Below are 42887 nucleotides of genomic sequence, written 5' to 3' on the forward strand. Positions count from 1 at the left end.
TCAACGGATGTCAAAACCGTGGATCGCCCCGTGGAGATACTGATTAACCAATCTTTCATCAGATATGTGCCCCAATTTCTTGAGCTGCTTTATGCACCGCAGTTCCAAAAACGTGTCTTTGATTTACATCTTGGAATACAGCTACAGGTCCCCCCCAGTATTATCGCGCCATAAACCCTTCCGTCCATTCCCACGACCGCAGCACTAACAGAGGCTGCGCCAATCAAGACTTCTTCGCTTTGAAAGGCATATCCCGTCTCTCGCGCCTCATTGATCGCGATAGTTACATCCTCGATTGTGTCCAGAGAGTGATCGGTCGTTTTTGCAAAAGACGTAGTGGCCAGAACCTTTGATCGATCTTCGTCCGTCATAGCGGCCAAAATTGCTCGCCCAGAAGCCGTGTGGATTGCTGGCCAACGCCGGCCTAGTGGGGCGAGATTCAAGAGTTCATCTCGACTTGGGATTCGAGACAAGTAGACGATATCGTTACCGTCCAGTACCGATAGATCCGCTCTGGAAGCCAGCCGTTCGGACAGATCGATCAGATAGGGCGTTGCGTTCTCCAACAGCCGATTGTTGCGTAGGTACCCATAAACGGGTCGGAGACAGCTACGCCCAGGAACAAATCTCTTACCGTTTTCTTCGCGCTCCAAATATCCAAGCGCCTCAAGAGTGTACACGCTTCTTTGGACAGAACTCAGAGTTTCTCCTTTTAGTTCTGCGATATTCATGACTGATAAAGAACCAGAAGTATTTTGAAATGTTTCAAGAGCCTCAAGGGCCTTTAGAAGCGCATTCGAACTCATAGATTCTTCCCTCATTTCTCCGCCAAATACTGCATTTCCATATCGGTCACCGCAACCCTATATTCGAAATAAGCGGTTGACGTAGCGTTTTTTGGTGTTAAATATTTTATATCGGAATAATAAATCGTTATATGATAACTGTGGAGCAAAATATGAAGAAGCTGCTGAAATCTGCCGTGCTTGGCTTTTTCCTCTTGTCGAGTCCAGCAACTGCGGACGAATGGCCATCAAAAGGGATCAACCTGACGGTTGGTTATGGTGCGGGAGGAACAACTGACTCTACCGCGCGCGTCCTTGCAACTTTGCTTGAAACGGAGCTCGACACGACAGTAACAGTTATCAATAAGCCCGGTGGAGGAGGTTCAGTCGCGGCAGGCCTTGGCGCCGCTCAACGCCCGGACGGCTATAATATTTTCACCTTTACCACTGGAGCTGCGGTTCTATCGCCTCATCGTCAGGACCTACCTTACGACACGCTTTCCGACTTCACTTTCATCTCACAGTACGGAGCCTGGAATCTTGGGATCGTCGTTCCGGCCGATGCGCCCTATCAGACCTTTGAGGCACTGGTGACCTTCGCCAAAGAGAACCCCGGCGAAATCAGTTATGCAATTGCCGGCACCGGTACACCTCAATACCTGACGATGGAACGTCTGGCAAGGGAAGAAGGGCTGGATTGGAAAGCGGTCCCCTTCAAGGGCGGTGCCGCGTCGGTGACCGCTCTGCTCGGTAACCATGTCGATGTCATGGCGGGAGCAACCGAATGGCTTCCGCAGGTGAAATCAGGTGAGTTCAAATTGCTCGCCATCATAACAGACGCGCGCATGGATCAGTTCCCCGATGTGCCGACTTTGAAAGACCTCGGCTATGACATCGCAGCACCGTCCATACTGGGCATCGCAGCCGCCGACGGTGTACCGGAAGACGTGGTCGCAAAACTTGACACCGCAATCAAGAACGCCACGGAAAGCGAGGAGCTCCAGGCCATCATTGATAAACTTGCAATGAAGATGACCTATCGCAACAGCGCCGATTTCGAGCAGAATGTCCGCAAAAACTACGAGATCCAAGGTGAGATCATTCGCGCCGCCGGTCTGGGCAAATAGTTCCGTGACAATTTGAAGACCCGGTGCGTTCAACAACGGGCCTTCGTTTCCCGAGGGAGGTGGGAATGGCACAAAAAATTTCAAATACGATTTCAGGGCTGGTGCTGCTGTTTTTTTCCGCAGTGCTCTATTTCTACCTGATCCCGAATTTCGTCGGTTCCAGTGAGGCCGGCGCCATGTCGCCTCAGTTTTTCCCGCGCCTCGGGACTGTCTTGATCGGAGTTGGTGGATTGGCATTGATTACAATTTCTGTGTTGGCAAAGTCCCCACAACCTCCTGAAGACACTCTCAAAAAAGGAGCTGTCGACACTTCAAAGACGCTGATAGCACTGCTTGTTGCCTTATCAATGGCGGGGTTCATTCTGTTGTTCCAATGGCTCGGGTACTTCTATGCCGCCCCACCGGTCATCGCAGTCCTGATGGTTCTTTTTGGCGCTCGGAACCCGCTGATCGTTCTCCTGACAGCCGCGATTACAACCGCCGCACTGTTTGCCGTATTCAACCTCGGCTTAAACCTTCCGCTTGCTTGAGGTGTAACTATGATTGCCGACCTCTTCTCTGCTTTGGACATGCTGCTTTCAGTTCAGAACCTGATAGCCATCTTTGCAGGCGTCGCCTTCGGTGTCTTCATGGGGGCCGTACCTGGGTTGACGGGAACAATGGGCATCGCTCTCATTATCCCGCTGACTTATGCATTTGAGCCGATCACCGCTTTCGCTTTGCTGCTTGGAACTTATAAGGGCGCTCTCTTCAGCGGCTGTATTCCAGCAATTCTTATCAACACGCCAGGCACTCCCGCGGCTGCCGCCACGGTTCTTGACGGTTATCCATTGACCCAAAAAGGCCGTGGCGGCGAAGCTATGGGAATGGCGCTTTGGTCGTCTGTAATAGGTGATGTGATATCAACCATTGCCCTGATATTTGGCGCAATACTATTAGCTCAGCTTGCAACCAAGTTTGGCCCACCAGAGTTCGCCATGCTGGTTCTGTTCTCGCTGACAATCGTTGCCGGAGTTTCAGGCGACACTATGATCAAAGGCCTTATCGCTGCAGCCGTTGGTTTCATCTTTGGGACAGTCGGCCTTGATCCGATGATGGCGACGCCGCGGTTCACATTCGGTGAACTCACAATGTTGAACGGCATATCACTGATGGCAATGTTGATCGGTCTCTTCGCGGTCTCGGAACTTTTCATTCAAGCCGAGGTGTCGACTGCCTTAGTCTCCAAGGTCGTCGTACCCAAAGCGCAAATCGGTTGGGCCAAGATTCGAGAGAAACTACCCACGATTCTGCGTGGTTCGATGATTGGGATTGTATTGGGTTCCATTCCAGGTCTCGGCGCGACACCTTCGGCATTCCTGTCCTATTCCGAAGCCAAGCGTGCCTCGAAAACACCAGAGAAATTTGGAAAAGGCTCGTTGGATGGCGTTGCAGCGGCCGAATCCGCCAATAATGCGACCGCTGGCGGCGCACTGATCCCGCTAATGGCGCTCGGCGTGCCGGGCGACGTTGTAACCGCCGTTCTACTGGGTGCTTTCCTGATTCACGGGCTGGCACCAGGGCCACAGCTCTTCGCCGAGAACCTCGATCTCGTCTATGCGATCTTCATCGCCCTGCTGATCGCTGCGTTGATGCTGCCGATGATCGGTCTGGCCGCAATCCGGCTCTTCTCCCGCATCGTGATGATCCCGCGCTATGTGCTTTATCCAATCATCGCGATCCTATGCTTGCTGGGCGTGTTTGGCTTCAATTCCAGCCCTACTGACCTCTGGATCATGTTGGGTTTTGGTTTTCTCGGATATGCAATGCGAAAGCTTGCCTTTCCGTTGGCGCCAATGATGATCGGTTTCGTCCTGGAACCCATTGGGGAGCAATCTGTCAGGCAGGCTCTCACGATTTCCTCCGGAAACTGGTCGGTATTCGTTTCAACCCCGATTTCCATTCTGTTCCTGGCTCTGACCGTGCTCTCGGTCGTATTCATCACGCGTAGAACATTAAAAGACCGAAAGGTGGTGCAGGCATGAGCCGCGCAGCAAGTCAATCAATCCAAATCCGGAAACCCGCCATCAAAACCGAAAAAGGACTGGTTGCATCGCAGAACCGCATTGCATCCGAAATTGGTGCGGATGCTCTCCGGAAAGGCGGGAACGCAATTGACGCCGCCATTGCCACATCTTTTGCGCTCGGCGTTGTGGAGCCGTGGATGAGCGGGATCGGCGGCGGCGGCTACATGATCATTAGGCGCGCTGGAGATGACGGCGCGCAAGTCGTCGATTTCGGTATGCGCACACCGGCCGAGCTGAAGATAGATGACTATCCAGTCATCGGGGGCAAGGCCAGCGATCTCTTCCCCTGGCCAGTCGTCGAAGGCGACACCAATGTCTTTGGGGCAAAAGCTGTCGCGATCCCCGGTCAGGTGGCGGGGATGGCCAAAGCACATGAGGCTTTCGGTTCTCTGCCCTGGGCCGATCTTGTGGCCCCTGCCGTTATCGAAGCTGAAGAGGGACTTATGGTTGACTGGTATGCCCAGTTGATCCTTGCGGGTGCGGCCAAGGGGCTGGCCAAGTTTCCAGCATCGCGCGCAGCTTATCTCGACGAAGACGGGTTTCCGAAGGCGTCTGCTTGGACTGCGCTCGACCAGACGCGGTGCGATCAGAGCACACTCGCAACAACGTTAGCAGCCATTGCGTCGCAAGGGCCAAGCGCCTTTTACCGAGGAGCCATTGCGCAAAGTATTGTGGATGATCTGCAATCCGCTGGGGGGCGCCACACTCTTGAGGATTTAAGCGGCTACCAAGCTAAAATTGTTACCGCATCTGAGTTTGAATACAAAGGGCATCGCGTCTTCGGCACTCCCGAGATGACCGCCGGACCGACGTTGGAACGTGTACTCCAAATGCTCAAGGACTGGTCCCCGAGCGGCTCAAAAACGACAGACCAAGACTTCGCAATCTTCGACCGCGTAATCAGGGAAGCGAACCAAGAACGCTTTGAGACCATGGGCGACCTTGAACATGAGCTTGCACCGAGTTGTACCACGCATTTCAACGTTGTGGATGACCAGGGCACGATAGTATCTGTGACTCAAACACTCCTTTCTATTTTTGGATCACGAATGACATTGCCGAAGAGCGGTGTTTTGATGAACAACGGCATTATGTGGTTCGATCCCGAGCTGGGAAAACCCAATTCAATAGGGCCCAACAAACGCTGCCTCGCGAACATGTGCCCGACTTTGTTAGAGCGTTCGGACGGAACCCGCTTTGGTCTCGGAGCTGCAGGCGGGCGCAAAATCATGCCAGCCGTCGCGCAGTTGACATCTTACCTATTAGATTTTGGGATGGATGCAGACAGCGCAATACACGAGCCAAGGATTGACGTAAGCCTAACCGACACAACGATTGCCGATAATGCCTTGCAAGCGGGGGTTCGCAACGGACTTAGACGAAAGCTCCCTAGTTTGAGCGAAGCCCCGCGTACGGTATACCCTTACAATTTCGCTTGTCCCTCAATTGTCGAACGCAGCGGACCTTGCAACGCTGGGGCGACTGAAATCATGGCTTATTGGGCTGATACTGTGTCCGCGGACGACTAATGCTATGAACAATTTTTTATTGCAGATCCGCTGGCCAGATTTGATTGCCCTTATATCGTTAGTAGCCTGTTTCACTCTATACGCCCCACTCAGCAATTTGATTTTGGGGGGAAACATCTCGTCACGAATGCTGGAGTGGCGAAAAAGCTGGGCGCGTCAGATGATGTGGAGAGAAGAGCGTATTACTGATGTTAGTCTTGTTAGAGGACTAATCGGAAATGTCTCGTTCTTTGCCACAACGACGGTTTTTGTAATCAGTGGATTGCTTGCTCTGATTGGATCCAGCGGACCCATAGTTGCGAAACTTAATGCTTTACCGCATTTCGATAGGGTTAGCGAGGAAACAATAATAATGAAGCTCTCTACCCTGTTGGGAATGGCTGTTGTCGCATTCTTTAAGTTTGGTTGGGCGATGCGGTTGCATGCAAATGCACTGCTTATGGTCGGTGCGGCTCCTGAACCTGCGCAAAGAGACAGCGCGCTAGCTGAATATGTAGGGTCTAGTCTCGCAAAGATGAGTGCCTTAGCTTCTTTACATTTCCAAGGTGGCGTTAGGGCTTATTACTTCGGATTTGCAACACTCCCTTGGCTTTTTTCTGCTTGGCTTCTATTTCCTTCCTTAGCTCTCATGATATTAGTTGCAATAAGGCGAGAGTATTTCTCAAACGCCTTTCGCGCAGCGATGCCCCCAGTTTAAATGGACTGGGCTTTTTAAAATGGAACTCATTGTGAGTTGATGTGGTAATCATCCCCGAAAACGATTGGGTTGAAAATTTGATTTCTCCGTTATTTGATGCGCATGGAGAATGAGATGAATAGCCCTCCCCTTTTGAAGTTGTCCGCTGTTATGTTTAGGAAAACGGAAGATCAAAATGTCTCTGAAACACCAGAGGCCAGAAGAGGTTGTCTCGAATTTGCTGTAGGTTGAAGTGCTTCTCGGCCGGGTGTCCTCCGTCAAGGAAATTTGGACATATATTAGTTCTGTTTAACGGGGTAACTGGCTCATCTATTTGTCGATGTTAGGCGGCTTGCTTGCGGTGTTGCAAGAGCCGTTGTGCGATGGGTTTTCGTTTGATCCTTTCTCGATTGCGCAGGACTTGTTCACCGCGCACATGGTCCATGCCCTTGTCGTCGAGCCAGTCGGCCAGCTCACCGGCGAAGTAACTTGACCCATTGTCCGACAACAGTCTTGGCCGGTGGCGGACACTGGCCTGATTACAGCCTGAAGCCTGTAAGGCCAGTTCCAACGTATCCGTGACATCACTGGCCAACATCGTCGTACACAGCTTCCACGCGATGACATAGCGGCTGTAATCATCAAGGATTGTTGACAGGTAAAACCAACCCCAGCCAATAACCTTCAGATAGGTGAAGTCTGTCTGCCACAGCTCATTGGGCGCTGTGGTCTTGTTCTTGAACTCGTCAGCTGCCTTGACCACGATAAAGGCCGGACTGGTGATGAGGTCATGGGCTTTCAGCAACCGGTAAACACTGGCCTCAGACACGAAGTACTGCTTTGTGTCCGTAAACTGGACAGCCAGCTCCCGAGGTGAGAGTTCCGGTTCTTCCAGGGCCAGATCAATGACCTGTTGGCGGATATCATCGGGGATCCGGTTCCAGACCCGTGCAGGCATGGGGGCCGTGTCCTGCAAGGCATCTATGCCACCGGTTTGATATTTGTCATACCAGACGTAGAAGGTTGACCTTGGAATACCCAGCCGATCCAGCGTCTGTCTGACTGGAAGATGGGACTGCTCCACCAGTCGAATGATTTCAAGTTTCTCGGAGGCGGGATATCTCATTCGTCGTCGACCCCATCCCCGATCATGCTTTTTTTGAGAAGGCGAAGTTCCAGAGCCTGTTCTGCAACCACTTCCTTCAAGTCCCTCGTCTCTTTGCGAAGAGACTTTACTTCATCAGAACTGGCTTCACGAGCTGCGTCCCCAGCAAGCCGTTTCTTGCCCGCTTCCATGAAGTCCTTGGACCAGGAATAATACTGGCTCTGGGCGATACCTTCCTGGCGGCAAAGTTCTGCAATGCTGTCTTCGCCTCGAAGACCAGAAACCACTATGCGGATCTTCTCTTCAGCGGAAAACCGACGGCGGGTCTGGCGTTTGATGTCTTTTACGATCCAATCCGCATCGTCGGTCACTCGGTCCTTCTTTCGTCTCATCATTTGCTCCTGAGTTAGCAATGATGAGCCAAAATCACTCCCTTACGAAATCAAACCAATTTGCCCATTAGGCGCTGACGGTGGACATGAAATTCCATCAACCATCACGCTTGCCGTAGTAGAGCGCAACAACATGCTCTGCTTCGGCAAAAAATAGCCATCTTGACGTGAAGGTTCCTAGCCCGAATATGGTGATTGCAAAACATGTTGTCAGCGTGCCGCCAGGTAGAGCTACCACAATCAAAAACGGAAGGAGGACGATGGTGACGAACGCTATGCATCTCAGTTTCAAAGCGTGTCTTCGCCCTACCACATAGACCATTTCCTTCAGGAGGTAGTTGGATCCTGTGTGCGGAGGCTCGAACATGCGGACCGAACCGCGATCTCCAAGCCCAGTTGCTGTTTCCATGGAATGCCCACGCGCGGCGAACTGACGATCACCGATCCGCCAATGGGCCAGCTGAGCCAGTCCGGCGCAGGTTAGAAGCACAAGAGCTGCAGATGTGTGCTGCATCAAAATCGCGCCGCCCGCAAGCGACAGGGTCAACATGTGGATTGGAGTGATCCAGTGGTTCCAGCGCGGCACGGTTTTCAGTTGGGTGTAGATCATCGCGGTAGAGACGACCGTTGCCATCGCAAGACCAGCGCCAAGCCATCCGAGAACCGATATCGTGATGCCGCGAAAAATGTTGTTGATTGCAAAGATTCCCATCACCGAAAGCGTAGCAGCTGAAAGCCATGCCTCTCTGGAAAGCCAACTCGTTTTCCATTGACTAAAAGCGCGCCAGGCCCGCTGCGGATTGTCAAGATGGAAGGTCGAGGCAATCAACCCGGTAATAGTGAATGTGAAGGCAATGGCGAAGGGCATGAAAGCTGCCACGCCCTGAACGTCTAGAACACCGATCCCGAGGAAAGCAAGCATTCCTAAGCCGAGTCCTGAGAGAACGGTGAAGATGATAACCGAGGGAGCCGGATGCATCAGAGTGCCTCCAATGCCATATCCAACCATCCGAGGAAGCCCTTGGGCTCCTCGGCGATCGGGGTGAGAGAAGATGAGTCAGCGGCTTGCGCAGTCAGCCTGTCCTTGGGCCTTGGCGGTAGATATTTGTTGGTGGGCGCTGTGCCCTGTTCAGGCATCAGGTCAAACCCGCCACGTTCGGCCACCAGCTTCGACACGTCGCTGTCCGGGTCTCCAAGATCACCGAAATGGCGCGCCCCGGCAGGACAGGTGCGCACACAGGCCGGCACACGGTCCACCTCTTCCAAGTTCTCGTTATAAATCCGGTCAACACACAAAGTGCATTTCTTCATCACACCTGCGACCTGATCAAGCTCGCGGGCACCATAAGGACACGCCCAAGCGCATAACCCGCACCCGATACAGGCGCTTTCATCGACCAGTACAATTCCGTCCTCGGATCGTTTATAACTCGCCCCCGTCGGGCAAACAGTCACACACGGTGCCGTGTCGCAATGCAGGCAGGACTTTGGAAAATGAACCGTCTGGCTGCACCCGCCGCCAGTTGGCGCGATCTCGTAGGAATGTACCCTGTTCAGAAAGCTGCCAACGGGATCGGCTCCGTAGGCATCTACATCGCTGAGCGGCACGCCGTAGTTTTCCGTGTTCCAGCCCTTGCAGGCGACGACACAGGCATGGCACCCGACACAGGTATCCAGATCGATGACCAGCCCGAGCTTGCGCTGCGTTGTTTCGGGAAGTTCAGTCATGCTTCCACCTTTTGCTGAACAGTCGACGGGCCTTCGCCGACGGGCGACACCTGCGATGATGTGGTCGGCTTGCTGTGTTTTCGCGGCCGGGACTTTTCGATCCGGACCCGCAAATCAAACCACGCAGCCTGTCCGGTGATCGGGTCGGAATTGGACCATCTCAGACCGTCTCCCTTGGGCGGAAGAAGCTCGTTGATCAGGTGGTTGAGGAGAAAGCCCTTGGTGGCCTCCGGTGCGCCAATCTCAAGCGCCCATGCCCCTCGTCTCTTGCCGATGGCGTTCCAGGTCCAGACCGTGTTCTCGTTCAGTCCGGCCATGTGCGCAACCGGCACCCGGATTTCTCCATGCACCGAAGTTACCTTGGCCCAATCCCCGTCCTTGAACCCCTTCTCTTCCCAGATCTTGGTCGGAACATAGAGAGGGTTTATGCCATGGATCTGGCGCAGCCACGCATTCTGGCTGCCCCATGAATGGTACATGGCCATGGGGCGCTGGGTCAGTGCATGGACGGGATAGGCCTCCTCGTCTATTTCGCGGTCTTCCAGCGCCGGATACCAGATCGGCAGCGGGTCCATGCAATCAATGATCCGCTGCCTGAGGTGATCCGGCGGCTGCCTGTCGCAATGCCCTTCCGCAGCAAGCTGCATGCGGCGCAAGGGTTCCACGTAAAGCTGGAAGAGATAAGGCTGCGGCTTGTCGTAAAAACCAAGACCAACAGCCCAGTCCTGATAGGCCGTGTTCCATGGCTTGTAGAACGCAGCTTCCTCCGGCACATGCTCGACAAAGAACCCGCCATTTTCGATATAACGGTTCAGCTGGTCCGGATTGACCTCGCCTCTCCCGCTTTTCGAACCATCTCCACGGAACCCTGCCAGCGGGCCAATGCCCGGTCGGCGCTGGTGGTTGACGATATAATCCGCGTAGTCGGCGTAAATCGCCTCGCCCTTGTTATTGACGAAACCGGGAAGACCCAACCTCACGCCAAGATCAACCAACACCGACTGGAAGCCGCGTACATCCCGGTCCGGTTCAATGACCGGCCAGCGGATTGCATCAGCCGCGGCATCCGCCTCACAGATCGGTCGATCCAGCAAAGAGATGCAGTCATGGCGCTCCAGATAGGTGGTATCGGGGAGGATCAGGTCCGCAAAGGCGACCATTTCGGACGAATAGGCATCCGAATAGATGATCTTCGGGATGACATAGTCGCCGTTCTCGTCCTTGTCTGTCAGCATTTCCATGACACTGCTGGTGTTCATGGACGAGTTCCAGGACATGTTGGCCATGTAGAGGAACAGCGTGTCGATCTTGTAAGGATCACCGGCATGGGCGTTGGAGATCACCATGTGCATCAGCCCATGGGCCGAGAGCGGGTTCTCCCAAGTAAACGCCTTGTCAATCCGCGCGGGCGTGCCGTCTTCCTTTAGGGCAAGGTCCTGCGGGCCACGCACGAAGCCAAGATGCGGCCCGTCCAGTGGGTGTTTGGGCTGGGACTTGCAGTGCGGTGTTGGATGCGCTTCCACCGGCTTCGGGTAAGGCGGCTTGAAGCGGTACCCGCCGGGGACTTCCACCGTTCCAAGCAGGATCTGCAGCACATGCAGCGCTCGACAGGTTTGAAACCCGTTGGAATGGGCGGAGATCCCGCGCATGGCATGAAAACTGACTGGGCGACCCAACATTTTCTCGTGATGCTCGCCGCGAAAGTCCGTCCACGACTGGTCCAGTTCAAAGGCCTCATCAAACGCGACACGAGCGACTTCCGCTGCCAGTGCCCAAATGCGCTCGGCCTTGATCCCGCATTTTTCCGCGACCTTTTCAGGGGCATAGTCTTCGGACAGGAAATGCTCCGCCATATGCTGGAACACGGTGCGATGTGTCGCCCCGTCCATATCAACAGAGCCAGCAAGATCTGGATTGACGCCCGCCTTGTCGAAAGGCTCAAGCACACCGGTCTTGCGGTCAACAACCAGCGGCTTGCCGGTCCCATCGCGCAGCAGAAGCCCCTTCTCTGGCGAGCCGGGCGTCTCGTTTACCAGACAGGGCGCATTGGTGTAGCGGGAGAGATAGTTCAGATCGATCTTTCCGGCCTTCATGAGAAGGTGGATCATCGACAGGATCAGCAGACCGTCGGTTCCCGGTGTTATCCCGACCCATTCATCCGCAACAGCGTTATAGCCGGAGCGGATCGGGTTGACGCCGATGACCTTGCCGCCATTTCCCTTGAGCTTCCCGATCCCCATCTTGATGGGGTTGGAATCGTGGTCTTCCGCAACACCGAAAATCACAAACACCTTTGTGCGATCCCAGTCCGGTTGCCCGAATTCCCAGAACGCCCCGCCCATCGTGTAAATGCCGGCGGTCGCCATGTTGACGGAGCAAAAGCCGCCATGGGCAGCATAGTTTGGCGTTCCAAAGTTCTGCGCCCAGAAGCTGGTGAAACTTTGCGACTGGTCGCGCCCGGTAAAGAAGGCCAGTTTCTCCGGGGCATTATCACGCAAGGGCCCAAGCCATGAAGTGGCAATTTCAAGAGCCTCGTCCCACGAGATTTCCTTGAACTGACCCGATCCCCGCGGACCTGTCCGCAAGAGAGGCGCCTTGAGTTTTGACGGGGCGTTGACCTGCATGATACCGGCGGAGCCCTTGGCACACAGGACGCCCTTGTTGACCGGGTGATCGCGATTGCCCTCGATATAGGCAACCCGCTTTTTCCCATCCGTGCCGTCTTTCATGTGGACGTTGATCCCGCATCGGCAGGCACACATGTAGCAGGTCGTTTTCCGAACCTCGTCGGAAACCTTTGGCGAGGTGTCGAGGGTCGGGTTCGGACTGGCCATCAATGGACCTCCATGAGTGACAGGGCGTTGCGGACGATCATCGCCTCTTCCTCTGCAGGCACGATCCAGACCTGAACCTTCGACTGCTCTGTGTGGAGACGGGTGGAATTTGCGGAATTGGCATCAGGGTCAAAATCGACGCCGAGCCAGGAAAGATCGGAGACGATGCGTTCTCGGGTTCCGGCATCGTTTTCGCCAATGCCGCCGGTGAAGGCGATCGCATCCGCGCCGCCCAGGGCCGCTATCATCGATCCAGCGTGGCGGACGGCCCAGTAACAGAAGTGATCGACAGCGAACCGGGCTTCCGGCGTATCTGCCGCTTTCAACTCCCGCATGTCGGACATGCCGCCGAGCGCCAGAAAACCGCTCTTTCGATTCAGCAGATCGGAGGTTTCGCTCGCGCCCAAATCTTTGACAAGCTTCAGGACGGCATTGCCGTCAATGGAGCCGCACCTTGTGCCCATGGTCAGGCCTTCAAGCGGCGAATAGCCCATGGTGGTTGCAACAGACTGCCCATCGCGTATAGCGCAGATGCTGGCACCATTTCCAAGATGAAAGGCCAGAAGGCGTTTAGGCAGCGGCTCGCCGGACAGCTCCGGCAGCAGATGCACAAGACTTTGATAGGAAATGCCATGAAAGCCGTAGCGCCGCAGCCCTTTTTGGGTCAGCTGCGGCCGGATCGCATAAGTCGTGGCAACGTCGGGGTTTGTCGCATGAAAGGCGGTATCGAAGCTGACATATTGGGGCAGGTTAGGCGCCAGTTTGGCGACTGCACGGATCCCGGACAGATTGTGGGGGTTATGAAGCGGCGCGAAGGGGGAGCACCGCTCGATCTCCATGAGGAGTTCTGCAGTCACAAGGTGGGGGGCGCTCAAGCTTTGCCCGCCGTGAACGACGCGGTGGGCGGCAGCGGCCAGATCGGACAGCTTGACCCCACCCGCATCAAGAGCACTCAGGATCGCAGCCAGCGCGTTCTCATGGTTTGCAAGTGCAATGTCCTGCTTCCGGGAACCAATCGTCAGCCGGGAAGAGCCGCCGATCTCGACGGCACTCCCAGACACTTTCTTCGTCAAATTCTCTCCAAACAGAGCGAATTTGACTGAGGACGAACCAGAATTCAGAACCAGAACATTACGCATCACAAGGTCCAACCTGTCACATCAGGCTGGGGTCTGGGGTCGCATATCCGACTTGGAAATGCCCGCAACCACAACCGGCTTCTTCATAGCATCGCGCCGGAAGGGCTCGCCGAGCTCCTGATTGATCAGCGCTTCGATCAAGGTGGTTTTGCCTTCCTTCATCTGGCGCTCGATGGCCTTGTCCAGTTCGGAAGTCAGCTCGTCCATCGTCCGTGCCTGCACGCCTTCCAGGCCACAAGCCTTGGCAATCCCAGCGTAGCTGACATCGTCGTCGAGTTCAGTACCGACGAAATTGTCGTCATACCACAGGGTCGAATTGCGTTTTTCCGCGCCCCACTGGTAGTTCCGGAAGACCACCATGGTGATTGCAGGCCATTCGCTGCGGCCAATGGCGGTGAGTTCGGTCACCGCAATGCCAAAGGCGCCATCGCCTGCAAAGCCGACAACCGGCGTATCGGGGCACCCAATCTTCGCGCCCACGATGGATGGCAGGCCATATCCGCAAGGGCCGAAGAGGCCCGGTGCCAGATATCTCCGACCTTCCTCAAAGCTCGGATAGGCGTTGCCGATGGCGCAGTTGTTGCCGATATCGGAGCTAATGATGGCCTCACGCGGCAGAGCAGACTGAATGGCGCGCCATGCCTTGCGCGGGCTCAGCCAATCGGGCTTGGCCGCACGGGCGCGTTCATTCCATGAGGTGCCCGGATCATCGTCCTCGTGATCCATCGACGACAGTTGCTGCGCCCATGCAGATTTCGTCTGCGCGATCATTGCCTTGCGATCGGCACGGCCTTGATCACCTGCTGACGGGCTCAGCTTGGCAAGGATGCTGTCTGCCACCTTCTTCGCATCACCGACAATACCAATGGAAATTGTCTTGGTCAGGCCAATACGGTTCGGATTGATGTCCACCTGAATGATGCTGGCATCCTTCGGCCAGTAATCAATCCCGTAACCCGGCAGGGTCGAGAACGGATTGAGGCGTGTGCCGAGCGCGAGAACCACATCGGCCTTGGAGATCAGCTCCATACCGGCCTTCGATCCGTTGTAGCCAAGGGGACCGGCGAAAAGCGGATGTGAACCGGGAAATGCATCATTGTGCTGGTAACCGCAGCAGACAGGTGCATCGAGACGCTCGGCCAAAGCCATGGAAGACGGGATGGCACCTGCCAGCACGACTCCTGCCCCGTTCAGGATGACCGGGAACTTGGCGTTGCTGAGAAGGTCGGCGGCTTCGGCAATTGCCGTTTCACCACCAGCTGGGCGCTCGAACTCGACAACTGTCGGTAGGTTGATGTCGATAACCTGTGTCCAGAAATCACGCGGCACGTTGATCTGTGCCGGAGCGCTGCAGCGGTGAGCCTGCTGGATCACGCGGCTCAGAACTTCCGCGATACGGGTTGGATCGCGCACTTCTTCCTGGTAGGCCACCATATCCTTGAAGAGAGCCATCTGCTCAACTTCCTGAAAACCGCCCTGACCGATGGTCTTGTTGGCCGCCTGCGGTGTTACCAGCAGAAGCGGTGTGTGGTTCCAATAGGCCGTTTTGACGGCTGTCACGAAGTTAGTGATCCCCGGACCATTTTGGGCAATCATCATGCTCATCTTGCCGGTGGCACGGGTGTACCCATCCGCCATCATTCCGCCGGAGCATTCGTGAGCGCAGTCCCAAAAGGTGATACCGGCCCTGGGAAACAGGTCGGAGATAGGCATGAACGCCGAACCGATGATCCCGAACGCATGTTCGATCCCGTGCGACTGCAGCACCTTTACGAAGGCTTCTTCGGTCGTCATCTTCATGTCACTTACTCCCGTGAGTTCAAACAGGCAAAACCTGCATCAGCAATATTGGCAGTAGTTTTAACCTCCTTCCCCTGCGTTTAATTAGGTCCAGTTTTTAATATTATATAGATCCAAAATATGATTTCTGCCCAAATTTGGCTCTAGACCGCCCCCAACCACCTCAACTTGGAATCACGGCCTTTTTCGACACGTGAATTTTATTTTGATAACCATAGTCTCATTTTTTGTGAATTTATCCAAAACATTAACCCAGAAGGACAGCCCCTGAGATTTTCTACCGGCCTCCACTGAAAACCTGATTTCGGTTTTCCGGCATCTGGTTTTGTGATCCAGACCGGAACTCCCGCCCCCTCATCGCATTGCTTCGCCAATCCGCTTTGCAATCAGGGCCATTCCTTCGGGAATATTGGCTGACGGGATGGAGGAGTAGGCAAGGCGATAGTATCCCGGCACCTCGCTGTTCCTGGCAAAGAAGGCGCGTCCCGGTTCGATCAGCACGCCGTCATTACGCAGGTTGAGTGCCAGCTCGGAACTGTCGATATCCTCCGGCGTGCGCATCCAGAAGGACGAACCGCCAAAGGTCCCCTGCCTCGGCATCAAGAGTCCGTTTTCCGCCATGCACTGTTCCATGAGAGACCGGCGCTTCTGGTAGATCCGGCCCATGCGGGCGATCTGCGCATCGTAGTGTCCGAGAGAGAGAAAGTAGGCCGCCGTGCGCTGGATCAGGCCGGGAGGATGGCGCAGCACCGATGACCGCAAGGCCCTTGCCTCGCGAACGAAAGGTTCCGGGGCCACAAGATATCCTAGCCGAAGGCCGGGAAAAAGTGATTTGGAAAAGGACCCCGTGTAGATCACTGACCCACTTTGATCGAGGGACTTGAGCGCAGGAGATGGCGACTTGAGGAAGGAAATCTCGAACTCGTAATCATCTTCAACAATCACGAAGCCGTTTCGGGCGGCAAGTTTCAACAGCGCATGACGACGGGATACCGGCATCGTCGCATTGCTCGGGCAATGGTGGCTTGGAGTGGTGAAGACAACGTCGATCTGCGCTGGAAGTTTTTCCGGCGGGAGCCCTGCCGCATCCACATCAACCAAAACTGTATTGCATCTAGTCTGATTGAGGATCTGCCGCAACCCCGGAAAGCACGGGTTTTCGATCACGGCGACCCGGCGCTGGGTCAACAGCAGTTGCGCGGTGATCCAGAGCGCGTTTTGCGCGCCCAACGTGATGAGGATTTCTTCCGGCTTTGCGGCAATACCGCGCCTTGGCAGGATTTGCCGCGCAATGAACTCAACGAGCATGGGGTCGTCCCGCTCGTAATAGTCCGTTGCCAGAATATCGAAGTCCTTGCGCCCGACCGCCTGTAATGCGCATGTCCGCCAATTGCTGTGGTCAAACAGGCTCGGATCAGATTGTCCGTAAATGAAGGGGTACTTGTAATCGCGCCAGTTGGACGGACGCACGAGTGGAACCTCGTCGGAAAAGCGCTGACTGATCACGCGGGACCAATCGATCTGATTGGCTTCGCCTTGCGCGGGAAGCTCAAACTTCGGACGGCTCGGTGCAGTGTTTGCAACGAAATAGCCGGAGCGTCCGCGGGAAATCAGATACTCGTTTGATACCAGTTCCGTATAGGCAATTGTTACGGTGATGCGCGCAACGCCGAGATGATCGGCAAGCTTTCGGCTGGATGGCATCTTCTCACCTGGCAGGCACCTGCCGGAGAGGATCGCCTCCACAATCAGCCGCTGAATCTGGTGCTGAAGCGTTGTTTCACTGTCGGGCCGAAGGAAAAAGGTTTCTGCCGGGATCGCCATAACTGGCCTTATTTCAAGAACCTACTGGCACCATTAAACAGAAACACACAAGACCTGACAACTCTTACAATATGATTCTGCCAACAACGTCAAATCACTCTACGGAAACCATAAAAATGTGGCGGCACGAGGCCGCCACAGTTCTTCGGCTAAAGGGAGTAATCGATGCGAGTGTCAGCCGAAAACCCGTGTCAGCGCGACATCGATAGCGCTGGTGATCTGATCAATGTCATCCGTCGTCGCAATCAGGGCCGGTGACAGGCAGAGTGTGTTGTTGAGGCCCGGAAGAGCGCGGTTCGTGGCTCCGATGATGACGTTTTGTGCCATGCATTCGCCAACCACCGCCTGAACCAGCTTCTCGGCTGCCGGTTCCTTTGTGGCCCGGTCCGCCACCAGTTCCAGCCCACAGAAGAGACCAAGACCGCGGACGTCACCGACGGCGCGATGCTTTTCCTGCAGGGCATGGAGATTGTCCATCAGGCGCGCGCCCATGGCCGTGGTGTTGTCGAGAAGGTTTTCGTCTTCGATGATCCGCATGTTCTCCAGCGCAGCTGCCGGCCCGGCGGTGCATCCGCCATAGGTGGAGATATCGCGGAAATGGCTCATGTGATCGGACGGATCGTCCTTGAACATGTCGAAGACCTTTTCGGTCGTCACAAGGCAGGCAACGGCGGCATAGCCCGAGGCCACGCCCTTCGCCATGGTCACGAAGTCCGGCTTGATGCCGTAATGCTGATACCCGAACCACTTACCGGTTCGCCCGATGCCGCACACCACTTCGTCGAGATGGATCAGGATTTCGTATTTTTCGCAGATTTCCTGAACCCGCTCCCAGTAGCCCTTTGGCGGGGTGATCACTCCGCCACCGGCGGTTACCGGTTCAAGACAGATCGCACCGACCGTATCCGGCCCTTCCCGCAGTACCACTTCCTCAATCGCGTGTGCGGCGCGTTCGCCGTAGGCTTCCGTGTCCCACTGGGCGCGGTATTCGCAGCAATGCGGCACCTCCACGAAACCCGGAGTATAAGGCCCGTACTGGGCGTTGCGCTCCGGCTGCCCGCCGGCAGAAATCGCGCTGATAGAGGACCCGTGATAATCCCGCTCGCGGAACAGGATCTTGTGCTTCTTGCCGCCATGACGCTTGTGAGCGATCTGGCGGATCATCTTGAAGGCCTTTTCGTTGGCTTCTGTGCCGGAGTTGATCAGGTATACTCGGCTCATGCCCGGCATCTTCGAGATCAGGCGCTCGGAAAATCGGGCACCGGGGATGGACCCTGCGGAATTGGCAAAATAATTCAGTTTGATCAGCTGGTCGCGCACCGCATTGGCAATGCTCTCGCGGCCATAACCAACATTGACCGTCCAGACCCCGCCAGATACGCCATCCAGATGCTCCCGACCCGTCGCATCCCAAAGGCGCATACCCTTTCCCTCGACCATGATTTTCGGATCGTTGGTCTCAAGCGACTTGTGCTGTAGGAGATGGTGCCAGACATGGGCACGATCAGCCTCAATAACGTCAGTCAGATCATTCGGCGATGATGCAATATTCATGACATTTTCCTTTCGTGCCAAGTCGCCACCAACAAATACTCGGTGTTTTGAAAAGCTCGCCGGAGCAAGTGACGGGAAAGATCACTCCGCCCTATTCATCTCCACGTCCTGCTTACCTCCAAATCAAACTGCACGCGTTTTGAGCAACATATAGGGCCAGTTCTGAACTTACCTTAGGTCCAGTCCACTGTTTCTATTGTCAGACGGCCCGTCAGCCGCGACCATTTTTCCCTACGCAGGAAAGCCGTGGTGAAAAATCACGGTCATAAGACGGAATAATCCGCGTGCCTGCGCCAGTTCTGGGAACAATGGGGAAATCTATGACCATCAAATCAAAGCTACTTGGTACGTTGGCTGCGCTTTCCGTGATCAGCGGCGTACAGGTTTCACATGCAGCAGAGGAGCTGACCGTCGCATACTTCCTGGAGTGGCCGATGCCGTTCCAGTACGCGAAGGTTAAGGGCACATACGAAAAGGAGCTGGGCGTTCCGATCAAATGGGTATCGTTCGACACCGGCACGGCGATGTCTGCCGCCATGGCATCCGGTGATGTCCAGATCGCTGTGAGCCAGGGAGTTCCGCCCTTCGTGGTCGCAGCCTCCGCAGGACAGGACCTCCTGGTGGTCGACGTTGCCGTCAGCTACTCGGAAAACGACAACTGCGTTGTCGCCGAAGCCCTCGAAATCGACAAGACCAATGCCAACGAACTGGAAGGCAAGAAGGTCGGCGTGCCGATTGGCACCGCTGCCCATTTCGGTTTCCTTGAGCAGATGAAGCATTTCAATGTCGACATCACTAGCATGGAACTCGTCGACATGGCCCCGGCGGACGGAGCTGCCGCCTTTGCACAAGGCAACCTCGACATGGTGTGCGGCTGGGGCGGTGCGCTTCGCCGGATGAAGGAACATGGCAACGTGTTGCTGACAGGTGCGGAAAAGGAAGAACTCGGCATTCTCGTTTTTGACGGCATCAGTGTTCCTTCCGACTTTGCCTCCAAGGAAGGCGAACTCCTGACCAAGTTCCTGAAAGTCACGGCTGACGCAAATTCCATGTGGCGCGCGGGCGACAACCGGGCCGATATGCTGGAAGTAATCGCCAAGGATGCCGGTATGGAGCTGGCAGACACGGAGTCGACCATCGACACCTTCCCGACGCTTGAGGAAACCCTCAGCGCGAAGTGGATGGATGGCAACGTCCAGAACTTCATGCTCGGCGTCGCAGACGTGTTCCAGGGAGCCGGGTCCATCCCCGAGGCTCTCGACACCTACACTGCCGCCGTCGATGCCAGCTATCTGGCAGCAGCCGGTTCGCAATAAACCGCAGTCCTGCAAGACGCGGGGTGGCCAGCGGCCACCCCCATGTTTCATGTCTCAAACTGCAGGAGAATGCAGCCTATGGGTGGCCTTCATATTGAAAATGTTTCCATGCGTTTTGACCTGCCGAACGGGAGCCACGTTCAGGCACTTCAGGACGTATCCATTGATCTTCGCAAGGGGGAGATCATGTCTATCCTCGGACCGTCCGGCTGCGGAAAGACAACACTTTTGAACATCGTTGCAGGATTTCTGGCCCCGACCAGCGGTCAGGTCCGCATGAACGGCCATGTGGTGACGGGCCCTGCTGCAGAGCGCGGCATGGTGTTTCAGAAAGGCGCCCTGTTCGAGTGGATGAATGTTCGCGAGAACGTGGACTTCGGTCCGCGCATGAAAGGCATGCCGAAGGCCGAGCGCAACGGGATTTCCAATCGCCTGCTGGAAACCGTCGGCCTGAGGGATTTCAAGGAAAAGGCAGTCTATGAACTGTCCGGCGGGATGCAGCAGCGCGTGGCCCTCGCCCGCTGCCTTGCCAATGATCCCGACGTGATCCTGATGGACGAGCCGCTTGGTGCCCTCGATGCCCTGACCCGCGAGAAGATGCAGGGCCTTGTGCTGAAGCTCTGGAAGGAAACCGGCAAGACCGTGATTCTGATTACCCACTCCGTGGAAGAGGCCCTGCTTCTGGGCGAACGGCTGCTAGTGATGGCCCCGCGCCCCGGACGCATTCACAAGGAGTATCGCCTTCCCTTTGCCGAGCGCGGTGTCGACAATGACCTCAGGGAGGTCAAGAAGAGCGAAGGCTTTGCGGAGACCCGCGAGGAAATCCTCTCCATGATCTGGGAGATGGAAGAAGAAATCATGGGCAGATCGGAGACAGCAGCATGACCGGTCTTGTTGTCCTTTTCGTCTATGTCGCCCTGTTTCTGCTGGCCTATTTCGGTGTCAGATACATTGTCTCCCGCCGCCAGCAGGCGCAGGATTTCACCAGCCTGAAAACGGTCACCTTCGGTGATGAAAGCGCAATCCGCCCAGACCGCACCGCCTCCATCATCTCGATCATCGTGGTGTTTCTCATCTGGGGTGCATTCACCGGATCCAGGCTGGTTCCGATCCACGTTCCTGGCCCATTCATTGGCGAAACGCAGTTCACCTACACAGCGACTGATGGCTCCGGGAATACCGGGGACGCCACTGTTACCGTGATCGTTCATGATCCCGGTGAGGATGTCGAAAAACCAGTACCTGCAGCGCGTGACGGCTTTGCCCAAGATGATGCGGCAACCGTTGGCGCCTGGCGTTCAGTGCTTATAAAGGCAACCCGCAACGATGGGGACGACGCCAATGTCACCGCCATTAACGGCAAGCCGATCGCGCCGGGCGAAACAGTGGATGTCGCAGATGGTCAGGTGACCATGACGGCCAAGGGATCCCTCAGCTTCCAGCCTGAAAAGGGTCTCCAGATGGAACCGATCTGGATGCCATCCCCGGAAGCTGTGGTGAAGCGCTTTGGTGAAATCGCCTCTGAGGGCTATCAGAACTTCACCTTGTGGGAGCATCTGGGCTCTTCCCTTCTGCGTGTAATCGGCGGTTTCCTTCTCGGGTCCCTGATTGGTATTCCGCTCGGCTATGCCATGGGGCTCTCCAGCTGGGTGCGCGGGTGGTTCGACCCGATCGTGGAGTTCATGCGGCCTGTTCCGCCACTAGCCCTGATCCCGCTTGTCATAATCTGGTTCGGCATATGGGAGACAGGCAAGATCGCGCTATTGTTCCTTGCCGCTCTCTGGATCATGACAATCGCCGCAAGAGCCGGTGTTTCGGGCGTCAACATCACCAAGGTTCACGCGGCGTATTCGCTCGGAGCCAGCAAGACACAGATCCTGTGGCATATAATTGTTCCAAACTCCCTGCCAGAGATCTTCACTGGGGCCCGTGTCGCCATGGGCGTATGCTGGGGAACGGTGGTAGCTGCCGAACTGGTTGCCGCGCAAAAGGGAGCCGGCATGATGATCATCGCAGCTTCAAAATTCCAGCTGACCGATATCGTGTTGATGGGGATCATTCTGATCGGGATCGTCGGCTACAGCATCGACATCCTGATGCGGATGGCCGAGCGCTTGCTGGTTCCGTGGAAAGGGCGCTCCTGAAGACGCCCTATTTTCTCGGACAAAAAAGAGAGGCGCACCAGACATCGGCGCGCTTTTCAAGTTTCTGGCTAGGGTCAGGACCGAGCCTCGGAAATTTCAGTTTGCCTGAGCAGCGTCCTCAAGGATCATGTCGCTGGCCTTCTCGCCGATCATGATCGCCGGAGCGTTTGTATTGCCACTGACAATTTCCGGCATGATGGAACAATCGGCTACCCGCAATCCCCGTATGCCATGGACCCTCAAACGGGCATCGACCACAGAATTGCTTCCCTCCCCCATCCGGCAGGTGCCTGTTGGGTGGTAGATTGACGTGGAATTGCTGCGGGCCCAGTCCAGTGATCCTTCGTAATCGTCCATCTCCAGCGCTTTGGTGGGACGTAATTCTTCGGAGACCTTGGATGTCAGAGGTGCGTGCCGTGCAATCTTACGGGCGATCTTCACGCCCTCGACGATGGTTCGGCAATCAAGCTCCGTTGAAAGATAATTCGGAATGATCTTCGGATAGGTCCGAGGATCGGGCCCTTGCAACTTAATCTCCCCGCGGCTTTCAGGCCGGAGCTGACAGACCGACATGGTGAAGGCGGAAAACGGATGCACGCCCTCACCGGGACTATCCGCAGACCACGGCTGCACATGAAACTGGATATCGGGCGTCTCGACATGCGGTCCGGTTTTGATGAAGCCGACGGCCAGACTGGCCGCCATAGTCATCGGACCTGAGCGAAACAGCGCGTACTTCAAAGCGATCCGCGCCTGATTGTATAGGCTGCGCACCTCATCATTCAGGGTCGGTTCGTTGCATTTAAACACAAGCCGTGCCTGCAGGTGGTCCTGCATGTTCCTGCCGACCGCAGGTATGTGGGCGACCACATCAATGCCGTTTTGCTTCAGCTGCTCCGCATCACCAAGCCCGGACAACATCAGGATTTGCGGGGAGTTGATCGCACCGCCCGAAACAATGACCTCCCGGTCACTGGCAATCGTCTGTTCGACACCCGATTTTCCGGAATACACCACCCCTGTTGCCCGACCGTCCTCGACCACGATCCGGTGAACGAGCGCATTGGTGATGATCGTCAGGTTGGGCCGACTTCTGGCGGGATTGAGAAAGGCGACAGCAGAACTGCAGCGTCTGCCGTTTCTCGTCGTCAGCTGGAAATAACCGACCCCCTCCTGTGTTTCACCATTGTAGTCCGGATTGAACGGATAGCCCGCCGCCTGAGCCGCCGCCACCCATGCGTCACAGATCGGCCGTTGCAGGCGCATGTTCGAGACGGACAGTTCGCCCTTGTCGCCATGAAAGGGGTCGGCGCCGCGTTCCTGATTTTCGGACCGCTTGAAAAGGGGCAGGACATCGTCCCAGCCCCAGCCTTCATTGCCCATCTGCCGCCAGCGGTCATAGTCTTCCTTCTGGCCGCGTACATACAGCAGACCGTTCAGCGACGAGGAGCCTCCCAGCACCTTTCCGCGTGGCCAATCGATCGCCCGACCATTCAGCCCCTTGTCCTTGTCTGTGCGGTAACACCAGTCCACGGACGGGTTATGCATGGTCTTGAAATATCCGACCGGCACATGGATCCAGGGATTCCAGTCGCGAGGCCCGGCTTCCAGCAAGACAACGCTGTTTTTGGGGTCCCTGCTCAGGCGATTTGCCAGCACGCAGCCTGCCGATCCACCTCCAACCACAATGTAATCAGCTCGTTTTGCTTGCATTTTCGGAACACCGGCCCTGCTGAAAATATCGTTGTTAAGTTTCCCTTGCGGCATTATTCATAATCGACTAAAAATGATACCACAAGTATCAAAAATACTAATTTATGAACATGGGAGGAGAGTTCATGAAAGTATCTGATAAACTGCGTGAAATTTCGCGCCGCGACCTTTTCAAGGTTGCCGGGCAATACGGTTTGTCGTCCACGCTGCTGGCCGCAGGTGCGCTTGGAGGCAGCGTATCTCTGAGCTCACTGGCCAAGGCAGCGGAGTCCAGCTACCAGAAGCGCTATGCCAAAGAAGCCAAACACACGCTGAAATTCGGCGCTGCCGGTTTCAACGCCCGTAACCTTTTGATCGAGCGCGCAGGCTGCCTTGAATTTGCACGTGACCTTGAAGAGCGCACGGACGGGGAGATCCGGGTCGAATTCATCGGTGACACCCAGATCTGCGGTCAGCTGTCCTGCGTCGAGAAGACCCAGAACGGCATCGTCGACATTTACGCGGCATCAACCCAGAACTCGGCAGGCGGCGCCCCTTACCTTAACGTGCTGGACTATGCCTATGTATTCCCGGGCCGCGCGTCCCAGTACCACTTCCTGTACAGCCCGGAATCCAACAAGATCCTGCGCGAGCCCCTGGAAAAGCGTCACGGCCTGAAGTTCCTGTTCAGCCACTGCGAGCTGCGCGGCATTCAGCTTGGCCAATCCTTCGCCGACAAGCCGACCGTCACAAAGCTGGAAGAGCTGTTTGGAACCAAGAACCGCGTCACCGGCACACAGCTCGGGCGTATCGCCATGCAGCTTTTGAACCTCAACCCGGTACCGGTTGCCTGGGAAGAAACGCTTGATGGCCTGAAGACCGGCCTAATTGACGGTGCAGAAACATGGGCATCGGCTGTTGCCTATGCCAACATGTCGCCGTTTGTCTCGCAGTCCGTTGACCTGCGCTTCTTCTGTGGCACGGAGCACACCTCCATGTCGGCCAAGGTGTTCGACAGCCTCGACGGTCATTTGCAGGATGCCGTCATGGAATCTGCCTATCTTGCACAGGTTCACGTTCAGGCGGCCAACGAAGCAGCGCTCGTCAAGACCGTTGGCTTCTCGAATCCGGTCATGCCGGGCACCCTGTTTGACGAGTTCGACGTCCGTCCGGCCTTCCTTGCTGATGAGCAGATCAAGCTGGCAGAGGAGATGTGCTCGCCAGAGTTCAATCCGGAACCGTGGTCGCAGTGGCGTGAGCGCATCAACAACTGGGCGGGAGGACTCGACACCTATACCGAACTGCACCGTGTTGCTCGTGAAGTTCCGGCAGACATGAAGCCGGAAAACGTCGAGCCACGCCGCTGGTGGAAGGCTTAAACTCCCGGACAGTGGCGGCAGGACACTCGCCTGCCGCCACATTTTTCACAAATATAAAGAACCATTCATAACCGGCTTTTGGGAGGGGCGGTCGTGACCACATTTGCAAGTGAAGTTGCGGAAATTTTCAACGCAATCCTGTCGAACGACTCTTGGATGATTAGCGAAGCGTTGAGAGCAGATGCAGCCTGGGTCATTGGAGGCATCGCCACATTGCTCGGCGGTGCCATTGTCCTGCTGCTTTACAAGCATGTTCCGTGGATCGAGCGAAAGCTGGAGTCCTCGGTAATGGTGTCGACCTATCTCCTGATAGGCGCCATTATCTTCGTGGAGGTGTTTCGCCGGTTCATCCTGAATCAGCAGGCACCATGGTCCACTACCCTACCGCCCTTCCTCTTCCTGATCATGACCTGGGCCGGATGCGCCTACAATGTGAAGCTCAGGACGCATCTGGGTTTTGCCGAGTTTCGTTCGCTCATGCCGCGGCCGCTGCAGTTTGCCTGTCTGACGCTGGACGCGTTGTTGTGGATCGGCTTTTCATGTGTGGTTGTTGTCACATCGACACAGGTCACGGCCAATTCTGCTGCCAATTTCCAGATCCTGCTCGGGACGGACAATGTGCTGCAATGGTGGTTCCTCATCTCCGTGCCGATCAGCTTCATCTTGATTACGGCCCGCGCCATGGAAAACTGGCTGGAAGATTTCAAGAACTACAGAACCGGCGCCCCTTTGATCGCCGCCGTTGCCATCGGTTCGGACTAGGGAGTGCGCATAAATGACAGACGGTACCTGGATCACCTTGATTTCAATTGGTGTCACAATCTTCTTCATGCTGGGCGTGCCGGTTTTTCTGGTCATCGGCTATTGGGTCATTGGCATGAGCTTTGTGCTGGACCTGCCCCTGATTAACACCGGCGCAGCTCTGGCCGATGTCTTTACTGACGGCTTTGCGCTTCTGGCCATGCCGCTGTTCATCCTGACCGGCGACCTGATCAACCGGTCTGGCATTGCCCGGCGACTGTCCGATTTTGCCTATGCGTGCCTTGGTTGGCTGCGCGGCGGACTTGCCATGGCCGCTCTCGGCGCCTGTGGTCTCTTTGCTGCCATCTCGGGATCGAACTCGGCAACAACCGCCACCATCGGGTCCATGCTGCATCCGGAAATGGTGAAAGGCGGATATGACGAGCGCTTTTCGGCAGCAACGTCTGCGGCTGGCGGCACAGTTGGCATCATCATCCCACCGTCGATCATCTTCATCGTTTATGGCTTCCTGATGAACCTGCCGATTTCCGAGCTGTTTCTAGCAGGCATCATTCCCGGCACCATGATGGTCAGCGCGATGATGCTGGTCGCTTTCATCTACTGCACCCGCATGGGATGGGGCTATCTTATAAAACTTGAGTTCGCGCGGGTCTTCAAAACGGGTGTCGGAGCCTGGCTCGGGTTCTTTGCTATCGGCCTTGTGCTTTGGGGCATCTACACTGGCAAGTTCTCGCCAACAGAAGCTGCCGGAGTGACTGTGGGTTTTTGCATCATCGCCGGGTTTGTCAGCCTGCCGATCCACAAGATGATGGGTGCGGGGTCGGAAGACCGGGATTTCCGCGAACGCGGGATCGGCGAATATCTCGTGGTTCAGGGCTTTGGTCCTCGCGAAGTTCCCTCCATCACCATGCGCTCTGCCCAGATTGCGGGTATTCTGGCCCCGCTGATTGCCGTGTCCGTTGTCATGCAGCAGATCCTGTCGGTTCTCGGTGCTCAGCAGTTCATCGGTGACTTTGTGAGGGGCATGGGCGGCTATCACGCTGTCCTGTTCACCTCGATGGCCATTGTCTTCGTCGCCGGAATGGTTTTGGAAAGCCTACCCGTCACGATCATTCTTGCGCCGATCCTCGCACCGATCGCCCATTCGGTTGGTGTCGAGCCGGTCCAGTTTGCCGTGATTTTCCTCGTTGGCGCGTCGATCGGGTTTATTACACCGCCCTATGGCCTGAACCTTTACGTCGCCTCTGGCGTCACGGGTGTTCCCTATTTCCGCCTGCTTCGCTATACGGTTCCTTACCTTTTTGCCCTTCTGGCAGTGTGGATAACTATCGCTCTAGTCCCGGTGCTCTCGACGATTCTCATACCAAGCGGCTAAGAAGCATAAGGTGTTTCAGGTTGGGGGAAGTATGGCAGACGAAAATTCAGAAGGGTCCGTCCCGCCCAGCCTTCGTCTTCTCCTTGTTCTGGAGGAGCTGGCAGAAGCCGGTGTTCCGGTAACGCCGACCGAGGTCAATCAGAAGCTCGGCCTTCCCAAGCCCACGATCCACCGCCTGTTCAGCACGCTGGAAAGCGAAGGCTTCATCCAGCGAGAGATTGATGGAAGGGGATACTCGCCGGGCCAACGCCTACGGAAAATGTCTACCGGCATTCTTTCCTCACTGAGGATCAGGACAGCACGGGTTGCCATCCTGAACGAACTTGCCGAACGCATTGGAGAGACCTGCAACATCGCTATCCCCGACCGTGATGCGATGGTTTATCTGGACCGTGTGGAGACGAAATGGCCCCTTCGCATTCAGCTGCCGATCGGGTCTCGCGTTCCATTCTATTGCACGGCCAGCGGTAAGATGTATTTGAGCACGCTGGATCGCAGGCACCTGAAAAACTATGCCGGGTCCGCCATTCTGGAAGGCCGCACCCAAAAGACGATTACCGATCCGGAAGCGCTGGTCGCCGAGACGAAAGCCGTCAAGGATCGTGGTTATGCGACCGACAACGGTGAATTCATGGAAGAGATGATCGCGATTGCAGTTCCGATCTCCGATTCAAACAAGCGGCTCGTCTCCACCCTCTCGTTCCACGCTCCTGAACAGCGCCTCTCGCTTGATGCCGCAGTAAAGCATGTCGATAAGTTGACGGAAGCTGCCGCCCGACTTTCAAACCTTCTGACCGGCGAATAGGAAGCTGTCATAATTTATTTATCCCACTCAGCGCCTATGAGCCAGAATTGGTTAATTGCATAAGGAAGTGATTTTGGCTGTATTGCCAAATTGTTTCGTTAAGTTTGCAAGGTTTCCCGTCTTGGACGGATTTCACGCGTCCCTTTTAGGGGTGTTGTCACGCAGGAGTGCCATTAGCGATCTATCGCGTTCGACTTGGGCTTGCGCGATGTTTTTAATCGGTGTCTTTTGCTCAAGGTCACGGGCCAGCCCACCTTCAACAACCTTTGTCCAGTCGGCAGCATCCTGCGGACCGACGCCGAAACCACGATACATTGCGGCGTAGCGCTCGACATATTGTGTAACGCCCCCGGGCGCATTGAGATGGATGGTCTGCATCGGCCCCATGAAGGACCAGCGCAGGCCAAGACCGTCGCAGATGGCCTTGTCGAGATCTTCAACTGAAACAATACCGCTGCCCACCAGCTTGAAGGCTTCTTCAAGCAGGGCTCCTTGCAGGCGGTTCACGACAAAGCCGTCGATTTCTTTCGTCAACGTGATGGTTTGGCGCTTGCAGCGGATCAACAAGCCCCTGACACGTGCAACGACCTCGTCCACCGTCCACGGCGTTGGTACGATTTCAACGGCGGGAATGAGATGGGGTGGATTGATCGGATGGGCCACCAGACAGCGGTTCCGGCCCGCAATGTTCTCGCAATAGCGCGAGGCGGAAATGCCGGAGGTGGAACTGCAGATGGGAACTCCCGGCGCTGCAATGGCATCGATCCGCGTCGTCAACTCACGCTTGATGTCAACATTTTCCGGTCCATTTTCCTGAACATAGACCGCGCCGTCCAGTGCGCCTTCAAGGCTTGGCGACGCGGTTATCCGGCTCAGCACCACGTCTGTTTCACCACGGTCGATCAGATCATATTCCGCCATGTCGCCGATGCGGGTTTGCATGGCGCTCAAGGCTTTATCGAGAGCATTTTCAGACACATCGTGCAGCGTAACCTGATACCCGGCCTGAGCAAACACCGCGGCCCATCCCTGCCCAATCAACCCGGCCCCGACAACTGCAACCTTTTCCATGATCCTGTCCCGTGTTCTGGCGTTTTTGCCGCTCTCACAATCTCAAAAGGCCACCTGATCACCGCCCTTGAGGGAGAGGATCTGGCGGGCTTCATCCGGCGTTGCGACCTGAAGGCCGAGCCCCTCAATCAGGTTTTTCACCTTGGTCACCTGAACCGCATTTGATTTCGCCAATTCGCCCTTGCCGGCCCACAGGCTGTCTTCCAGCCCGACCCGGACATTGCCCTCGAGCGTGATGGCTTGCGCGGCAATGCGGAACTGGTTGGCCCCTGCCCCCAGAACCGACCAGCGATAGTCGGAACCAAACAGCCGGTCCGCCGTTCGTTTCATGTGCATGACGTCTTCATGATGCGGGCCAATCCCGCCAAGAAGCCCGAACACCGACTGGACAAAGAACGGCGCCTTCACCAGCCCGCGATCCGCGAAATGAGCCAGATTGTAGAGATGGGAAATGTCGTAGCACTCGAACTCGAAACGGGTTCCATTCCCGTAACAGGTGTCCAGCACATACTCGATGTCTTTGAACGAATTGCGGAAGACAAGATCCCGAGACCCTTCCAGATGCTCCCGCTCCCAATCGTGTTGAAACTCATTGAAACGCTTGAGCATCGGATACAGACCGAAATTCATGGACCCCAAGTTGAGCGAGGCGAGTTCCGGCTGAAATTTGGCTGCCGGGGCGGCGCGCTCTTTCACGCTCATATAGGGGCTGCCGCCGGTGGTGATGTTCACCACCGCGTTTGTCCCCTGTTTCACCCGTGACAGAAACGGCGCAAAGCCCTCCGGTGTCTGGTCTGGCCGCCCATCCTCGGGATTTCGCGCATGGAGGTGAAGGACCGCAGCACCCGCTTCGGCCGCAGCCAGTGCTTCGCTTGCGATCTCGTCCGGCGTCACCGGCAGATAGGGCGACATGGAGGGCGTATGGATAGCGCCTGTTATGGCGCAGGTGATGATGACCTTGCCTGCAAGTTCGTTTGATTTTGTCATGTTTTTCTATCCGAGATCAAAGCACTTCTACGTTGCCATCGACACAAAGGGATTAGCCGGAAATGTTCGCACCAGCATCCGAAATCAGGAAGGCAACAGTCGCCGCCACCTCATCTGCCGTCACCATCTTTCGCAGCGATATCCGGCTCAAATACTGGTCTTTCATATCCTCATAACTGACACCCGTCACCGCCGCTCGGTCACGTATAACGCCTTCAATCCGGGGCCCCTCGACGATGCCCGGCAAAATGGCATTCACGCGGATGTTGTCCGGCCCAAGCTCCTTGGCAAGGCTTTGCGTGAAGCCGATGACGCCGAACTTCGCTGCCGAATATGGCGTCCTATATGCATAGCCGTGTTTTCCTGCAGCAGAAGACATGTTGACCATGGCCCCGCCGCCGCTTTTCTTCATCAGGGGAACTGCACGGCGGGCACATAGAAACTGCCCGGTCAGGCAAACATCGACGCACTGCCGCCAATCCGACGGTAAAATGTCCTCAACACCACCTGTCGGCCCCGCGATCCCAGCATTGTTTACGAGTGCGTCAAGTCCATTGAATTGCTCCTGAACAGCATCAAAAAACCTATCAACGGACGCCTCATCAGACACATCAGCTCGAATTGCGAGACAATTCCCCAGCTGCCCGCTGGCCAGAGCGAGCGCGTTTTCATCCACATCGCAGATGGCAACCCGCGCCCCTTGCGCATGTAGTGCCTTGGCAATGGCAAGGCCTATGCCCCCTGCCCCGGCAGTGACCACGATCCGTTTGGCCATCAGACCTGGCAAGCGCAAGGAGGCCCGATAGGGATCATTGCTTGCTGGACTTTCATTCGATTGGACATCCATAATTTCTGATCCCTAATTTCCAAAGACTGCATTCGGCACCCACAGGACCAGACCGGGCCAGATAACCAGCATGAGAAGTCCTGCAAGCTGCAGACCGACAAATGGAATAATGCCTCGATAGATTGTGCGAATGGTGATTTCTGGCGGTGCAACTCCCTTTAGATAAAACAGGGAGTAGCCAAAAGGCGGCGTCAGGAAACTGGTCTGAAGATTAACGGCCACCAACATGGCAAACCACAGAAGTTGTTCCTGCTGGGAAAGCCCAAGCCCGAAATCAAGCGCTGCTACAATCGGAGCGAAGAGCGGTAGCACAATGAAGCTGATCTCGACCCACTCCAGAAAGAAGCCCATCACAAAGATCAGAACCAGCAGGATACCGAGCGTGCCATAGGCGCCAAGGTCGAAATGCAAGATGGCATTTTCGATCATTCGGTCACCTTTGAGGCCCTTGAAGACCATGCCAAAGATAGTTGCACCAATCAGAACCCCGAGGATCATCGCCGAAGTGCTCCCCGTTTCCCGGACACAGTCGGACAACGTCTCCCGCGACAGCTTGCCATTAAGCGCCGCAAGGATCATTGCGCAGATTGCACCAAGCCCTGCCGCCTCGGTTGGGGTTGCGGTTCCTGTTGCGATTGACCCAAGGACTGTCAGGATCAATACCAACGGAGCGAATAGATCCTTCAAAAGGGCTAGAAAGAGGGAGCCATTATCTGCCCGGCTGGTTGACACCGGGGCGTGGTGCGGCTTGGTCAGCGCGACGTAGATGATGTAGGCGATATAGAGACCGCCAAGCAGAAGCCCGGGAACAATCGCTCCTAGAAAAAGTTCTCCGACCGAGATCTGCAGGATGTCTCCCACCAGCACCAGCATGATCGACGGCGGAATTAGAATACCGAGCGTTCCCGAGGCTGCAATTGTGCCAACAGCCAATTCGGGCCTGTATTTCTCGCGCAGCATGATCGGCAGGGCCAGAGTGCTCAACATAACAACCGAGGCACCAACAATTCCGGTGCTGGCAGCCATAATGATCCCGAGAACTGCTACGGAGATCGCAAGACCGCCGCGTTTACGGCCAAGCGCACGCTCCAGCGAATAAAGCAGGTTCTGGGCCAGTCCGGACTTGTCCAGCATCGCACCCATGAAAACAAAGAGCGGGACAGCCAGAAGCAGCCAGTTTTCGATCACGCCCGCATAAATACGCGAAACGCCGATTTTCAAGAATGCAAAGGGCAATCCGCCGATAACGGCGAAGATGATACCGATACCGGCAAGAACGAAGGTAACCGGATAGCCGCTGAAGATCCCCAGCAGCAAGCAAATGACCATCGACAGGGGTATGATATGCTCAATCATCTGCTGCGTCCTTCCTTGCAAAAAGCGCTCGCAATTTGATGATGCTCAGGCCAATTCCTGCGATAAATAGCAACCCGAAGCCAATCGGCATGAAGGACTTGAGCAAAAAACGATCATACAGACCGTCATAGTCCGACCCTTCCCCCATCGAGAAAGAACGAGTAGCAAAATCAAAGCTGTGAATGATCACGATGGCACAAAAGGGAAGAAGCAGCGCAAGGTGACCGATCAGGTCCACAATATCCTTTGTCCGTTCACTCATGTGCTGACGCAGAAAATCGACCCTCACATGTGCATCGCTGACAAGGGCACCGGCCATGGTCAACATCAACATAATGCCGAACAGGTGCCACTGCAGGTCACCAAGGCTGGAAAGCGTCAGCTTTGAGCCAAAAAGGAAAATGTCTGTTTCCCAGCGGGCGATCGTTCCAATCTTGGCCGCTGACAGCACAACGCTTGCAAGGACCAACAAAAGGATCGGCATGATAAGCCATGCCGCTGCCTGACCTATCCGCACGATCCAGGTGAGGATCGTACGGATGTAGCCATTGGCGCGATCAGGAGCACTCTGGCGCGTGTCCATGTTTCGTGCCCGACCGGTTACTCAGCCGGAATTGTCTGAAGGGCCGTCCAACGCCCCGAGGACGCGACAAACGCCTTCATCGAGTTGTAGGCTTCACCGTAGAGCGCGTCTTTTTCAGCCTCCGAACTCAGAACCTGTTCGGTTGCGATACGCAGCTCAGCAAGAACGTCATCCGGGAAGCGTTTGACGATCGTCCCGCCAGCCTCGAACTCTTCAATCTGTGGCGTCTGAGCAGCTGGAGCATATTGCAAGGTCCAGCCAAGGCTGACCTGACAAGCCGCCTCATACATTGCCTGATCTTCACCACTCATGCCTTTCCAGACATCCATGTTGATCATCAACACATCGACGCTGCCCGGTTGGTGCCAGCCCGGATAGTAGTAGTATTTGGCGATCTGGTTGAACCCCAAATCCTTGTCAATGATCGGCAGCGAAAACTCGGTCGCATCAATACGACCACGCTCAAGCGCAAGATAGATTTCGCTTGCCGGCAGATATTGGGCAGATGCACCAAACTCGTTCAGCACCCGTGCACCGACACCTGCCATACGCATCTTGAGGCCGTTGAAGTCCTCGATGGACTTGATTTCCTTATTGAACCAGCCACCGGGCTCCGGGTTGGTAACGTGACACGCAAGGACCTTTACGTTCAGCGGGTCGAAGCCCTTTTGAACGATCTCCAGCCCGCCTCCAATATGCAGCCAGGCGGCCAGCGCTTCCGGCCCGGCACCGAACGGGGTCGCGCCAATCTGAGCAACTGGAACTTTTCCTCCCCACTGCCCGAGGAAACTCCAGCCTGCGGGAATGGCACCGGAACTCACGTTCTCAAGAATTTCACCGGCCGGAACGAGTTCGCCGGAACCGAACAGGTTCAAGCCAACGTCCCCTCCGCTCATCTTTCTGAGCGTCTCGTCCATCAGCTGCGCACTTTCAGCAAGGAATGTCAGGTCCTTTGGAATGCTCATGTGCACATCAAGCGTATCAGCGCTGACAGCTGGTGCTCCGAATGCCAGCGAACTGGCTACCATCGCCGTAGCAATTTTTGAAAATCTCACTTTGTCCTCCCGTTTCCGCAACCATTTGGACAATCCGACGGGGACCATCCAACCAATCGCTTCACAATATTGATGTTTGATTTTTGATCAAAAATCAAACATCAATAGATGCAGAAGTGAGCGATATTTCTTTCTCTTTTTCAAGTGATTAGGAGTGGAAGGTGAGTCGACTCATGGGCATCCCGCATCGTAATTTGTGCGTATGCCCAACGGCTACACATTGCGCTGCGCGTGCAGCCGCCGCCCTTCGAGCAGCCCTTCGAAGCAATTTGGCCTTCGTCGGAGAACCAATACGATCAGGCCTCGGTGGAGAACAACACCCGCACCAGCACATCATAGGCGTCGGAGATATCCTGTCGCAGCGAGGCGGATGCTTGCTCAGCATCTCCCTTGCGGATCGCCTCGACGATCTTGCGGTGCTGCTCGTTGGAGACCTTGTACTGGTCTTCCCGCTCCAGCTGGTAGAGATGCGGGCTGACCCGAAGCCACAGAGTGTTGATAATGTCGATCAGCACCGGCGAGCGGGACTGCTGGTATAATCTCAGGTGAAACTCGTAGTTTGCCTTGATGTAGCCGCGCACTTCGCCCGAGCGTTCTGTCGTTTCGAGCTGCTCCAGCAAAGCCTCAAGATCGCCGATAAACGCGGCATCGCGATTGGCGACTGCCCAACGCGCCGCAAGCGTCTCAACCTCAAGCCGCACGTTCCTAAGATCCGTGAGCTCCGGATAGCCCAGAGCTGGAACCCCGACAGACCTTCCTGAAACATTGGCAACAACGCCGATGGCCAAAAGACGTGTCAACGCCTCACGCACCGGCATGGCGCTCACGCCAAAAGCTTCGGCCACATGCGCAACTGGGACGGCTTGGCCCGGCGTGAACTCACCTTCTCTCAGCAACATGCAAAGCCGGTCGTAGACCTGATCGTGCAGCTTGTCTTTTTGGATCGGTTTGGCGTTCTTGAACATGCCTTGTCTATTCGCACATTATTGGCGACAGAATCTACAATTCGGTTCCCCAACCAATCCATTTTCTTTCAAATATTTGAAAATCCTCATCTAATTCAGCCGACAGATGGATACACTTCGGCCAGATAGCATCACAAATTAGATCAGGTACTCAAAGAAAAATGCACTTTCAGCGAACAGCCCCCAAACACGGTCAGATGCGTTTTTTTCTTTGAGGGTTGCTATATCGAAGACGTTTGGGCCGAATTATATCCGCTGACATTTTTCCTATTTGTTCTGCTATCGGGTAAGAATACGAAGCCCAAAAAGACTAGAAACATCCCTAATTTGCCGCCTCACCGACTTCTAATCGATTAAAGTCAAAGTGCTTATGGACAAGGCATTTGCACTGGAGCTAAACCCCCTCGCAGGCAGGAGGTCTGCCGGGATTATTGTTAAATTTTATCGCGAGGAGTTGGTCGATATGGCGGCTATGGATAATCACTTCGATAACTGGAAGGAACAGCAATCCGCCGCTGAGCAGATGATCCCGCTCGTTGGTCACCTCTATCGTGATTACGGCATCAACATCCGGATATTTGGTCGTCGGCTGCTGAACAACTCCGCGATCGAAATCATCAAGGCCCACCGCTACGCCCTACAGATCACCGGGCAGGAGCTGGACGTTTCAAAGAGCCTTGAAATCGTCAAGGCGATGCTTGAGCTGGACCTTGCAGCCTCGCGCGTGGACCTTGGAAAGTTGTGCCACCGCTTCATGGAGACCGGCGGCGACGCTGCCAGCTTCGTTCAAGAGCAGCTTGCCAGCATCAACACCGGCAAGAATTCCATTCTGCAGGAACCGCAAGACGTTGTGCTTTACGGTTTCGGTCGTATTGGCCGCCTTCTGGCGCGCATGCTGATTGAACGTGTTGGCGCTGGTAACAAAATGCGCCTGCGTGCCATTGTGGTTCGCGGCGGCAAGGACGGCGACCTCAAGAAGCGTTCCAGCCTTCTGCGGCGCGACTCCGTTCATGGCGCGTTCAACGGCTCGATCACGGTTGACGAAGAACAAAACGCCATCATCGCCAACGGCAATTACATTCAGGTGATCTACGCCAGCTCTCCGGCTGAGGTGGATTACACCAAATACGGCATTCGCAATGCGCTTATTGTCGACAATACCGGGATTTGGCGCGATGAAGCGGGCCTCGGCCAGCATCTGAAATGTCCAGGAGCCTCAAAAGTCATCCTGACCGCTCCCGGCAAAGGCGACATCAAGAACGTCGTTTATGGCGTCAACCACACGGACGTGACAGAGGACGACGACATCTTGAGTGCTGCGTCCTGCACCACCAATGCAATCACGCCTGTACTTAAGGTGATCAATGACGAGTTCGGGATCGAGAACGGGCATGTGGAGACCATCCATGCGTTCACCAACGATCAGAACCTGATCGACAACTACCACAAGGGCGATCGCCGGGGGCGGTCTGCTCCGCTCAACATGGTGTTGACCAGCACGGGTGCGGCAAGTGCCGTTGCAAAGTGCCTGCCAGAAATGAAGGGCAAACTGACCGGCAACGCTGTTCGTGTTCCTATTCCCAATGTCTCCATGGCTATCCTCAACCTGAACCTCAAGCGGGAGACGACGGACGAGGAGATGAACGACTACCTGCGCCGTATTTCGATCCAGTCTCCATATCAGGATCAAATCGACTACACCGCCTCAACCGAGCTCGTATCTTCTGATCTTGTCGGTTCCACCCATGCCGGTGTCGTCGACAGTCAAGCCACGATTGTCGATGGGGACCGCCTCGTTCTTTATGTCTGGTACGACAATGAAGCAGGCTACAGCACTCAGGTGATCCGCCTGATGCAGGAAGTTGCCGGGATGAAATATCCATCCGTTCCAGCGTAATTCAGACTGAGCGTTGGTCTGACACTTTATTAGGCACGTGAACCGGTATCGGTTCACATCGGGTTGGCATTTTTTGCTCCGTTCAGGAGAATTGGAAGTGCCAACCCTCCTCCCCTTAACTTGGCTCTATGTCCGGTTCAGAACCAATTCTGCCGTAACCAGAATTGGGTTTTGATCTGCTGTTAAATTGCCCGTGATGATGTCGCCATCCGTCTCCCCGACGATCATGATTTCAGGTGCGGCTCCTTCGCCAGCAAGATAATCAGTGATCAGGAATTCGGTCGCAAACGATGTCATTCGACTGCCATCTTCAAAAACGGCTCCGGCGAGACTTCCGAGCCCGCTGACCTTTGCCCGCTGCCAACCCAACTGTTGAAGCGCTTGCTCGACACCTTTGACAAGCTCGACATTCGGTTTGAGACGCAAAAGCGCGTGGTCACCGCCACTTGTTGCAATCTCCCTGATTTTGAAGAGGTCGAATTTTGTCTCGGCATCATGGCTGCGATCAAATACAGCACCCCGTATTCCGATCCCCTTGGCGCGCACATCCGTTGCCAAAAACGTTTCGCCGGCCAAAACGTGGCCGAATTTCGTTTCACCTTCCAACGCATGCCATGCGCCATGCCCATGAATGAACGTCGCCGACTGGTGCTTGCCAACGACCATTCCCAGTCGTTTGATCCGCCCGGTGTCAAAAGACTTGATGTCGCTGTACCAAGCAACATGATCATCATCGGGGGATTCTGCCGGGATGACATAACTCAGCTTTTCAACCGGCACGTCCGCAATTTCGAGCCATGCGGTTTCAAAACCCGAATGCTCCATCGCGCCTGCAACTGCCTCTGCAAGTGGCTGATTGGCTGCAAGCTGAAGCTCCAACGGTTCTCCGTGACATTTGACTAATTGCTGGCGTTCGCTGTCCGCTGGTCCCTTGTGCTGAACGAAATACAAGCCCATTGCCCTCCTTGAACAATAAGGTTAGAGGCACACGCTAAGCGCTTCGTCGATGGTTTCCAAACACAGCAGTAACCAAGAGAAAAATCCGCATATACACGGACAATTCGGCACCACCAGCTTTTCAGAAGGTTTTGAATATTAATATTTTTCTCTTTTTGTTCCACTAATCTAAAGCAAAGAGATGATTCGGTAAGTGAGACGAGCATGCATTTTGAAGTCTTTGCTATCGGAACGGCCTTTGTCTTCGGTCTTGCCGTTAGGCAAGTCGGACTACCTCCATTGGTTGGGTTCTTGGCTGCGGGCTTTTTCATCAACGCGATCGGGCCGCATCTTGGAATGCCAGCCGAAACAGGCCCTATTCTAGAATACATCGCTGAACTTGGCGTCTTGATGCTTTTGTTCACGATCGGCCTCAAGCTGAAATTGCGCCAGATCACAGAACCTCAGGTTATCGGCGGCGCATTGGTCCATTTTGCCGTCTCTATCGCCGTCTTTTCGCCCATCGTCTGGCTGTTGTTTACTTCAGACTGGATGACCGCTGTTCTGGTCGGGATCGCGCTTGCCTTTTCATCAACGGTTCTGTCTGCGAAAATCCTTGAAGCCAAACGTGAACTTGGCACCTTTCACGGGCGCACCGCCATTGGCATCCTCATCGTTCAAGACATCATCGCTCTGGTGGTTTTGGCCATCTTTGCCGGAAAAATGCCCGGCCCTTGGGCGCTTTTGATCTTTGCAACACCGCTGCTGCGCCCTCTGCTGTTCAAGATGCTCGATCTGGCGGGTCACGACGAAGTGCTTCTGTTAACCGGAATGGTGCTCAGTCTTGTGATCGGCGGCGTTGGTTTTGAAATCATCGGATTGAAGGGGGAGATTGGCGCGCTGGTCATGGGTTTGCTTTTGTCAGGGCATCCTCGGTCCAGCGAATTGTCCAGCTCTCTCTGGGCGCTAAAGGAAGTCTTTTTGATCGGCTTCTTCCTTTCGATCGGCATGTCGGGCCTTCCAGACTGGGACTCCATTGTCTTTGCCGTAGTGCTTGGTGCACTTCTGCCGCTGAAAGGCATATTGTTCTTCTTTGCACTCATCGCCTTCAAACTAAGGGCACGCACGTCCTTTGTGACAGCATTGTCGCTCACAGCGTACAGCGAATTTGGATTGATTGTTGCAGCCGGCATTCCTGCCGCACAGGACTACCTCGTTCCGCTCGCGATTGCGGTCTCGGTTTCCTTCCTGATCGCGGCCCCACTAAACCGCTTCGCACACCAAATCTTTGAACGCTTTGAGGATCGTTTGCTGGGGTTCGAGTTGTCTGCACGGCACCCGGATGAGCAACCAAAGAACCTCGGGGATGCAGACGTTCTCGTCTTTGGCATGGGACGAACCGGCACTGCGGCTTACAACGCGCTTATGGAAAAAGCCCGTCGCCCTGTTGGTCTCGATGCGGATATCTATAAGGTTGAGGGGCACGTGAAGGCTGGGCGAAATGTGATTTTCGCCGATGCGGAGGACAGCAACTTTTGGCACGGTGTCAATCTGCAGAACATCTCTGCGGCAGTTCTTGCTATGGATGATCTGGAAGCCAAACTGATCGCGGCCCGTATGCTGCGATCCAACGGGTTCACTGGAACGGTTGTCAGTCATGCATTGCATGAGGACCATGTCGCGAAGATCTGTGAAGCCGGAGCCGATCAGACCTATCTGACGATGCAGGAAGCCGGCCAGAGCCTCGCCGCCCACGCGATTGAGACAATTCTACCCAGCAAAGAGTAGTCGGCCTCGCTTTGAGTTAGGGGCAGACACCATTTCCTTTGCTTTGATAGCCCGTTGCATTTCCAGTATCTTGCGCGTTCTAGGAAGCCGAAAAAGGGACTGCGGGTGTCGGACAAAACGAACAGTAAAAAAGCGAGAAGCGGCATAGCGCACTTGATATCGGGTCAGGTGCAATAGGCATGGAACCGTTGAAAACCACCCGTGTCAAAGTCACATCGAGCATCATATTGTCGGTTTTTGTTGTTGGCTCGTTTCTCGTCGCTCTCATCGCTGCGCCGCTGCTGGAACGCTACTTCCAGATACAGGCAGGGCTTCGCGGGAAGGACACGCTTCAACTGACTGTAGCTGGCCTAACTGGTGCCCTTCACAGATATGAGCCACTGCCTTCCCTCATCGCCGAAAAGGCCATACTCGTTGAGCTTTTGAATGCGCCTGACAACGAGGCCCTTGTTGAGGCCGTCAACGAGGATTTGCGGCTCGCCGCCTTTCGGCTCAAGGCGTCAGACATCTACATCATGGATGTCACCGGAACGACAATCGCAACCAGCAACTACAAGAAGGAACTGTCCTTTTTGGGCAGGAACTTTGCTTACCGCCCCTATTTCACCCAAGCGCTTGAAGGCGGCACAGGTCGCTTTTTTGCGCTTGGGAGCACCTCCGGCGAACGCGGCTATTTCTTCGGAGCACCGATCGAAGATGGTGCCCGTATCATTGGTGTCGTCGCTCTGAAGTTTACAGTCGACAGCTTTGAGGAAGCTTGGAGAAGCGCGGACCACCAGATCATTGTGTCTGATCTCAACGGGGTTGTGTTCATGGCCAGTCAACCTGACTGGCATTTCAAGACACTGCGCCCCTTGTCTCGAACCGACATGCTGGAAATCGAGACCAATCGGCAGTATCCGAAAGACCAGTTGATGCCACTGGTCAATACCATGTCGCCTTTGGATGATGGACTTGACACGGTGCAGATTACCGATGCTGGCACGACGACAAATTATGTCAGCAGCTCCATATACTTGGCGAATGCGGCTTGGAATGTGCGAATTCTGGTGCCTACGACACGTGCCAGAACGCAAATGCTGGCTGCCCTGCTCATTCTCGTGCTCGCCATCATGCTCATCGGCCTTGCCTTTGCCTTTTACATTCAGCGACGTGCGCGGCTTTTGGAACGACTTGAAACGCAGCAGGCAGCCCAAGAGCAACTCGAAACCCGCGTTGCAGAGCGGACCGCAGATTTGAACCGAACAAACGAGCAGCTTCTGGAAGAAGTTTCAGAACGCAAAGCTGCAGAAAACCGTTTGCGAAGAACGCAAGCAGAGCTTGTGCAAGCAGGAAAATTGGCTGCGCTCGGTCAAATGTCCGCCGCGTTGAGCCACGAATTTAACCAGCCACTGGCCGCCGTAAAATCCTACGCAGACAATGCGGTCAAACTTCTGGATATTGGCCGCACGGATGAAACGCGTGAAAACGTCACGCGGATTTCCGAAATGGCCGACCGAATGGCGTCCATCTCCAAACACTTGAGAAATTTTGCCCGGCGGCCGGGGGAAAAGACGCGGCCGGTTGTTTTGACCCAGATAATCAACGATTCTCGAGCGCTGGTCCAACCGCGTCTTAAATCCGCCAACGCATCGTTAGAATTCGCCATTCCAGATAAAGACATTCAGGTTTTGGGTGGGCACATTCGCCTTCAGCAGGTGATCGTAAATCTCTTCACCAATGCGCTGGACGCCATGAAGGATCAGGCTCATCCGGTGATAGATATGACATTGGAAGATCAGGAAACCCATTGCACGCTGACAGTGCGCGACCATGGTCCCGGCGTGTTGGAAGGTGAGTTCGAAAAGATCTTTGACCCCTTCTACACAACGAAGCAACCAGGAGAAGGCATGGGCCTTGGTCTTTCCATCTCCTACAACATCATCAAGGATTTTGGTGGAGACCTGAGGGTCACCAACCACCCTGACGGCGGAGCTGTGTTTGAATTGACGCTTCGCAAGGTTACAGAAGATCAGCCAGCCCAAACGACTAAAGAACTGGAAACCGCGGCCAAATGAGTGACCAGAAAATCCTGTTTGTTGACGATGAGGAGCATCTGCGGTTTACCGCCAAGCAGAGCCTTGAGCTTGAGAACCTCACGGTTGAGTGCTTCAGCGAAGCACTGCCCGCATTGGATCATATCTCAAAGGACTTTTCCGGGATTTTGGTCACGGATATCCGCCTACCGGGCATGGATGGTATCGAATTAATGCGCAAAGCGCTGGAAATCGACACTCAATTCCCGGTGATTCTAGTTACAGGCCATGGGGATGTTGAACTGGCTGTCAGCTCCATGCGCGATGGTGCTTATGACTTTCTGGAAAAACCCTATGCGCCGAGCCGGTTGGTCGATACGGTCCGCCGGGCACTCGACAAGCGCCGATTGACCGTCGAAAACCGAAAGCTCAGGGAACAAGTCGGAGCGCGCGACGCAGTAGAGGCATCATTGCATGGCCGCAGCGAGCGAATGGAGAAGCTGCGAGATCAGGTCAAGGCAATCGCCGCTGCAGATATCGACCTTCTGATCACCGGAGAAACAGGTGTCGGTAAGGAAGTCGCCAGCCGAGCCATCCATGCTGCATCAACCCGCGGAAACAGACCCTTCATTCACATCAACTGCGGTGCCCTGCCCGACAATCTCGTTGAGAGTGAGCTGTTCGGGCATGAAGCTGGCGCATTTCAAGGTGCCATGCGAACCCGGATTGGGCGGTTTGAAGCTGCGCGTGGTGGGACAGTCCTACTGGATGAGATAGACAGCCTGTCACTGCCCATGCAGACCAAATTGCTGCATGCCATTCAAAACCGTGTTGTCACGCGCCTTGGCTCGAACGAGCCCATTGAACTGGATGTGCGTTTTATTGGGGCAACGAAGAAGAATTTGGACGAGGAAGTTTCCAACGGCACTTTCCGATCCGATCTCCTCTACCGCTTGAACGTTGTGACATTACATGTTCCAGCCTTGAGCGAACGACGCGAAGACATCCCGCTTTTGTTTTCCCGATTGGTGGCCGAGGCGGCAGTTCGCTACCAACGAGAGGCTCCAGACATTCCAAGTTCGGTTATGTCTGCGATTGCCGGACAGGAATGGCCGGGAAATGTCCGCGAACTCAGGAACGCGGCCGACCGTTTCACCCTTGGGCTCGACCTCGACCTTTCCAATAGCGATATCGAACACCAAGCGGACGAGCTCGGACTGTCTGACAAGATCGCGCTCCACGAAAAATCTCTGATCGCTGCAGCCCTTGCCGCATCCGCTGGGAACGTCACTGAAACCCATCAGTCACTCAAGATTTCCCGCAAGGCGCTTTATGAGAAAATGCAGAAATACGGC

Annotated in this window: 33 protein-coding genes and 1 pseudogene; 16 read left to right on the top strand and 18 right to left on the bottom strand. The window is 55.3% G+C overall.

From position 1 onward, the window contains the following. Positions 1–89 precede the first annotated feature (89 nt). Entirely contained in the window at positions 90–806 is a 717-nt protein-coding gene (locus TRICHSKD4_RS16705) for an IclR family transcriptional regulator (RefSeq protein ID WP_040617063.1), read from the bottom strand. A 152-nt stretch (positions 807–958) separates the two neighbouring features. Here TRICHSKD4_RS16705 and TRICHSKD4_RS16710 point away from each other — a divergent pair, with 152 nt between their 5' ends. From TRICHSKD4_RS16710 to TRICHSKD4_RS16730, 5 genes are all read left to right on the top strand, one after another. Further along, complete coding sequence (locus TRICHSKD4_RS16710; protein WP_009468057.1) at positions 959–1912, top strand: tripartite tricarboxylate transporter substrate binding protein; 954 nt, start codon at positions 959–961, stop codon at positions 1910–1912. Between the two features lie 65 nt (positions 1913–1977). Further along, positions 1978–2442, top strand: a complete 465-nt coding sequence (locus TRICHSKD4_RS16715; protein ID WP_009468058.1) for a tripartite tricarboxylate transporter TctB family protein — start codon at positions 1978–1980, stop codon at positions 2440–2442. Positions 2443–2451: 9 nt separating this feature from the next. Further along, positions 2452–3936 (top strand): tripartite tricarboxylate transporter permease, encoded by a 1485-nt coding sequence (locus TRICHSKD4_RS16720; RefSeq protein WP_009468059.1) that lies wholly within the window; start codon positions 2452–2454, stop codon positions 3934–3936. Further along, positions 3933–5507, top strand: coding sequence for a gamma-glutamyltransferase (locus tag TRICHSKD4_RS16725; RefSeq protein WP_009468060.1), 1575 nt, complete (start codon positions 3933–3935; stop codon positions 5505–5507). The genes TRICHSKD4_RS16720 and TRICHSKD4_RS16725 overlap by 4 nt, the downstream gene beginning before the upstream one ends. Before the next feature lie 4 nt (positions 5508–5511). Then, the gene (locus tag TRICHSKD4_RS16730) at positions 5512–6204 is read left to right on the top strand and encodes a DUF599 domain-containing protein (RefSeq protein ID WP_040617064.1); all 693 of its coding nucleotides are present in this window, start codon (positions 5512–5514) and stop codon (positions 6202–6204) included. A 322-nt stretch (positions 6205–6526) separates the two neighbouring features. Here the strand turns inward: TRICHSKD4_RS16730 and TRICHSKD4_RS16735 are convergent. The 8 genes and pseudogenes from TRICHSKD4_RS16735 to TRICHSKD4_RS16775 all read right to left on the bottom strand — a co-directional run bounded on the left by TRICHSKD4_RS16735 (position 6527) and on the right by TRICHSKD4_RS16775 (position 18559). Continuing rightward, positions 6527–7680 (bottom strand): annotated as a pseudogene (locus TRICHSKD4_RS16735) (IS3 family transposase). A gap of 97 nt (positions 7681–7777) precedes the next feature. After that, positions 7778–8659: a DmsC/YnfH family molybdoenzyme membrane anchor subunit gene (locus tag TRICHSKD4_RS16745; RefSeq protein ID WP_009468062.1), complete on the bottom strand. Its 882-nt coding sequence runs from the start codon at positions 8657–8659 to the stop codon at positions 7778–7780. After that, positions 8659–9408 carry a 4Fe-4S dicluster domain-containing protein gene (locus tag TRICHSKD4_RS16750; protein WP_009468063.1) on the bottom strand — a complete coding sequence of 250 codons (750 nt, stop codon included), beginning with the start codon at positions 9406–9408 and terminating at the stop codon, positions 8659–8661. Before TRICHSKD4_RS16750 ends, TRICHSKD4_RS16745 begins: the two co-directional genes overlap by 1 nt. Continuing rightward, the gene (locus TRICHSKD4_RS16755; RefSeq protein WP_009468064.1) at positions 9405–12242 is read right to left on the bottom strand and encodes a molybdopterin oxidoreductase family protein; all 2838 of its coding nucleotides are present in this window, start codon (positions 12240–12242) and stop codon (positions 9405–9407) included. Before TRICHSKD4_RS16755 ends, TRICHSKD4_RS16750 begins: the two co-directional genes overlap by 4 nt. Beyond that, the gene (locus TRICHSKD4_RS16760) at positions 12242–13381 is read right to left on the bottom strand and encodes an acetate/propionate family kinase (protein ID WP_040617065.1); all 1140 of its coding nucleotides are present in this window, start codon (positions 13379–13381) and stop codon (positions 12242–12244) included. The genes TRICHSKD4_RS16755 and TRICHSKD4_RS16760 overlap by 1 nt, the downstream gene beginning before the upstream one ends. Before the next feature lie 21 nt (positions 13382–13402). After that, a complete protein-coding gene (xsc, locus tag TRICHSKD4_RS16765; RefSeq protein WP_009468066.1) occupies positions 13403–15181 on the bottom strand; it encodes a sulfoacetaldehyde acetyltransferase in 1779 nt (592 codons plus the stop codon). A gap of 354 nt (positions 15182–15535) precedes the next feature. Further along, positions 15536–17005: a PLP-dependent aminotransferase family protein gene (locus TRICHSKD4_RS16770; RefSeq protein WP_009468067.1), complete on the bottom strand. Its 1470-nt coding sequence runs from the start codon at positions 17003–17005 to the stop codon at positions 15536–15538. A 174-nt stretch (positions 17006–17179) separates the two neighbouring features. After that, entirely contained in the window at positions 17180–18559 is a 1380-nt protein-coding gene (locus TRICHSKD4_RS16775) for an aspartate aminotransferase family protein (RefSeq protein WP_009468068.1), read from the bottom strand. Between the two features lie 320 nt (positions 18560–18879). Between TRICHSKD4_RS16775 and TRICHSKD4_RS16780 the strand changes: the two genes are divergently transcribed. The 3 genes from TRICHSKD4_RS16780 to TRICHSKD4_RS16790 all read left to right on the top strand — a co-directional run bounded on the left by TRICHSKD4_RS16780 (position 18880) and on the right by TRICHSKD4_RS16790 (position 22019). Then, positions 18880–19875, top strand: a complete 996-nt coding sequence (locus tag TRICHSKD4_RS16780) for an ABC transporter substrate-binding protein (protein WP_009468070.1) — start codon at positions 18880–18882, stop codon at positions 19873–19875. A gap of 78 nt (positions 19876–19953) precedes the next feature. Continuing rightward, the gene (locus TRICHSKD4_RS16785) at positions 19954–20760 is read left to right on the top strand and encodes a taurine ABC transporter ATP-binding protein (protein ID WP_009468071.1); all 807 of its coding nucleotides are present in this window, start codon (positions 19954–19956) and stop codon (positions 20758–20760) included. After that, positions 20757–22019, top strand: coding sequence for an ABC transporter permease subunit (locus TRICHSKD4_RS16790; protein WP_009468072.1), 1263 nt, complete (start codon positions 20757–20759; stop codon positions 22017–22019). Before TRICHSKD4_RS16785 ends, TRICHSKD4_RS16790 begins: the two co-directional genes overlap by 4 nt. Positions 22020–22115: 96 nt before the next feature. Here TRICHSKD4_RS16790 and TRICHSKD4_RS16795 read toward each other — a convergent pair whose 3' ends face one another. Beyond that, the gene (locus tag TRICHSKD4_RS16795; protein WP_040617153.1) at positions 22116–23732 is read right to left on the bottom strand and encodes a GMC family oxidoreductase; all 1617 of its coding nucleotides are present in this window, start codon (positions 23730–23732) and stop codon (positions 22116–22118) included. A 125-nt stretch (positions 23733–23857) separates the two neighbouring features. On the opposite strand from TRICHSKD4_RS16795, the gene TRICHSKD4_RS16800 reads away from it, so the two are divergent. The 4 genes from TRICHSKD4_RS16800 to TRICHSKD4_RS16815 all read left to right on the top strand — a co-directional run bounded on the left by TRICHSKD4_RS16800 (position 23858) and on the right by TRICHSKD4_RS16815 (position 28032). After that, a complete protein-coding gene (locus TRICHSKD4_RS16800; protein WP_009468074.1) occupies positions 23858–25090 on the top strand; it encodes a TRAP transporter substrate-binding protein in 1233 nt (410 codons plus the stop codon). 93 nt (positions 25091–25183) lie between these two features. Next, positions 25184–25852, top strand: a complete 669-nt coding sequence (locus tag TRICHSKD4_RS16805; RefSeq protein ID WP_009468075.1) for a TRAP transporter small permease — start codon at positions 25184–25186, stop codon at positions 25850–25852. Positions 25853–25865: 13 nt separating this feature from the next. After that, positions 25866–27227: a TRAP transporter large permease gene (locus tag TRICHSKD4_RS16810; RefSeq protein ID WP_009468076.1), complete on the top strand. Its 1362-nt coding sequence runs from the start codon at positions 25866–25868 to the stop codon at positions 27225–27227. Positions 27228–27258: 31 nt separating this feature from the next. Continuing rightward, positions 27259–28032: an IclR family transcriptional regulator gene (locus TRICHSKD4_RS16815; RefSeq protein WP_009468077.1), complete on the top strand. Its 774-nt coding sequence runs from the start codon at positions 27259–27261 to the stop codon at positions 28030–28032. A 132-nt stretch (positions 28033–28164) separates the two neighbouring features. On the opposite strand, the gene TRICHSKD4_RS16820 is transcribed toward TRICHSKD4_RS16815, so the two are convergent. From TRICHSKD4_RS16820 to TRICHSKD4_RS16850, 7 genes are all read right to left on the bottom strand, one after another. Then, on the bottom strand, positions 28165–29103 hold the full coding sequence (locus TRICHSKD4_RS16820) for a 3-hydroxyacyl-CoA dehydrogenase (RefSeq protein ID WP_009468078.1): 939 nt from the start codon (positions 29101–29103) through the stop codon (positions 28165–28167). 42 nt (positions 29104–29145) lie between these two features. Continuing rightward, positions 29146–30090 carry a 3-keto-5-aminohexanoate cleavage protein gene (locus TRICHSKD4_RS16825; protein ID WP_009468079.1) on the bottom strand — a complete coding sequence of 315 codons (945 nt, stop codon included), beginning with the start codon at positions 30088–30090 and terminating at the stop codon, positions 29146–29148. Positions 30091–30142: 52 nt separating this feature from the next. Beyond that, complete coding sequence (locus TRICHSKD4_RS16830; protein WP_009468080.1) at positions 30143–30937, bottom strand: SDR family oxidoreductase; 795 nt, start codon at positions 30935–30937, stop codon at positions 30143–30145. A gap of 12 nt (positions 30938–30949) precedes the next feature. Further along, entirely contained in the window at positions 30950–32293 is a 1344-nt protein-coding gene (locus TRICHSKD4_RS16835) for a TRAP transporter large permease subunit (protein ID WP_009468081.1), read from the bottom strand. Then, positions 32286–32876, bottom strand: a complete 591-nt coding sequence (locus tag TRICHSKD4_RS16840; protein WP_009468082.1) for a TRAP transporter small permease subunit — start codon at positions 32874–32876, stop codon at positions 32286–32288. The genes TRICHSKD4_RS16835 and TRICHSKD4_RS16840 overlap by 8 nt, the downstream gene beginning before the upstream one ends. Before the next feature lie 17 nt (positions 32877–32893). After that, entirely contained in the window at positions 32894–33931 is a 1038-nt protein-coding gene (locus TRICHSKD4_RS16845) for a TRAP transporter substrate-binding protein (RefSeq protein ID WP_009468083.1), read from the bottom strand. A gap of 296 nt (positions 33932–34227) precedes the next feature. After that, the gene (locus TRICHSKD4_RS16850) at positions 34228–34896 is read right to left on the bottom strand and encodes a GntR family transcriptional regulator (protein ID WP_009468084.1); all 669 of its coding nucleotides are present in this window, start codon (positions 34894–34896) and stop codon (positions 34228–34230) included. A 463-nt stretch (positions 34897–35359) separates the two neighbouring features. Between TRICHSKD4_RS16850 and TRICHSKD4_RS16855 the strand changes: the two genes are divergently transcribed. Further along, a complete protein-coding gene (locus tag TRICHSKD4_RS16855) occupies positions 35360–36793 on the top strand; it encodes a glyceraldehyde-3-phosphate dehydrogenase (protein WP_040617154.1) in 1434 nt (477 codons plus the stop codon). Between the two features lie 126 nt (positions 36794–36919). Here TRICHSKD4_RS16855 and TRICHSKD4_RS28325 read toward each other — a convergent pair whose 3' ends face one another. After that, positions 36920–37750, bottom strand: coding sequence for a hypothetical protein (locus TRICHSKD4_RS28325; protein WP_050763457.1), 831 nt, complete (start codon positions 37748–37750; stop codon positions 36920–36922). A gap of 204 nt (positions 37751–37954) precedes the next feature. Between TRICHSKD4_RS28325 and TRICHSKD4_RS16865 the strand changes: the two genes are divergently transcribed. The 3 genes from TRICHSKD4_RS16865 to TRICHSKD4_RS16875 form a co-directional block, all read left to right on the top strand. Further along, positions 37955–39517, top strand: a complete 1563-nt coding sequence (locus tag TRICHSKD4_RS16865; RefSeq protein WP_009468087.1) for a cation:proton antiporter family protein — start codon at positions 37955–37957, stop codon at positions 39515–39517. Between the two features lie 179 nt (positions 39518–39696). Beyond that, on the top strand, positions 39697–41574 hold the full coding sequence (locus tag TRICHSKD4_RS16870) for an ATP-binding protein (protein ID WP_009468088.1): 1878 nt from the start codon (positions 39697–39699) through the stop codon (positions 41572–41574). After that, positions 41571–42887: sigma-54 dependent transcriptional regulator (locus TRICHSKD4_RS16875; RefSeq protein WP_040617066.1), on the top strand; the 1317-nt coding region annotated here is incomplete at its 3' end. The genes TRICHSKD4_RS16870 and TRICHSKD4_RS16875, both read left to right, overlap by 4 nt.

Source organism: Roseibium sp. TrichSKD4 (assembly GCF_000148725.1).
Taxonomy (GTDB): domain Bacteria; phylum Pseudomonadota; class Alphaproteobacteria; order Rhizobiales; family Stappiaceae; genus Roseibium.

Excerpts from the sequence above, each read along its gene's own strand:
- TRICHSKD4_RS16850 (WP_009468084.1), bottom strand. The coding sequence starts at position 34,896 with ATGTTCAAGAACGCCAAACCGATCCAAAAAGACAAGCTGCACGATCAG.
- TRICHSKD4_RS16755 (WP_009468064.1), bottom strand. The coding sequence starts at position 12,242 with ATGGCCAGTCCGAACCCGACCCTCGACACCTCGCCAAAGGTTTCCGAC.
- TRICHSKD4_RS16820 (WP_009468078.1), bottom strand. The coding sequence starts at position 29,103 with ATGGAAAAGGTTGCAGTTGTCGGGGCCGGGTTGATTGGGCAGGGATGG.
- TRICHSKD4_RS16730 (WP_040617064.1), top strand. The coding sequence starts at position 5,512 with ATGAACAATTTTTTATTGCAGATCCGCTGGCCAGATTTGATTGCCCTT.
- TRICHSKD4_RS16870 (WP_009468088.1), top strand. The coding sequence starts at position 39,697 with ATGGAACCGTTGAAAACCACCCGTGTCAAAGTCACATCGAGCATCATA.
- TRICHSKD4_RS16830 (WP_009468080.1), bottom strand. The coding sequence starts at position 30,937 with ATGGATGTCCAATCGAATGAAAGTCCAGCAAGCAATGATCCCTATCGG.
- TRICHSKD4_RS16750 (WP_009468063.1), bottom strand. The coding sequence starts at position 9,408 with ATGACTGAACTTCCCGAAACAACGCAGCGCAAGCTCGGGCTGGTCATC.
- TRICHSKD4_RS28325 (WP_050763457.1), bottom strand. The coding sequence starts at position 37,750 with ATGGGCTTGTATTTCGTTCAGCACAAGGGACCAGCGGACAGCGAACGC.
- TRICHSKD4_RS16780 (WP_009468070.1), top strand. The coding sequence starts at position 18,880 with ATGACCATCAAATCAAAGCTACTTGGTACGTTGGCTGCGCTTTCCGTG.
- TRICHSKD4_RS16785 (WP_009468071.1), top strand. The coding sequence starts at position 19,954 with ATGGGTGGCCTTCATATTGAAAATGTTTCCATGCGTTTTGACCTGCCG.
- TRICHSKD4_RS16715 (WP_009468058.1), top strand. The coding sequence starts at position 1,978 with ATGGCACAAAAAATTTCAAATACGATTTCAGGGCTGGTGCTGCTGTTT.
- TRICHSKD4_RS16815 (WP_009468077.1), top strand. The coding sequence starts at position 27,259 with ATGGCAGACGAAAATTCAGAAGGGTCCGTCCCGCCCAGCCTTCGTCTT.
- xsc (WP_009468066.1), bottom strand. The coding sequence starts at position 15,181 with ATGAAGATGACGACCGAAGAAGCCTTCGTAAAGGTGCTGCAGTCGCAC.
- TRICHSKD4_RS16710 (WP_009468057.1), top strand. The coding sequence starts at position 959 with ATGAAGAAGCTGCTGAAATCTGCCGTGCTTGGCTTTTTCCTCTTGTCG.
- TRICHSKD4_RS16775 (WP_009468068.1), bottom strand. The coding sequence starts at position 18,559 with ATGAATATTGCATCATCGCCGAATGATCTGACTGACGTTATTGAGGCT.
- TRICHSKD4_RS16720 (WP_009468059.1), top strand. The coding sequence starts at position 2,452 with ATGATTGCCGACCTCTTCTCTGCTTTGGACATGCTGCTTTCAGTTCAG.
- TRICHSKD4_RS16705 (WP_040617063.1), bottom strand. The coding sequence starts at position 806 with ATGAGTTCGAATGCGCTTCTAAAGGCCCTTGAGGCTCTTGAAACATTT.
- TRICHSKD4_RS16795 (WP_040617153.1), bottom strand. The coding sequence starts at position 23,732 with ATGCAAGCAAAACGAGCTGATTACATTGTGGTTGGAGGTGGATCGGCA.
- TRICHSKD4_RS16865 (WP_009468087.1), top strand. The coding sequence starts at position 37,955 with ATGCATTTTGAAGTCTTTGCTATCGGAACGGCCTTTGTCTTCGGTCTT.
- TRICHSKD4_RS16760 (WP_040617065.1), bottom strand. The coding sequence starts at position 13,381 with ATGCGTAATGTTCTGGTTCTGAATTCTGGTTCGTCCTCAGTCAAATTC.
- TRICHSKD4_RS16790 (WP_009468072.1), top strand. The coding sequence starts at position 20,757 with ATGACCGGTCTTGTTGTCCTTTTCGTCTATGTCGCCCTGTTTCTGCTG.
- TRICHSKD4_RS16840 (WP_009468082.1), bottom strand. The coding sequence starts at position 32,876 with ATGGACACGCGCCAGAGTGCTCCTGATCGCGCCAATGGCTACATCCGT.
- TRICHSKD4_RS16825 (WP_009468079.1), bottom strand. The coding sequence starts at position 30,090 with ATGACAAAATCAAACGAACTTGCAGGCAAGGTCATCATCACCTGCGCC.
- TRICHSKD4_RS16770 (WP_009468067.1), bottom strand. The coding sequence starts at position 17,005 with ATGGCGATCCCGGCAGAAACCTTTTTCCTTCGGCCCGACAGTGAAACA.
- TRICHSKD4_RS16855 (WP_040617154.1), top strand. The coding sequence starts at position 35,360 with ATGGCGGCTATGGATAATCACTTCGATAACTGGAAGGAACAGCAATCC.
- TRICHSKD4_RS16800 (WP_009468074.1), top strand. The coding sequence starts at position 23,858 with ATGAAAGTATCTGATAAACTGCGTGAAATTTCGCGCCGCGACCTTTTC.
- TRICHSKD4_RS16745 (WP_009468062.1), bottom strand. The coding sequence starts at position 8,659 with ATGCATCCGGCTCCCTCGGTTATCATCTTCACCGTTCTCTCAGGACTC.
- TRICHSKD4_RS16810 (WP_009468076.1), top strand. The coding sequence starts at position 25,866 with ATGACAGACGGTACCTGGATCACCTTGATTTCAATTGGTGTCACAATC.
- TRICHSKD4_RS16725 (WP_009468060.1), top strand. The coding sequence starts at position 3,933 with ATGAGCCGCGCAGCAAGTCAATCAATCCAAATCCGGAAACCCGCCATC.
- TRICHSKD4_RS16835 (WP_009468081.1), bottom strand. The coding sequence starts at position 32,293 with ATGATTGAGCATATCATACCCCTGTCGATGGTCATTTGCTTGCTGCTG.